At 64.7% G+C, this 56,223-nt stretch carries 52 protein-coding genes and 3 tRNA genes; 34 read left to right on the top strand and 21 right to left on the bottom strand.

The window, feature by feature from the left end; all coding sequences use genetic code 11:
* Positions 1–24: 24 nt before the first annotated feature.
* The 6 genes from pdxA to R3F72_RS05110 all read right to left on the bottom strand — a co-directional run bounded on the left by pdxA (position 25) and on the right by R3F72_RS05110 (position 8,034).
* Positions 25–2,343 (bottom strand): 4-hydroxythreonine-4-phosphate dehydrogenase PdxA, encoded by a 2,319-nt coding sequence (pdxA, locus tag R3F72_RS05135; RefSeq protein WP_332779069.1) that lies wholly within the window; start codon positions 2,341–2,343, stop codon positions 25–27.
* A gap of 156 nt (positions 2,344–2,499) precedes the next feature.
* On the bottom strand, positions 2,500–3,840 hold the full coding sequence (gene larC / locus R3F72_RS05130) for a nickel pincer cofactor biosynthesis protein LarC (protein WP_332779068.1): 1,341 nt from the start codon (positions 3,838–3,840) through the stop codon (positions 2,500–2,502).
* Positions 3,837–4,565, bottom strand: coding sequence for a nickel pincer cofactor biosynthesis protein LarB (gene larB, locus R3F72_RS05125; RefSeq protein WP_087719094.1), 729 nt, complete (start codon positions 4,563–4,565; stop codon positions 3,837–3,839). Before larB ends, larC begins: the two co-directional genes overlap by 4 nt.
* Before the next feature lie 22 nt (positions 4,566–4,587).
* Entirely contained in the window at positions 4,588–5,496 is a 909-nt protein-coding gene (gene larE / locus R3F72_RS05120) for an ATP-dependent sacrificial sulfur transferase LarE (protein ID WP_218776998.1), read from the bottom strand.
* A 68-nt stretch (positions 5,497–5,564) separates the two neighbouring features.
* Entirely contained in the window at positions 5,565–6,827 is a 1,263-nt protein-coding gene (larA, locus tag R3F72_RS05115; protein ID WP_087719093.1) for a nickel-dependent lactate racemase, read from the bottom strand.
* Positions 6,828–6,909: 82 nt separating this feature from the next.
* Positions 6,910–8,034 carry a 2-keto-3-deoxygluconate permease gene (locus R3F72_RS05110; RefSeq protein WP_087719092.1) on the bottom strand — a complete coding sequence of 375 codons (1,125 nt, stop codon included), beginning with the start codon at positions 8,032–8,034 and terminating at the stop codon, positions 6,910–6,912.
* 151 nt (positions 8,035–8,185) lie between these two features.
* Here R3F72_RS05110 and R3F72_RS05105 point away from each other — a divergent pair, with 151 nt between their 5' ends.
* The 13 genes from R3F72_RS05105 to R3F72_RS05050 all read left to right on the top strand — a co-directional run bounded on the left by R3F72_RS05105 (position 8,186) and on the right by R3F72_RS05050 (position 18,225).
* On the top strand, positions 8,186–10,138 hold the full coding sequence (locus R3F72_RS05105; RefSeq protein WP_442978330.1) for a DEAD/DEAH box helicase family protein: 1,953 nt from the start codon (positions 8,186–8,188) through the stop codon (positions 10,136–10,138).
* A gap of 135 nt (positions 10,139–10,273) precedes the next feature.
* Positions 10,274–10,351 carry a pyrroloquinoline quinone precursor peptide PqqA gene (gene pqqA / locus R3F72_RS18625; protein ID WP_075569317.1) on the top strand — a complete coding sequence of 26 codons (78 nt, stop codon included), beginning with the start codon at positions 10,274–10,276 and terminating at the stop codon, positions 10,349–10,351.
* A 32-nt stretch (positions 10,352–10,383) separates the two neighbouring features.
* Positions 10,384–11,283 carry a pyrroloquinoline quinone biosynthesis protein PqqB gene (gene pqqB, locus R3F72_RS05100; RefSeq protein ID WP_332779066.1) on the top strand — a complete coding sequence of 300 codons (900 nt, stop codon included), beginning with the start codon at positions 10,384–10,386 and terminating at the stop codon, positions 11,281–11,283.
* Positions 11,280–12,095, top strand: a complete 816-nt coding sequence (gene pqqC / locus R3F72_RS05095) for a pyrroloquinoline-quinone synthase PqqC (protein ID WP_332779065.1) — start codon at positions 11,280–11,282, stop codon at positions 12,093–12,095. Before pqqB ends, pqqC begins: the two co-directional genes overlap by 4 nt.
* Positions 12,092–12,418, top strand: coding sequence for a pyrroloquinoline quinone biosynthesis peptide chaperone PqqD (pqqD, locus tag R3F72_RS05090; protein ID WP_332779064.1), 327 nt, complete (start codon positions 12,092–12,094; stop codon positions 12,416–12,418). The genes pqqC and pqqD overlap by 4 nt, the downstream gene beginning before the upstream one ends.
* Positions 12,415–13,548, top strand: a complete 1,134-nt coding sequence (pqqE, locus tag R3F72_RS05085; RefSeq protein WP_332779063.1) for a pyrroloquinoline quinone biosynthesis protein PqqE — start codon at positions 12,415–12,417, stop codon at positions 13,546–13,548. The genes pqqD and pqqE overlap by 4 nt, the downstream gene beginning before the upstream one ends.
* Positions 13,549–13,661: 113 nt before the next feature.
* Entirely contained in the window at positions 13,662–14,615 is a 954-nt protein-coding gene (locus R3F72_RS05080) for a segregation and condensation protein A (RefSeq protein WP_442978329.1), read from the top strand.
* Positions 14,612–15,493, top strand: coding sequence for an SMC-Scp complex subunit ScpB (gene scpB, locus R3F72_RS05075; RefSeq protein WP_303856227.1), 882 nt, complete (start codon positions 14,612–14,614; stop codon positions 15,491–15,493). Before R3F72_RS05080 ends, scpB begins: the two co-directional genes overlap by 4 nt.
* A gap of 79 nt (positions 15,494–15,572) precedes the next feature.
* Positions 15,573–16,439, top strand: coding sequence for a 23S rRNA pseudouridine(2605) synthase RluB (gene rluB, locus R3F72_RS05070; protein ID WP_303856229.1), 867 nt, complete (start codon positions 15,573–15,575; stop codon positions 16,437–16,439).
* Positions 16,440–16,527: 88 nt separating this feature from the next.
* Positions 16,528–16,603, top strand: a tRNA-Lys gene (locus R3F72_RS05065).
* A gap of 56 nt (positions 16,604–16,659) precedes the next feature.
* A tRNA-Lys gene (locus R3F72_RS05060) sits at positions 16,660–16,735 on the top strand.
* A gap of 60 nt (positions 16,736–16,795) precedes the next feature.
* Positions 16,796–16,871 (top strand) — tRNA-Lys (locus R3F72_RS05055).
* A gap of 94 nt (positions 16,872–16,965) precedes the next feature.
* Complete coding sequence (locus R3F72_RS05050; RefSeq protein ID WP_332779062.1) at positions 16,966–18,225, top strand: serine hydrolase domain-containing protein; 1,260 nt, start codon at positions 16,966–16,968, stop codon at positions 18,223–18,225.
* An 86-nt stretch (positions 18,226–18,311) separates the two neighbouring features.
* On the opposite strand, the gene R3F72_RS05045 is transcribed toward R3F72_RS05050, so the two are convergent.
* Positions 18,312–19,775 carry a M48 family metalloprotease gene (locus R3F72_RS05045; RefSeq protein ID WP_303854972.1) on the bottom strand — a complete coding sequence of 488 codons (1,464 nt, stop codon included), beginning with the start codon at positions 19,773–19,775 and terminating at the stop codon, positions 18,312–18,314.
* Positions 19,776–20,026: 251 nt separating this feature from the next.
* Between R3F72_RS05045 and R3F72_RS05040 the strand changes: the two genes are divergently transcribed.
* Complete coding sequence (locus R3F72_RS05040; RefSeq protein WP_071232753.1) at positions 20,027–20,278, top strand: sulfurtransferase TusA family protein; 252 nt, start codon at positions 20,027–20,029, stop codon at positions 20,276–20,278.
* The gene (locus tag R3F72_RS05035) at positions 20,275–21,360 is read left to right on the top strand and encodes an AI-2E family transporter (RefSeq protein ID WP_332779061.1); all 1,086 of its coding nucleotides are present in this window, start codon (positions 20,275–20,277) and stop codon (positions 21,358–21,360) included. The genes R3F72_RS05040 and R3F72_RS05035 overlap by 4 nt, the downstream gene beginning before the upstream one ends.
* A 19-nt stretch (positions 21,361–21,379) precedes the next feature.
* Here R3F72_RS05035 and R3F72_RS05030 read toward each other — a convergent pair whose 3' ends face one another.
* Positions 21,380–21,850 (bottom strand): peroxiredoxin, encoded by a 471-nt coding sequence (locus tag R3F72_RS05030; RefSeq protein WP_332779060.1) that lies wholly within the window; start codon positions 21,848–21,850, stop codon positions 21,380–21,382.
* A 376-nt stretch (positions 21,851–22,226) separates the two neighbouring features.
* Between R3F72_RS05030 and dapA the strand changes: the two genes are divergently transcribed.
* The 4 genes from dapA to purC all read left to right on the top strand — a co-directional run bounded on the left by dapA (position 22,227) and on the right by purC (position 25,715).
* Positions 22,227–23,111: a 4-hydroxy-tetrahydrodipicolinate synthase gene (gene dapA / locus R3F72_RS05025; RefSeq protein WP_087719083.1), complete on the top strand. Its 885-nt coding sequence runs from the start codon at positions 22,227–22,229 to the stop codon at positions 23,109–23,111.
* Positions 23,112–23,170: 59 nt separating this feature from the next.
* Entirely contained in the window at positions 23,171–24,124 is a 954-nt protein-coding gene (gene bamC, locus R3F72_RS05020; protein WP_087719082.1) for an outer membrane protein assembly factor BamC, read from the top strand.
* The gene (locus tag R3F72_RS05015; protein ID WP_332779059.1) at positions 24,124–24,909 is read left to right on the top strand and encodes an MBL fold metallo-hydrolase; all 786 of its coding nucleotides are present in this window, start codon (positions 24,124–24,126) and stop codon (positions 24,907–24,909) included. The genes bamC and R3F72_RS05015 overlap by 1 nt, the downstream gene beginning before the upstream one ends.
* Before the next feature lie 95 nt (positions 24,910–25,004).
* Positions 25,005–25,715 carry a phosphoribosylaminoimidazolesuccinocarboxamide synthase gene (gene purC, locus R3F72_RS05010; RefSeq protein WP_332779058.1) on the top strand — a complete coding sequence of 237 codons (711 nt, stop codon included), beginning with the start codon at positions 25,005–25,007 and terminating at the stop codon, positions 25,713–25,715.
* Between the two features lie 260 nt (positions 25,716–25,975).
* On the opposite strand, the gene R3F72_RS05005 is transcribed toward purC, so the two are convergent.
* On the bottom strand, positions 25,976–26,542 hold the full coding sequence (locus tag R3F72_RS05005) for a peptidylprolyl isomerase (RefSeq protein ID WP_332779057.1): 567 nt from the start codon (positions 26,540–26,542) through the stop codon (positions 25,976–25,978).
* 92 nt (positions 26,543–26,634) lie between these two features.
* Positions 26,635–27,417 carry a tRNA (N6-threonylcarbamoyladenosine(37)-N6)-methyltransferase TrmO gene (gene tsaA, locus R3F72_RS05000; RefSeq protein WP_332779056.1) on the bottom strand — a complete coding sequence of 261 codons (783 nt, stop codon included), beginning with the start codon at positions 27,415–27,417 and terminating at the stop codon, positions 26,635–26,637.
* A gap of 142 nt (positions 27,418–27,559) precedes the next feature.
* Between tsaA and R3F72_RS04995 the strand changes: the two genes are divergently transcribed.
* The 4 genes from R3F72_RS04995 to fabF all read left to right on the top strand — a co-directional run bounded on the left by R3F72_RS04995 (position 27,560) and on the right by fabF (position 30,581).
* On the top strand, positions 27,560–28,117 hold the full coding sequence (locus R3F72_RS04995; protein WP_087719078.1) for a cupin: 558 nt from the start codon (positions 27,560–27,562) through the stop codon (positions 28,115–28,117).
* A gap of 44 nt (positions 28,118–28,161) precedes the next feature.
* Positions 28,162–28,656, top strand: coding sequence for a GNAT family N-acetyltransferase (locus tag R3F72_RS04990; RefSeq protein WP_087719077.1), 495 nt, complete (start codon positions 28,162–28,164; stop codon positions 28,654–28,656).
* A gap of 71 nt (positions 28,657–28,727) precedes the next feature.
* Positions 28,728–29,306, top strand: a complete 579-nt coding sequence (locus R3F72_RS04985) for a winged helix-turn-helix transcriptional regulator (protein WP_332779055.1) — start codon at positions 28,728–28,730, stop codon at positions 29,304–29,306.
* A gap of 12 nt (positions 29,307–29,318) precedes the next feature.
* Positions 29,319–30,581 (top strand): beta-ketoacyl-ACP synthase II, encoded by a 1,263-nt coding sequence (fabF, locus tag R3F72_RS04980; RefSeq protein ID WP_332779054.1) that lies wholly within the window; start codon positions 29,319–29,321, stop codon positions 30,579–30,581.
* 222 nt (positions 30,582–30,803) lie between these two features.
* Here the strand turns inward: fabF and R3F72_RS04975 are convergent, their stop codons facing one another.
* Entirely contained in the window at positions 30,804–31,598 is a 795-nt protein-coding gene (locus R3F72_RS04975) for an SDR family NAD(P)-dependent oxidoreductase (protein WP_087719074.1), read from the bottom strand.
* A gap of 292 nt (positions 31,599–31,890) precedes the next feature.
* Between R3F72_RS04975 and R3F72_RS04970 the strand changes: the two genes are divergently transcribed.
* The 5 genes from R3F72_RS04970 to astB all read left to right on the top strand — a co-directional run bounded on the left by R3F72_RS04970 (position 31,891) and on the right by astB (position 38,281).
* Positions 31,891–33,105: an aspartate aminotransferase family protein gene (locus tag R3F72_RS04970; RefSeq protein ID WP_087719073.1), complete on the top strand. Its 1,215-nt coding sequence runs from the start codon at positions 31,891–31,893 to the stop codon at positions 33,103–33,105.
* Positions 33,102–34,226, top strand: a complete 1,125-nt coding sequence (locus R3F72_RS04965; protein WP_087719072.1) for an arginine N-succinyltransferase — start codon at positions 33,102–33,104, stop codon at positions 34,224–34,226. The genes R3F72_RS04970 and R3F72_RS04965 overlap by 4 nt, the downstream gene beginning before the upstream one ends.
* On the top strand, positions 34,226–35,245 hold the full coding sequence (gene astA / locus R3F72_RS04960) for an arginine N-succinyltransferase (RefSeq protein WP_087719071.1): 1,020 nt from the start codon (positions 34,226–34,228) through the stop codon (positions 35,243–35,245). The genes R3F72_RS04965 and astA overlap by 1 nt, the downstream gene beginning before the upstream one ends.
* Before the next feature lie 187 nt (positions 35,246–35,432).
* A complete protein-coding gene (gene astD / locus R3F72_RS04955; protein WP_332779053.1) occupies positions 35,433–36,902 on the top strand; it encodes a succinylglutamate-semialdehyde dehydrogenase in 1,470 nt (489 codons plus the stop codon).
* A gap of 14 nt (positions 36,903–36,916) precedes the next feature.
* Positions 36,917–38,281, top strand: a complete 1,365-nt coding sequence (gene astB, locus R3F72_RS04950; protein ID WP_332779112.1) for an N-succinylarginine dihydrolase — start codon at positions 36,917–36,919, stop codon at positions 38,279–38,281.
* Positions 38,282–38,297: 16 nt separating this feature from the next.
* On the opposite strand, the gene R3F72_RS04945 is transcribed toward astB, so the two are convergent.
* Positions 38,298–39,314 carry an SDR family oxidoreductase gene (locus tag R3F72_RS04945; RefSeq protein WP_332779052.1) on the bottom strand — a complete coding sequence of 339 codons (1,017 nt, stop codon included), beginning with the start codon at positions 39,312–39,314 and terminating at the stop codon, positions 38,298–38,300.
* A gap of 191 nt (positions 39,315–39,505) precedes the next feature.
* Positions 39,506–40,705, bottom strand: coding sequence for an MFS transporter (locus tag R3F72_RS04940; RefSeq protein WP_332779051.1), 1,200 nt, complete (start codon positions 40,703–40,705; stop codon positions 39,506–39,508).
* Positions 40,706–40,802: 97 nt separating this feature from the next.
* Here R3F72_RS04940 and R3F72_RS04935 point away from each other — a divergent pair, with 97 nt between their 5' ends.
* Entirely contained in the window at positions 40,803–41,330 is a 528-nt protein-coding gene (locus R3F72_RS04935; RefSeq protein ID WP_332779050.1) for a TetR/AcrR family transcriptional regulator, read from the top strand.
* A gap of 182 nt (positions 41,331–41,512) precedes the next feature.
* The gene (locus tag R3F72_RS04930) at positions 41,513–42,847 is read left to right on the top strand and encodes an MFS transporter (RefSeq protein ID WP_332779049.1); all 1,335 of its coding nucleotides are present in this window, start codon (positions 41,513–41,515) and stop codon (positions 42,845–42,847) included.
* Positions 42,848–42,884: 37 nt separating this feature from the next.
* On the opposite strand, the gene R3F72_RS04925 is transcribed toward R3F72_RS04930, so the two are convergent.
* From R3F72_RS04925 to R3F72_RS04895, 7 genes are all read right to left on the bottom strand, one after another.
* Positions 42,885–44,249 carry an amidase gene (locus tag R3F72_RS04925; protein WP_332779048.1) on the bottom strand — a complete coding sequence of 455 codons (1,365 nt, stop codon included), beginning with the start codon at positions 44,247–44,249 and terminating at the stop codon, positions 42,885–42,887.
* Positions 44,246–44,929, bottom strand: coding sequence for a DUF2848 domain-containing protein (locus R3F72_RS04920; protein ID WP_332779047.1), 684 nt, complete (start codon positions 44,927–44,929; stop codon positions 44,246–44,248). Before R3F72_RS04920 ends, R3F72_RS04925 begins: the two co-directional genes overlap by 4 nt.
* A 45-nt stretch (positions 44,930–44,974) precedes the next feature.
* Complete coding sequence (locus tag R3F72_RS04915) at positions 44,975–46,255, bottom strand: TRAP transporter large permease (protein ID WP_332779046.1); 1,281 nt, start codon at positions 46,253–46,255, stop codon at positions 44,975–44,977.
* Positions 46,255–46,845: a TRAP transporter small permease subunit gene (locus R3F72_RS04910; protein WP_071232774.1), complete on the bottom strand. Its 591-nt coding sequence runs from the start codon at positions 46,843–46,845 to the stop codon at positions 46,255–46,257. Before R3F72_RS04910 ends, R3F72_RS04915 begins: the two co-directional genes overlap by 1 nt.
* Before the next feature lie 75 nt (positions 46,846–46,920).
* A complete protein-coding gene (locus R3F72_RS04905) occupies positions 46,921–48,000 on the bottom strand; it encodes a TRAP transporter substrate-binding protein (RefSeq protein WP_332779045.1) in 1,080 nt (359 codons plus the stop codon).
* Between the two features lie 122 nt (positions 48,001–48,122).
* Positions 48,123–48,917, bottom strand: coding sequence for a putative hydro-lyase (locus R3F72_RS04900; RefSeq protein WP_332779044.1), 795 nt, complete (start codon positions 48,915–48,917; stop codon positions 48,123–48,125).
* A 96-nt stretch (positions 48,918–49,013) separates the two neighbouring features.
* Entirely contained in the window at positions 49,014–49,988 is a 975-nt protein-coding gene (locus R3F72_RS04895) for a LysR family transcriptional regulator (RefSeq protein ID WP_332779043.1), read from the bottom strand.
* Between the two features lie 341 nt (positions 49,989–50,329).
* Here R3F72_RS04895 and ilvD point away from each other — a divergent pair, with 341 nt between their 5' ends.
* From ilvD to R3F72_RS04875, 4 genes are all read left to right on the top strand, one after another.
* Positions 50,330–52,054 (top strand): dihydroxy-acid dehydratase, encoded by a 1,725-nt coding sequence (gene ilvD, locus R3F72_RS04890; protein ID WP_303855946.1) that lies wholly within the window; start codon positions 50,330–50,332, stop codon positions 52,052–52,054.
* 315 nt (positions 52,055–52,369) lie between these two features.
* The gene (locus R3F72_RS04885; protein WP_332779042.1) at positions 52,370–53,551 is read left to right on the top strand and encodes a hypothetical protein; all 1,182 of its coding nucleotides are present in this window, start codon (positions 52,370–52,372) and stop codon (positions 53,549–53,551) included.
* Positions 53,552–53,633: 82 nt separating this feature from the next.
* The gene (locus R3F72_RS04880) at positions 53,634–54,068 is read left to right on the top strand and encodes a hypothetical protein (RefSeq protein ID WP_332779041.1); all 435 of its coding nucleotides are present in this window, start codon (positions 53,634–53,636) and stop codon (positions 54,066–54,068) included.
* Between the two features lie 91 nt (positions 54,069–54,159).
* Positions 54,160–54,660 carry a metallophosphoesterase family protein gene (locus R3F72_RS04875; RefSeq protein ID WP_087719055.1) on the top strand — a complete coding sequence of 167 codons (501 nt, stop codon included), beginning with the start codon at positions 54,160–54,162 and terminating at the stop codon, positions 54,658–54,660.
* Between the two features lie 6 nt (positions 54,661–54,666).
* Here R3F72_RS04875 and R3F72_RS04870 read toward each other — a convergent pair whose 3' ends face one another.
* On the bottom strand, positions 54,667–55,908 hold the full coding sequence (locus R3F72_RS04870; RefSeq protein ID WP_332779040.1) for a PQQ-dependent sugar dehydrogenase: 1,242 nt from the start codon (positions 55,906–55,908) through the stop codon (positions 54,667–54,669).
* Between the last annotated feature and the right edge of the window lie 315 nt (positions 55,909–56,223).

The raw sequence follows: 56,223 nt of genomic DNA, 5'->3' as shown, positions 1-56,223 counted from the left end.
GATCGTTGACGATCGAGACGTGCCTCAGGCGTTGGCGTCGTGACGGCTCGCCAGTTCGACGGCCTGTCGAAGCGCCTCGATCAGGCTGCGATCGTCGGCAATGCCCTTGCCGGCGATATCGAAGGCGGTTCCGTGATCCACTGACGTGCGCACGACAGGCAGGCCAACGGTGACGTTGACGCCGGCTTCGAGGCCCATCACCTTGACCGGGCCGTGGCCCTGATCATGATACATTGCCACCACGCAGTCGAAGTCGCCACGACCGGCACGGAAGAAAAGCGTGTCGGCGGGGAGCGGGCCCTCGACATCCCAGCCGCGCTGGTGCAGTGCCTCGATGGCCGGCACGATCTTTTCTTCCTCTTCACCATAGCCGAACAGACCGTTCTCCCCTGCGTGGGGATTGATGCCGCACACCGCGATGCGCGGATTCGTCTGGCCGGCGCGTACCAGCGTTTCATGGGCTCGCTCGATGGTACGCGTGACCAGCCCCGGCTCGATGCGCGCAATGGCATCGATGATGCCGATGTGGGTGGTGACGTGGATCACCTTCATCTTCGGTGTCACCAGCATCATCGAGACTTCCTCGGTGCCGGTCAGGTGCGCCAGCAGTTCGGTATGGCCCGGGAAGATGTGGCCACCGGCATGCAGGGCTTCCTTGTTTAGTGGGGCGGTGCAGATCGCATCGAGCTCGCCGGCTTCGATCAACTCCACGGTCCTGGCGATGTACTGATAGGCGGCATCGCCCGCGATCGGAGAGACCTTGCCCCAGGGCAGGTCGGCGGGGATCAGGCCGAGATCGATGCACTCGAGCGTGCCGCGCTCGAACCGCGCCTGCGCGGGAGTCTCGACGACATGCAGCTGAAGCGTGGATCCGACGATCTCCATGGCCTGACGCAGGCGCCCGGCATCGCCGATGACCAGCGGGCGGCACGCGTCGTGGACCGTGTCCTGGGCGAGCGCCTTGACGATGATCTCGGGGCCGACGCCGGCAGCGTCGCCCATGGTGATGCCGATGATGGGACGGTCGGTCATGCTCGTATCCTCTGCTGAATCCTGAAAATGGGTAGCGGCTTTTGCGTCGTGCCAAATTCGGGCGAAGGCGGCGGTGTCGCCAAAGCCGCCCGCCTTGGTGATGACTTCCAGCGTTCGGCCGCGATACCCGGCCTGAAGTCGCGCCATCCCGGTATCGGGCGCATCGACGAGACCTAGCCGGGTAATGTCCGCCGCGGTCAGTAGCGCCCTGGCGGTAGCGCCTCCGGTGGCGATCAGGCGATCGAACGCGTCCAGATGCGGCGCGAGTATCTCGCCAAGCCGGACGCTGAGCCTGGGACCGTCCGCGGCGTTGCGATCGTCGGGCTGGGCCAGGCGAACCATGATGTCGTCCCCGGCTTGCAGCGTTTGCTGAATGCGTCGGGTGACCGATGCCAGAGCGGGCGAGAGCGAGTCGTCACGTGCCTCGCCAACGAGATCGGCGGCATCGATCTCGATCACCTCGAGACTCGGGTTGCTGTCGATCAGCGCGTCGGCCTGCGCATGCGAAATGCCGCTCATGCTGCCGATCACGATCATCGTCGGACGCCGACGTGGTTCCCGCGAGAGACGGTTCGTGGCCGGCGTACCGACGAGCCCCGGCGCCGCCGGCAGTGCCAGCCCCAGCCCGGCCGAACCGACCCAGAATACGTTATCGAGCGGTGCAGACAGCGTTGCCAGACGCTGCAGATCGACATCGGTCAGCGCGTCGCAAACGACGGCCTGGACGCCGTCCTGCTGATACTGACGCAACGTTTCCGATACCACGGCATCCGCTTCATAGAGCGTCGGCAGGTCGAGTCGGCGTGTTTTCAGCTCGGCGCCCTCCAGCATCTCGACCAGATCCGCGCGGCCACGAATGCCCTCGTTGGTCCAGACTTCGGTCTCTTCGACGGGGCGCTCGTGAAGCCACTGGCGACCATCGCGAGTGGTTCTTCCGGTGGCCGGGTAGGCCGGTGCGACGATCGCCATGCCGGCACCGGGAACCAGGCTCGCGATTTCGGCGGCAACGTTGCCGCGTAGCGTCGAGTCGACCTTCTTGAACAGATACTGGTAACGGCCTGTCCACTGATCCAGGCAGGTACGGTGACGCAGGGCGGCCTCGGCGGGATCGCAGGCCCGGGAGTCCATATCGATGGCTGTCGCGTCGCTGTGACCAACGGTCGTGGCGGACAGCATGACGTCGGTCGACAGGCCCTGAGTGGTGCAGCCAATCGCGGAGTCCGCGGTGCCGGTGAGATCGTCGGCCAGAATCAGCAGAGATGTCAGACGCCTTTCAGGCGGATGAGCGTCGGGGGAGGTGTTAATCGTCATTTATGATCGAATCGATAGAATATTGTCTTATAAAATGATCGTTTCGATCATGAAAGGCAAGTCGACGAAAGTGGTGCGTCTGTGAAAAATCGATTCACCACTAGAGGTAAAACCGTACGCGATGGATCGGCAAGCAAACTTTTCTGAGTGAATCGATCATTTTTGTGGCGGGTAGGATGTCTTCAGCATGGCGTGGGCCGCGATAGCACCGGAATGGACGTCGGCCACGCTGCAGTCGTGCGCCAGCGCCAGCCGGTGAACATCCTCGTATTCCGGCGCGACACGGATGTCCTGGCCGTTCAGCGTGCCTATCTTCACCCGTACCGTGCCCCATTCGGTTTCGACGAGCTCGATCCGGCGTTCGAGGCGCCGTCGGCTGGTCTCTTGGCGCCGTACGCCGAACGTCGAGGAGTGAAGCAGCATTAGCTGCTCCAGGCGGTCCGCTTCATGACAGGGGGCCAGTACCGTGATCAGGATTCCCGGGCGCGACTTTTTCATCGTGACCGGGGTGTAGAACACGTCCAGCGCCCGAGCTTCCAGCAGTACGCCCATCAGATGACCCAGCTGCTCTCCGGTGACGTCATCGAGCTGGCACTCCAGCACCGCGATGATCTCCCGCTCCGGGGAGACTGTCGCGGTTTTCATCGAGACGACGCGCAGCACGTTGGGATGAGGAAAGTCGCGGTTGCCGGCACCGTAGCCGATCCCGACCGGCGTGCCTGCCGGCGCGGCGCGGAACGACTCGACCAGCGTCGCCAGAAACGCGGCGCCGGTGGGCGTGGTCAGCTCGCCTGCGACATCGGCCTCGAAGGTGGACAGCGGCACGCCCTTGAGCAGCTCCAGCGTCGCCGGCGCGGGGATCGGGAAGCGGCCATGTGCCATCGTGACCACGCCGTATCCCACCGGCACCGGGGTCGCGGTGATCGTATCGATATCGAGTGCTTCCAGTGCGAAGCAGACGCCGAGGATGTCGATGATCGAATCCATCGCGCCCACTTCGTGCAGATGAACCTCGGCCGGATCGATCCCGTGGATTCGACCCTCGGCTTCCGCGATTGCGGTAAAAATCGCCGTCGCCCGGCGGCGAACCCGGGGAGGGAGATCGGCGTCGGCGATCATCGTCAGAATCTCTCCCGCACGGCGGTGGGGATGATCATGATGTTCGTGTTCGTGTTCGTGTTCGTGTTCGTGTTCGTGTTCGTGTTCGTGTTCGTGTTCGTGTTCGTGCGAGTGCGAAGCATCGTGAGCATGATCGTGACCTTGGCCGTGAGCGTGACCATGGCCGTGAGCGTCACCATCGGGTTCGAGTGCGATCCTGAGCAGCCGCGCGTGGATACCGCAGCGATCCACCGGCCGGGTGTCGAGTTCGAAAGGATCGATCGGCAGCCGTCGCAGCGCGGCCGCGACATCGTCCAGATCGGCGCCGAGATCCACTAGCGCCGCCAGCAGCATGTCGCCGGCGATGCCGAAGGTGCAGTCGATATGGAGCGTCTTCATGAGCGACGCGGTTCCTCGAAACAGGCCGGGCGGGGATCGGGGCCCCGCTCGAGCAGCGAGAGAATGTTGGCCGCCTGCCAGGCGGCGCCGAAGCCGTTGTCGATGTTGACCACGCTCATGCCGGTGGCGCATGCCGAGAGCATGCCGAGCAGGGCGGTAACGCCCTGCAGGCTCGCGCCGTAGCCCACCGAGGTCGGCACTGCGATCACCGGATTGCGCACCAGCCCGGTGATCACGCTGGGCAGCGCGCCTTCCATGCCGGCGATCACGATCAGCACGTCGGCCCGGGTCAGCGCTTCACGATGCGCCAGCAGTCGATCGAGTCCGGCAACGCCGACGTCGTTGAGCCGGGCGACGTTGACGCCCAACCATTCAAGGGTGCCCGCCGCTTCTTCGGCCACGGGCAGGTCGGACGTGCCGGCGCAGATCACCGCCACGGTGCCGGGGAGGCGCTTCGGCGGGTTGCCCCAGCAAAGCAGCCGGCTGGCCGGGTCATAGTGGCCGTGTGGATGGTCTTGCAGCACTCGTTCGGCACGTTCGGCGTCGAGACGAGTGACCAGCGCTCGCTGGTGCCGGTCGATCAGGCGGCCGACGATGGCGCTGATCTGGACGGCCTGTTTGCCCTCGCCGAACACGACTTCGGGAACGCCGTTACGGTTTTCGCGATCGTGATCGACGCGGGCGAATCCCAGGTCGGAAATGGGGCGGTCAGGGCGTTCGGTCATGCCATATCCTGTCGAGCCGAATTCAAGGCAGCAGGCGATTCATGCTGCCGCTGCGGTAGCCGGCCAGATCCAGCGTCACCCAGGCATATCCCAGCGCCGTGAGCTCCGCGACCAGTCGGTCGTGATGTTCGAGCACCGTCGCCATGTCCTGAGGCTCGACTTCGATCCGCGCCAGTTCGCCATGATGGCGCACGCGGAGCTGACCGATGTTCAGGGCCCTGACGCGGCGCTCGGCTTCGGCAATCCGCTCGAGCTTCTCCAGCGTGATGCGCTCGCCGTAGGCGACCCTCGACGACAGGCAGGCCAGCGAAGGCTTGTTCCAGGTCGGCAGGCCCATGGCCTGGGAGAGTTCGCGAATCTCGGCCTTGTAGAGGCCGACCTCGTGCAGCGGGCCGCGCACGCCGTATTCGCGGGCGGCCTGGGTGCCGGGGCGATGCTCGCCATCGTCGTCGGCGATCAGGCCGAAGACGATATTGTGGAATCCGGCGTCGACCATGATCGGCGCCAGATGAGTGAACAGGCCAGACTTGCAGTAGTAGCAGCGGTTGGCGTCGTTCTCGGCGTAACCGGGGATGGCGATCTCCGAGGTCTCGATGACCCGGTGCGGCGCCTCCAGGCGCCGTGCCAGTTCGCGGGCGGCATCGAGTTCCTCGAACGGATAGGATTCCGAATCGGCGGTGACCGCGAGGACGCGTTCCCGGCCCAGCGTCTCCAGCGCGATGGCGAGCAGAAAGGTGCTGTCGACGCCTCCGGAGAACGCCACCACGACATCGCCCATGTCGCGCAGCACGTTGCGCAGCCGCTCGAGCTTGGCGTCGAGTTCGGCGCCCTGGGCCACGTCGGCGGTCAGCGGCACGCCAGGCGGCCGCGACGACGGCGCCCCGTCCACGGTCAAGGCGTCGATCCGGTCGGTTCGAGCCATCGAGGTCATTGGTTCCTCCTATCGTGTGTCCGTCGACCGGTCGTTCAGTCATCGACCTGATTCAATTGTCGGTCTGATCAGTCATCGACATACGGTACTGTCAGCGGCCCCAGCGGCATCACGGCAATCGACATCTCCTCGCCGTAACGTGCCTTCAACGCCTGCAGCGTCTCGGCGATGTCGTGGACGGGCTCCAACAGCGCGGCGCGCGCCTGGGCGTCGCTCAGCGTCGAGTAGAGCATCACGTCGGCCCAGCTCTGGATGACTGCCTGCTTCTGCACCTGCCACTGATCGAGCATGGCGAACTCCGGATCCTCGATCATTTCGAGCAGTGCCTGGGGAGAGTCTGCCATGGCGAGAATCTCGGCGAACTTGCCGTGATCGGGAATGCCATCGGAACACTCGCAGGCCATCAGGATGGTGCCGCCACGCTTGACGATCTTGTGCGCGGCGCTCATTCCTTTCACCGCCTGGTAGAGATTCTGGTCGAGCGGGTAGCCGGAATTGCCGGTAATCACGACATCGAAGCGCTGGCTGGCGCGTACCATGGCGTGTTCCAGCTCGTGTTCGCAACCCTGACGATGGGCTTCGGTGAGATCGCCGGCAAACACCCGAGTGATCGCCTTGTCGCGATTCAACGTGACGTTGAGCATGAAATGGGGCGGGCACAGTGCGTTGATCTCGCGGGTCATCGCCTGCAGCGGATTGTCGTCCATGTTGCCCCAGGTGGAGCGCGGATCGCCGATCATGCGGGAGTTGTGAAACGTCATGATCGTCTCGAGACCCGCGATGCCCGGCATCACCCCTTTGGGCCCGCCGGAGAAGCCAGCGAAGAAGTGCGGTTCGATGAAGCCGGTAACGATACGGAAGTCGGCCTCGACCCAGCGTCGATTGAGCCAGGAAGGGCAGCCGAAGCTGTTGTCCCCCACGTTGACCAGCTCATCGTAGTTGTCGCAGTGGTTGTTGATGATCTCGATATGATCCACCACCCAATCGCCCAGCATGCCGCGGAGTTCCTCGACCGTCTGGTCGCGGTGGGTACCGGTGCCGTTGATGATCACGAAGTTTTCATGCGGCACGTGATCGAGCGTTTCGATCAGCAGCGGTACCAGCAGATGGTTGGGCGTCGGCCGGGTGATGTCGCTGATCACGATGGCGACGCGATCGCTGGCCTTGACCATTTCCTTGAGCGGCGGCGTGCCGATCGGGAAAGAGAGCGCTTCGCGCACGCCGGCCACGGGATTCTCCAGCGCATGCTGCGTCGTGGGTTCGACGACGAAAGTGTCGTCCGGCAGGTCGAGTGCCAGCTCACCCTTGCCGTAGAGCAGAGAGATGTTCATGAAGGCTCCAGGATGGCGGCGCTTGCGCGCCGCCGGATGATGTCGTGCGTCTCAGCATGCCACGATACGGCAGCGACGTCGCTCAACCGTCGCGTGCCACACCGAGATCCTCGTCGACACGAGACTGCGGTTCGTCCTCGCGGGTGCCGTCGATACCGCGTTTCTTCTGCCAGCGGTCGACCAGCATCACGGCGATCGGCCCCAGGATGGCGGTCGTCAGCGTGGCGATCGAGATCTGCGACGTCGCGATATTGACCAGGTCGTGATAACTCTGCGCTTCGGCCGCGCTCATCATGCCCGAGTTGGCGGCGACCGCGGCGGCTGCGGCAATGGCGGCCGGCGTGCCGGCGGCGTTGCCCGCTGTGGTCGCTTCGGAGACCGGGGCGATGGCGCTGGGTTCGCGGAACAGTCGGAAAACCAGAATACCGACGCCACCGGTGAGTACGGTCGTCATGACGCCCAGCAGCAGGCCGGCACCCACGACCTCGGGGTTGAAGAACGCCGCCAGGTTCATGTTCGCGCCCAGGGCAAAGGCGAAGAACGGTACCGGCAGGATCTCGCCGGGCTTGAGGAAGGCGCGAATGTCGCGATCGAGGTTGCCCAGCAGCATGCCCAGCGCAATCGGCAGCAGCACGGCGATGAAGGCGATGACCGGGAACTGGGAGCCCAGCAGCCCTAGCGACATGAGGGTGAAGAACGGCCCGTCGTTGAGCGACAGAATCGCCACCGCGCCGGTATCGGAGCGGTTGCCGTACTGGCTGGTGAGTGCCGCGTACATGCCACCGTTGCCATTGGTCATGGCGGCGATGATCGCCACCGTCGAAAGACCCAGCAGGCCGTCGATCGGATCGAACATCAGGCCCAGACCCACGCCAACCGCCAGACCGGTCAGATATTTGGCGGTAACCAGCAGGGCGCCTTTCTTGAGCGCCTTGCCGCCTACGCGCAGATTCATCTGGCTACCGGAGCAGAACAGGAACAGCGCGATGAGTACCAATGCCCCATCCTTGAACAACTCCTGAGAGAAGCCCCCGATACGCAGGAATTCGTATTGGCCGCTATCGGTCTGTCCTGCACCGAGCCACTGCAGAATCGCGGTGATCCAGGATAGATGGAGCTGGTCTATCGTATTGAGTGCGGCACCGAAAATGAGGGGAACCACCATCAGGCCCCCGGGAACCTTCTGGACCGTGGCGAGCAGTTTCATGAGCTGGACTCCCGTGCGCCATATGTGGCGAATGATTCACTATTGATCGAAACGATTGTCAATTTGATCGAAACGATCATTTGTAGCAATGCCACTAAAGGCGTAGACGACCGTGATCTGTCCATTCCCTGAATGGCTCGACCTGAGTACCATGCCGCTCATGTCCAGATCCCGCTCGGCCAACGCCTTTCCCCAGCTTCGCCCTTACCAGACCCAGGCGGTCGACAACGTCATCGCCCACTTCCGGGGCAGCGACGATCCGGCCGTGGTGGTGCTGCCCACCGGCAGCGGCAAGTCGCTGGTCATCGCGGAACTGGCGCGGCGTGCCCGTGGCCGGGTGCTGGTGCTGGCGCACGTCCGTGAACTGGTCGAGCAGAACCATGCCAAGTACCTGGCCTACGGACGCGAGGCGGACATCTTCAGCGCCGGGCTGGGGCGCAAGGAGAGCGGGCGCCAGGTGGTGTTCGGCTCGGTGCAGTCGGTGGTCAACGGGCTGGAGGATTTCGCCTCGGGCGACTTCACGCTGCTGGTGATCGACGAGTGTCATCGCGTTTCGCTCACTCGGGACAGCAAGGTCGAGCACCATGCCGCGGTGTCCGGGAAAGGTGATCGGCGGACCGCTTCCACCTACGAGAAGGTGATTGCGCGGCTGCGCGAGGCGCGGCCCAACCTCAAGGTGCTGGGTCTGACGGCAACGCCGTATCGCCTCGGCGAAGGGTTTCTCTATCACCGCCACTACCACGGCATGGTGAAAGGGCCGGAGAATGCCTTCTTTCGCGACTGCGTGTTCGAGCAGCCGCTGCGCGTGATGGTGCGTCAGGGCTATCTCGCCGAGCCCCGGCGGATCGACGGCGCCATGGCTTTCTACGACTTTTCGCAGCTGATGCCACAGCGCAACGGTCAGTTCGCCGAGCGCGATCTCAATGGCGTGGTCCAGGGTAATCGCGCCACCCCGCAGATCATCCATGACGTGATCGAACGCGCCCGCGAGCGGGTGGGCGTGATGATCTTCGCCGCCACCGTGGCGCACGCCGAGGAGGTACTTGGGCTGCTGCCCTCGGAGGAGAGTGCGCTGGTGACCGGGGCGACGCCGGGGCCGGAGCGGGAGCGATTGATCGCGGCGTTCAAGGCGCGCGAGCTCAAGTACCTGGTCAACGTGGCCGTACTCACCACCGGCTTCGATGCGCCGCACGTGGACGTGATCGCCATTCTGCGTCCGACCGAATCGGTGGGGCTCTATCAGCAGATCGTCGGCCGGGGCTTGCGGCTCTCGCCTGGCAAGCGCGACTGCCTGATTCTCGATTATGCCGGCAACCCTTGGGAACTCTACGCACCGGAGATCGCCCAGGCGCGGCCGGACGGCGAGAGCGAGCCGGTGCAGGTCGAATGCCCGGAGTGCGGTTTCGCCAACACCTTCTGGGGCAAGCGCGACGGCGACTTCGTGATCGAACACCACGGCCGGCGCTGCCAGGGGCTTCTTTTCACACGCGGCCAAAGCCCCGCGCTCTCTATACGCGCCCAAAGCCACGCGCAAAGCGAAAGGTCAAACCTGGCAGGTGAATCTGATGCCGGCGCGGGGTCGGGCGCCGTGGAGAGTCGACATCAATGCACGTTCCGCTTCCGCTTCAAGGTGTGCGAGCAGTGCGGTGGCGAGAACGATATCGCCGCGCGAGCCTGCGGCCATTGCGGCGAGAGGCTGGTCGATCCGGACGACAAATTGCGCGATGCGCTCAAGTTGCGTCATGCCAAGGTGCTGCGGGTCAGCGGCATGCAGCTCGAGGCGACTACCAACGGGCGCGGCGTCCCGAGGCTCAAGGTGACCTACCACGACGAGGATGGCGAGACGCTGAACGAATGGTTCGGGCTGGAGACGCCGGCACAGCAGCACGTTTTCGCCCGCGTCTTTCTACGCCAGCATCTGCGCGCGCCGGGTAGCGGCTGGCGGCCCGGTTCGGCCGAGGAAACGGCTGCCGAAGCGGGGCGTCTGCGTGCGCCGGATTTCGTCATCGGCCGCAAGAGCGGCCGCCATTGGCGGGTCGAAGAGAAACTGTTCGACTATGTTGGCCGTTATCGCAAGGCGGATGCCGCAGGGGCCGAAGCGTGAAAAATGATTTACTTGCTAATAAAGTCGTTGGGGCAGTGGCGACCTTTTGACTAGAATGAAGCAGCGCTCGCTCAAGCGTCGCCGTAGGCGCCGATCAGGGCGCCGCCCCTCAAACCGTCAAGCAAGGAGCTCCCCATGAGCTGGACGACCCCCGAAGTGAAGGAAATCTGTGTCGGTATGGAAATCAACGACTACATGCCCGCTGAATTTTGAGCCAGAAGCAAGACGCGCGTGGCGGCGCTGCCTTGCAGCTGCGCGTACTGGGGGCGGCCGCCGGTGGCGGCTCGCCTCAGTGGAACTGCCGCTGCGACGTGTGCCGTCTGGTCTGGGAAGGCGATCCGCGCGTCACGCCACGGACCCAATCCTCGATCGCTGTCAGCGTTGACGGCGAAAACTGGGCGCTGATCAACTGCGCGCCCGATATTCTCAAACAGATTCAACAGACGCCGGCACTGCATCCGCGCGAAGGCCGACGGCATACGCCGATCGCCAGCGTGCTGCTGACCAATGCCGACGTCGATCACATCGGCGGGCTCCTGAGTCTTCGCGAAAGCTCGCCGTTCCGGCTGCTGGCGACGCCGATGATCCAGGATGTGCTGCGAGGCAGCCCGGTCTTCGATGTGCTCAATCCCGATCACGTCAGCCGTGAATCCATCGCGCTGGACCAGTCTTTCACGCTGCTCGACGGACTGCAGGCCCGGCTGTTCGCGGTGCCGGGCAAGACCGCGCTCTATCTCGAAGGTGACCAGGTCGAGATCGGCGTCGAGGGGGAAAGTACCGTCGGTGTCGAACTGATCGGCGGCGACAGGCGCGCCTACTATATCCCCGGCTGTGCGGCGATGACGCCGACGCTAGCTGCGCGTCTCGACGGTGCCGATCTGCTGCTGTTCGACGGCACCCTGTGGCGCGACGACGAGATGGTGCGCGCCGGCGTCGGCCACAAGACGGGCCAACGCATGGGCCATATGTCGATGTCCGGAGCCGAGGGCAGTATCGCGGCGTTGGCCGAACTCTCGCTGGGCAAGCGCGTCTTCGTTCACATCAACAACACCAATCCGGTGTTGATCGCGGATTCCCCCGAGCGCCGGACCGTCGAGCGCGCCGGCTGGGAGATCGCCTACGACGGTATGGAGTTGAGCTGTTGAGCCTGACCTTCGAGAACCATCCGGATCTGACCGAACCCTTGAGCGTCGAGGCGCTGGAAGCGCGGCTGCGCGAGGTCGGCGAGACCCGCTATCATCATCGCCATCCCTTCCAGCTGATGCTCCAGAACGGCGAGCTCGACAAGCGTCAGGTCCAGGCCTGGGCGCTCAACCGCTATTACTACCAGGCGATGATCCCGATCAAGGACGCCTCGCTGATGGCGAGGCTGGATGATCCGGAATTGCGCCGAATCTGGCGTTCGCGGCTGGTCGATCACGATGGTGAAGCGGCGGGCGAGGGCGGGATCGAGCGCTGGTTGAAATTGACCGACGGCCTCGGCCTGTCGCGGGAGCTGGTCGTCTCGACTCGCGGGATCCTCCCGGCAACGCGCTTCGCCGTCGAGGCCTACACCCACTTCGTGCGCGACCGGACGCTGCTCGAGGCGATCGCCTCGTCGCTGACCGAGCTGTTTTCGCCGATGGTGATCGGCCAGCGCGTGCGCGGCATGCTCGAACACTACGACTTCGTCTCCCGCGAGACGCTTTCGTACTTCGAGCCGCGTCTCACCCAGGCGCCGCGCGATGCCGAGATGGCGCTCGATTACGTCAAGCGCCACGCCCATCGCGCCGATCAGCAGCAGGCGGTGATCGATGCGCTGCGCTTCAAGTGCAGCGTGCTGTGGGCAATGCTCGATGCACTGCAACATGCCTACGTTGGCGCCGGCTCGAATGCATCGGGTCAGGTGCCGCCCGGTGCCTGGGGCAGCGGCGTCGAAGGCGACGGCTTGGGTGGTGAAGGGAGGCTTGCCCGATGAGTGCCGATACAGATACCTCTATCAATAGCGATGCTGGCGGCGGGCCGGCACTTGCCGAGCGCGACGTGGTGAGAATCCCGCGCGGCGTGAGGCTGCGTGAGGACAAGGCCCGCGGCGGCTGGGTGCTGCTGGCACCGGAGCGGGTGTTCCAGCTCGATCCGATTGCCCAGCAGGTGCTCACTCGCGTCGACGGCGAGCGTGACGTCGCCGCCATCGTCGACGATCTGGCGCGGGCGTTCGCCGCGCCGCGGGATCGCATCCTCGCCGATGTGCGGGCGATGCTCGCCGATCTGATCACCAAGAACGTTCTGGAAGTGGCATGAATTCACAGCCGGAAGCGCAGCGGCCCGTTAGTCAGCCCTCTGGTCAGCCACCGCCTATTGGCATGCTGGCGGAACTGACCCATCGTTGCCCGCTGCAGTGCCCGTACTGCTCCAATCCGGTCGAGCTGACTCGCAAGCGCGAGGAGCTCGATACCGAGACCTGGCAGCGAGTCTTCGCCGAGGCCGCCGAGCTCGGGGTGTTACAGGTGCATCTTTCCGGTGGCGAGCCGGCATTGCGCCAGGATCTGGAAGCGCTGGTGGCGAGCTGTGCCGAACACGGCCTCTACTCCAATCTGATCACCGCCGGCGTCAATATCAGCCGGGCACGGCTCGAAGCGCTGGCGGATGCCGGGCTCGATCATGTCCAGCTCTCGGTGCAGGGCGCCACTGCCGAGGTCAACGATCACATCGCCAACCTTCCCGGGGCCTTCGACAAGAAGCTCGCCTTCGCAGCGGAGGTGACCGACGTCGGGCTGCCGTTGACGCTCAACAGCGTGATCCATCGCGCCAATCTTCACCAGATTCCCGATCTGGTCGAACTGGCGCTGGAACTCGGCGCGCGACGGCTCGAGATCGCTCATGCCCAGTACTACGGCTGGGCGCTGCAGAATCGTGGAGCGCTGATGCCGCCACGGGAGCAGGTGATGGAAGCCCTCGAACTGGTGGAAGCCGCCCGCGAGCGCCTCAAGGGCAAGCTGGTGATCGACGCCGTGGTGCCGGATTACTACGCGCGGCTGCCCAAGCCGTGCATGAACGGCTGGGGGCGGCAGTCGCTCAACGTCACGCCCACGGGCAAGGCATTGCCGTGCCACGCCGCCGAGACCATTCCCGGTCTCGAGTTCTGGAACGTGCGCGAGCATGCATTGGGCGACATCTGGCAGGACAGTCCCGCGTTCAACGCCTATCGCGGTACCGACTGGATGCCGGACGCCTGCCAGAGCTGCGATCGGCGCGAGATCGACTGGGGCGGCTGCCGCTGCCAGGCGCTGATGCTGACCGGCGACGCCACCCAGATGGATCCGGTCTGCGAGCTTTCGCCCTATCACGACGAGATCCAGACCCTGGCGATCATCGATTCGAGCCGAGACGACGACTTCACCTACCGGCGATTTGCGCGCCAGCCTGCCTGAGAGCCAACGATGGCGGCGAGACCTCCGCCGGCCGGTCGACTTCGTGTCGATAGGCCAGCGTCGCCTGCCTTGTTAGACTGCTGTCACTATCCAGCAGTGATCCGGGAGGCGGCGTGAGCGTTATCGAATCCGAACGACCCGATGCCGCCGAGGCGTCGCCCTCCGCGCAACTGCCGCTCGAATTCGTGGCGCGGGTCAATGGCGAGGGCCTGACCGAGCTGCCACAGGATCTCTACATTCCGCCGGAAGCGCTCAAGGTCTTCCTCGAGACCTTCGAAGGCCCGCTCGATCTGCTGCTCTACCTGATCCGGCGTCAGAATCTCGACATTCTGGCTATCGACGTTGCCGCCATTACCCACCAGTACGTCGAGTACGTCGATCTGATGCAGGCGATGGAAATCGATCTTGCCGGCGAATATCTGGTGATGGCCGCGATGCTCGCCGAGATCAAGTCGCGCACGCTGCTGCCGAGACCGCCCAGGGGAGACGACGAGGACGAAGAGGATGATCCGCAGGCCGAACTGATTCGCCGCCTGCAGGAGTACGAGCAGCTCAAGCTTTCCGCCGAGACGCTGGACGAACTGCCGCGAATGGGGCGCGACTGGCACCCGGCCCAGGCGGCATTGCCCGAGCTCGAGCCCCGCGTGGTACATCCGGATGTCTCGCTGAGGGATCTGCTCGGAGCGCTGGGCAGCATGCTGAAGCGCGCCGACCTGCGCCAGTCCCACCGGATCAGCCGTGAAGTGCTATCGACGCGGGAGCGAATGCTCGCGATCATGGCCAGACTCGAGGCGGATCGCTATACGCCGTTCGAATCGCTGTTCGCGCTTTCCGAGGGGCGCGCCGGGGTCATCGTCACCTTCATGGCGATTCTCGAATTAGCGCGTGAGTCAATGATCGAAATCGTGCAGAATGCGCCGCTCTCGCCGATTCACCTGCGGGCCCGGCTGGCGCTGGAGGCGGGCGTTCCCGGCGAGAACGAAGGCGCTCCCGGCGAGGAAGAGGGCGCTCCCGGCGAGGAAGAGGGCGTTTTCGAGACCGGCAGCGACGACGAGGCGAAGGCATGAACCGCCTGATCGACCCCTATGTGACCCCAGTGCTGGACGAAATTCTCGAAGCGGTGCTGCTGGCCGCTGGCGAGCCGGTCTCGCTGGAACGGCTCGAGACGGTGTTCGACGACGGCGGGAATAGACCGTCCCGCGCGGCGATCCGCGAGTCGCTCAACAAGCTCGGCGAGCGGCTGTCGAACGGCGGTGCGCTGGAGCTGATCGAGTCGGCTTCGGGGCACCAGGTGCGTATCCGGCAGCGCTACTCGCCCTGGGTGTCACGTTTGTGGGATGAAAAGCCGCAGCGTTACTCGCGAGCTCTGCTCGAGACGTTGGCGCTGATCGCCTACCGCCAGCCGGTGACCCGCGGGGATATCGAGGAGGTTCGCGGCGTGGCGGTGAGCAGTTCGATCATGCGCACCCTGGTGGAGCGCGGCTGGATTCGCGTCGTCGGACACCGTGACGTGCCCGGGCGGCCGGCAGTCTACGCGACCACACGGGCGTTTCTCGACGATCTGGGGCTGAAGACCCTGGATTCGTTGCCGCCGATGCATGAACTCAAGGCCTTCGAAACGTTCGAAACCGGCATGCGCGAGCCGTTCGCCGATGTACCCGATGTCGATACTGGCGGCGTCACCGGCAGCGAAACGCCACCGCTCGCAGGGGAAGAAACCCCTAAAGCAGTGGTGGAAACAGAAGAAACCGATTTATCGGCAGCGTCGGGTGAATGTGACAATGATGAGCCCGACAACGACGAACACGCCGAGATGGCGTCCCCCGGCGAGTCGCTGAGTTTTGCCGAGCTCGAAGCGCGACTGGCCGAACGTGCCCGAAAACGTCAGGCCGAGGCGGCGAAGAGCGCCGACCCGGCGGACGAGAATTCGGGCACGGACACCTGAGAGCCGCCAATTCCGATCGGTTTGCCTGTGGGCGCAACGGTCACTGGCGAACTCTCTAGCCGACGAGGCAATGAACGACATGACGGATACCAACACCGAGAAGCTGCAGAAAGTGCTGGCGCGCGCCGGTTACGGCTCGCGACGGGAGATGGAAACGGCGATCAGCGCCGGCCGCATCAAGGTCAACGGCCAGGTCGCCAAGCTGGGCGACCGGGTCGGGGCACGCGACCGCGTGGCGCTCGATGACCGGGCGATCAATCTGCGGGCGGTCGAGGAAGTGCCGCGACGGGTGATCATGTACAACAAGCCGGAAGGCGAGCTGTGCACCCGCAAGGACCCCGAAGGCCGGCGGACCGTCTTCGAGCGCCTGCCGCGACTCAAGGGCGAGCGCTGGATCGCGATCGGTCGTCTCGACATCAACACCAGCGGGCTGTTGCTGTTCACCACCGACGGCGAGCTGGCCAATCGGCTGATGCATCCTTCGCATCAGATCGAGCGGGAGTACGCAGTACGCGTGATGGGCGAGGTGAAGCGCGAGCACGTGGTCAACATGGTCGAGGGCGTGATGCTCGAGGACGGCCCGGCCCGTTTCACCGACGTGCAGGAGTTCGGCGGTGAAGGCATCAATACCTGGTTTCACGTGGTGATCCTGGAAGGCCGCAACCGCGAGGTGCGCCGGCTGTGGGAATCCCAGGGGCTGACCGTCAGCCGCCTGAAGCGCGTGCGCTACGGCAACATCTTCCTCGACAAGCGGGCCAAGGCCGGCGAGTGGACGGAGATGACCCAGGACGAGATCGACGAGCTTTCGACCCTGGCAGGCCTCGAGCCGCGCAAGGTGCCGGAGATGACGCCGGACGAGAAGAATCGCTGGAGCCGCGACAAGAACAAGCGTCGCCCGGTGACCGCGATGAAGAAACCGCGTCGGCCGCGCCGCGAAGACGCCTGACCCCGGCGGCATGGTGGTTGCCTCGGAGCGGGGAAAAAACGCTTGCCTGCTCCGAGGCTTATGAGTAATATGTGCGCCCAGTCGGAAGGGGTCGTTAGCTCAGTTGGTAGAGCAGTTGGCTTTTAACCAATTGGTCGTAGGTTCGAATCCTACACGACCCACCACTTTCCGACGGGTCGATGTTTTTGGCGCAAACGAGTGCCATTGATCAAAAGAGCATGGGTCGTTAGCTCAGTTGGTAGAGCAGTTGGCTTTTAACCAATTGGTCGTAGGTTCGAATCCTACACGACCCACCATCGATCTCTTTCCTCGCCTTCACGGCATCGATTCGGCTTCCAGCGCCGATCATCCGTTCCGGGTCGTTAGCTCAGTTGGTAGAGCAGTTGGCTTTTAACCAATTGGTCGTAGGTTCGAATCCTACACGACCCACCATTCTGTTTTATTCCTTCGCTTCACGCTGAGTTGATGCGCGCCTGGTCGTGTCTGTGGTACTGGTTGATGTAATGACCGTTCCAGGAGAGAGCCCATGTCTTCCCGTGCCTCCGCGCCGCTCGCTGCCGCTCGACACTCGTCCCGATCGAGTGCCGTCTATCGCCATGCCGACGAGCCGATCGGCAGCGTCGAGCAGATCTACAGCGGGCGGTTGGTTCCGGATCTGGCGGTCAGCACCTTTCGCAACATCGATCGGCTGTTTCCTTCGAGGGTCGTCACTGGCAGCGAGCGGCCACGCCCGCTGCCGCAGGCGCTGGAGAGTCTCGACGGGGTGCTGGCCACGGTGAATGGCGAGTCCTACGACCTCTACGACTATCTCGCCTTGAACCAGATCACCGGGTTGGTGGTCCTCCATCGAGGCAGCATCGTCCACGAGACCTATCAGCGCGGTAACGATCGCGATACGCGCTGGATGTCGATGTCGGTCGCCAAGTCCATCTGCTCGACGCTGGCCGGCATGGCGATTCAGGATGGATCGATCCGGGAGGGGCTGGCGGCTCGAATGGTCGACTACGTGCCGGCGCTGGCGGGAAGCGCCTACGATGGCGTGAGTCTGCGCGATCTGCTGATGATGGCCTCCGGCGTGGCCTGGAACGAAACCTACACCGACCCGGCGTCCGATCGCCGCCGGCTGCTCGAGGCGCAAGTCGCCCAGCAACCGGGCGGGGCGATGGCGGTAATGGCGTCGCTGCCTCGCACCGCGATGCCGGGCGCGGTCCACAACTACAGCACCGGCGAGACGCAGATTCTTGCCGAACTCGTTCGCCGTGCCGTCGGCCGGCCGTTGGCCGACTATCTGTCGGACAAGCTATGGCAGCCCTTCGGCATGGAGCACGAGGCCACCTGGTGGCTGGAGTCGCCGGACGGCATCGAGATCGGCGGCAGCGGGATCAGCGCAACGTTGAGAGATTACGCGCGTTTCGGCCAGTTCATGCTCGAAGGCGGGAAGATCGATGGCGAGCCGCTATTGCCCGAAGGCTGGATCGCCGAGGCCACGAGGCCGACCACGCTCGCTGGCGGTGAGTCGCTGGGCACCGTATCACCGGGCACGGTATCACCGGGCTCTGTACCACTGGAATATGGCTACATGTGGTGGACGGCCTGGACGGACCCTTCACGCCAGGACCAGGCCTATGCGGCGAAGGGTATCCACGGGCAGGCCATCTACGTCAATCCGGCCCGCGAGATCGTGATCGCGCAGAACGCCGCCGCCCCCAAGCCGTTGGGCAAGTTGGCGATCGATCCCATGGCGTTCTTCGACGCGATCGTCGCGCACCTCGACCGGCATCGCTGAGTCCTGCTCTCCGGCCGTTTCTTTCTCGGCGCGAGCTCGGCGCGAGATGTCCGGAAGCCATCGCCGGGGTCCCATGGCGGGGCAGATCAGAAGTTTTGCATCGTATCCCGGTAGCCGAGGAAATCCTGGCGCCGCTGCTCGATGCGGCTGGCCATGGCGTAGTCGCCGCTCTGCCTGGCCACTTTCTCGGCGGAGTCTATCTGGCGGATGGCGGTGTCGATGCGTCCTTCGAGCTGTAGCTGCTCGGCGCGCGCCAGCTGGCCCCAGGCATCACGGCCGGTGCGGCCGGCGGCCTCGGCCAGTAGTCCGAACACGTTAGGGTCCTCCGGATACTGTTCGCTCATGGCGCGCAGTACGTCGAACGCCTGGGCAGGGGACGTCTGCACCAGGGCTTCCGCCTGTACCCATTGCGCCGGATAGTAGGAGGGGGAAAGCCGCAGGATGCGCTGCGCTCGCGTCACGGCCTCCTGGCGGCGGTCGGCGTCGTAGGCGATCTGCGCCGCCGTGGCGGGGATCATCGAAAGATCGGGGTATTGTCGGGCCAACTCGTCCAGCGTTTCCAGCGCGGCGTCGGTGCGCGTCTGCCGGGCATCGATCAACGCCTGAAGGTAACTCAACGCTGCCGGCGGCGGATCGTCCTGCTCGAGCGCCGTCATCGCCTGGCTCGGGTTGTCCCGGTTGATCAGCAGCAGCGCTCGCCCGCGAATCATGGCGTAAGTCGGGTCGTCACGGTGGGGAGGTGATGGCAACTGATCGGCGCGCGTCTGGGTATCGCTGATGCGCGATTCGGTGACCGGGTGGGTCAGCAGAAACTCCGGCGGATTGCCGCCTTGCAGCGCGGCGAGCTTCTGCAGCGTGCGGAACATGTCCGGCATGGCCTGCGGGTCGTACCCGGCCTTGGCCATGGCGCCGAGACCAACGCGATCGGCCTCCTGCTCGAAGCGCCGGGAGTAGGCGAGCTGGTCCTGAATGAAGGCAGCCTGCGTTCCCATCATGGCGGCGATGCCGGCGCTGCCGCCACCCCCGGCCGCGAGCACCATGCCCGCCAGCATCGCCGCCATGGTCGGCAGCTGCGTCTCCTCGACCCGCTCCATGCGCCGGGCATAGTGGCGCTGGGCCAGGTGGCCCAGCTCGTGAGCCAGCACCGAGGCGAACTCGTCCTCTTCGGGCGCGGTGGTGAACAGGCCGGCATTGACCCCGACCACGCCGCCGGGCACGGCAAACGCATTCAGCAGACGGCTGTCGACGAGCGTGACCACGAGCCGTTCGTCGACGCCGCTGTACGGTACCAGTTTGGCCAGCATCGAGCGGACGTAGGTCTGGGTGATCGGATCCTGCCACGGGTCGGTCTGGGCGCGGAACTGGCGTAGCCAGGCGCGACCCAGGCGGTATTCGTCACTGGTGGTGACGGCGGCACTGGTACTGCCGAGATCCGGAAGCTGATAGCCTTGCTGGGCCTGGGCGAGCGGGGCGGCGCCGGCCAGCGTGGCGGATAGCAGCGAGACGGCCAACAGCTGCCGTTTGAATGATGTCGGTCGGTGGTTTGTCATGCTGACGGTCTCGATCCCCATTCAGGCAAAGCTACGGTACATGCAAAAGACCCGGCGCAGCCAAAGATACGCTGCAGGCGAAAGCCACGGTAGGGGGTAACGGTCTGGGTTATCATGCCTTCGACTACAGTTTGTCGCAGACGTGCCCAGGCGCTTTCCAAAAGTCGGGGAGCGATGCCACCGGCCCCGTGGCAGGCTAACGAACTTTCGATTCGTCTTTCAATTTACCGTTCACCAACCCGGGATCTGTTATGTCTCAAGCGCCCGATTGCCGACTGGATGCCTCCGGTCTGAGCTGTCCGCTTCCGTTGCTCAAGGCCAAGCAAGCTCTCGCCGGCATGCAAGCCGGGCAATTGCTCGAGGTGATCGCGACCGACGCGGGCTCCTGGCGTGATTTCGAAAGTTTCGTCGAGCACAGCCGACACACGCTGGTCGAGCGCGAGCAAGCGGACGGAATCTATCGCTACTGGCTGCGCAAGGCGGATGGAGACGCACCGGCATGAGTTTGAAGGGCATCCTGCGTAACTGGTTCGAGCGTTATCTCTCCGATGAAGAAGCGATCGTCCTGCTGGCGCTGCTGATCGGCGGCTTTGCCATCGTGATCTGGCTCGGCGGTGCGCTGGCACCGTTTTTCACCGCGCTGGTCGTCGCCTTCCTGTTGCAGGGCGTGGTGGCCTGGCTGGAGCGTCGAGGGCTGCCGCGTCTGCTGGCGGTCGGGCTGGTCTTTCTGCTGTTCGTGGGGGCGCTACTCGCCTTGGCGCTGGTCATCATGCCGCTGGTCTGGAATCAGCTGGTCGAGCTGGTCCAGGAGGCCCCCAGCATGTTTGCCAGCAGCCAACGCTGGCTGGGCGAGATGCAGACGAAATACCCGACCATCGTCACGCCGGATCAGATCCAGGGGTGGATCGCCACGGCGGGCCACCAGGCGTCGCAGCTCGGCCAGCGGGCGCTGACCTTCTCGCTGGCGTCGCTGGGCAACCTGATGGCGGTGATCATCTACCTGGTACTGGTGCCGATCCTGGTCTTCTTCATGCTCAAGGATCGCGAGCGGCTGGTCGCCTTCATGCTGTCGATGCTGCCGGGCAGACGCACGCTGATGACCCGTATCTGGAATGAGATGGACGATCAGATCGCCAACTACGTGCGCGGCAAGACCATCGAGATCATCATCGTCGGCAGCGTGGCCTTCATTCTCTTCTGGGCCTTCGGATTGCCCTACGCCGCCTTGCTGGGGCTGATGGTGGGACTGTCGGTGCTGGTGCCCTACATCGGTGCCGCGGTTGCCACGCTGCCGGTCGCGGCGGTGGCGGGCTTCCATTTCGGGGTCAGCGAGCAGTTCCTGTATGTGCTGGTGGCGTACGCCATTCTGCAGGCGCTCGACGGCAATGTGCTGGTGCCGATCCTGTTCTCGGAAGCGGTCAACCTGCACCCTGTCTCGATCATTCTGGCAGTGCTGTTTTTCGGCGGGCTGTGGGGCTTCTGGGGCGTGTTTTTCGCGATTCCGCTGGCGACGTTGATCAAGGCGCTGGTGCAGGCCTGGCCGCGAGGCGAGTCGGGCCAGGCCGAGATAGAGAAGACGCCCTGAAGCGCGACCTCGCCAACTGTCAGGCGTCGAGTTCGCGCGCCGCTTCGAGCACTTCGTCCACGTGCCCCGGCACCTTGACGCCGCGCCACTCGCGGGCCAGGTTGCCGTCGGCGTCGATCAGGAACGTGCTGCGCTCGACGCCCAGATGCTCCTTGCCGTACATCTTTTTCAGCTTGATCACGTCGAACTGCCGGCAAACCGCTTCGTCGCGATCGGAGATCAGCTCGAACGGGAAGCCCTGCTTGGCCTTGAAGTTCTCGTGGGACTTGAGGCCATCCCGCGAGACGCCGAAGACGACCGTGTTGGCGGCCTCGAACTCGCCGATCCGGTCGCTAAAATCGCCGCCTTCGGTGGTGCAGCCCGGGGTGCTGTCCTTGGGATAGAAATAGATCACCACCTGCTTGCCACGGTAGTCGCCGAGACGAAAGGTCATGTCGCCGGTGGCCTCGGCGGAGAAGTCTTCGACGGGTTGTCCAACGCTGAGGGTCATGAGCCGCTCCGAAATGAAAGGGGAATGGATCGCCAAAATCCCTGAGGATTCCGTTGCGAACGAACGATAGCCGATTCTGGCGGTCAATGCTCGGGCGTGACGATCGTCGAGGCGGGCAACGAGATCATTACAGGGCGGCGTCGTGTGCCGAGGCGTCGATCTCGGCGGGGAGCCGGCTTGCCGGCTGTACACGCCGAGGCTGCCTGAGTACCATCTGAGGTTTGCAAAATCGTGCCTGGGTAGGCGCCATGCCCGCATCGGCATGCGTCCGGGGTTCCGGGATCCGTCAGGTCCGGTTGTTCGCTTGCTGGATAATCGACTTGCGGTGAGTTAACGCGGCCGGCGTCCATCCCGGCCACAGGGAGAGAGCTGCAAGATGATCACAGGCAGTATCGTTGCCATGGCGACGCCGATGAAAGCCGGTGGCGAGATCGACTGGGAGGCGCTGCGTCGCCTGGTGAATTTTCATCTCGATCACGGCACTGACGCGATCGTCGCCGCCGGTACCACGGGTGAACCGACCACGATGTCGTTCGCCGAGCACTTCGATGTCATCCGCACGGTGGTCGAAGAGGTCAACGGTCGGATCCCGGTCATCGCCGGCACGGGCGCCAACAACACGGCCGAAGCGGTCGAGCTGGCGCGCTATGCCAGCGAAGTGGGCGCCGACTGCTGTCTGTCGGTGGCGCCTTACTACAACAAGCCGACCCAGGAAGGCTTGTATCAGCATTTCAAGGCGGTCGCCGAAGCCAGCGAACTGCCCATCATTCTCTACAACGTGCCCGGCCGCACCTGCTCCGACATCTACAACGAGACGGTCTTCCGCCTGGCGGAGCTCGAGCGGATCGTCGGCTTGAAAGACGCCACCGGCAACCTGGAACGAGCCGAGGAGCTGATCGATCGGCTCAAGGGCAGCGATTTCGCGCTCTACTCCGGTGACGATCCCACCGCTTGCGACTTCATGCTGATGGGCGGCCATGGCGATATCTCCGTCACCGCCAACGTGGCGCCGCAGTCGATGCATGATCTCTGCGTCGCGGCGACCAGCGGCCAGCGCGAGAAGGCGCACCAGATCAATGCGCGTCTGGCGCCGCTGCACACGGCGCTGGGGATCGAATCCAACCCGATTCCGGTCAAGTGGGCGCTCAACCGCATGGGTTATGCCGACACCGGGATCCGGCTGCCGCTGACCTGGCTGTCAGAACGCTATCACGGCAGCGTCGGCGAAGCGCTGCAGCTCGCCGGCATCGACAGTAAGTGATACCACCCGGCGTGGATCGAATCGCCAACCAGCCCATTGCTTCAAACAAAGGTGGATGCATGAAGCCCGTCCTCAAATGGATGCCTCTGGTGTTGTGCTCGTCGCTGGTTCTGTCCGGCTGCGGTCTGTTTCAAGACGGTTACTACTATGACCGCAACGACGAGTACCAGAACGCCAAGATGACCCAACCGCTGGATCTGCCGGCTTCGCGCAACCAGGTTCGTTATCAGGATTCGATGCCGGTTCCCCAGGCCGATAGCGATTTCGCGTCGACGGAGGCCATGGACGACGCGCCGCGCCCGCAGCCGCTGGCCTCCGGGCAGAGCGACGAGCAGCCTTACGTCGAAATGCGTCAGGCAGGCAGCGAGCGCTGGCTGCTGGTCGATGCCGCGCCGGCCAGTGTATGGCCGCGCCTGCAGGGCTTTGCCGTCGATCACGGCGTCAACCCGACCGCCATCAATGCTGCCAGCGGTCGCATCGACACCGCCCAGGGCAGCATGAGCCTGCGCCAGGGGCTGCGTAGCGGTACCAGCGAGGTGCGTTGCGACATCGGCAGCAGCGCCCAATGTCTGACCTCGATCAAGGCGTATCTGGACAACAACCATACCGCCGACAGCGGTGTGTCGCTGGCCGCGCAGCCGCTCGACCAGAGCGAGCGCGTGAAGCTGCGCAACCGCGACGGCGGCTGGAAGCTCGATCTGGCACTGGACAGCGAGCGTGCCTGGTCCGAGCTCTACTATCAGCTGCAGAACGGATTCGATGACGATCGCCTGACGGTAACGGATCAGAACCGCAGCGCCGGTCAGTTCTTCATCGACTACCTGCCGCTGGAAGCTGATGACGGCGGCTGGTTCGACTGGTTCGGCAGCGATCCGCAGCCCAACCATTACCGCCTGCAGCTCGACTCGAACGCCAACAATACCGTGGTGACGGTCGATGATGCCGATGGTCAACCGGTGGCACCAGCCGCGGCACGGGAGCTGCTGGACGCGATCGCGTCCACGCTGCGCTGATGGCGTCGCCCTCCACACCGGGCCTTCACTTCGCCTCGCTGGGCAGCGGCAGCAAGGGCAACGCGACGCTGGTCAGCGATGGCGAAACCCTGGTGCTGGTGGATTGCGGTTTCGGCGTGCGCGAGGCGGAGAAGCGCCTCGCGCGGTTGGGCGTCCATCCGCGCCAGCTATCGGCGGTGTTGGTCACTCATGAACACAGCGATCACATCACCGGGGTGGGCGCCCTGGCGCGCCGCCATCAACTGCCGGTCTATCTCAGCGCCGGCAGTTGGTTCTCCGGCAAGTTGGGCGAGGTGCCCAGGCACGAACTGCTGGTACCACAGGCACGCTTCGCCATCGGCGGGCTGGAGATCGATCCGGTCACCGTTCCCCATGATGCCCGTGAGCCGATCCAGTTCTGCTTTCGTGCTCACGGCCGCCGCCTCGGGGTATTGACCGATCTCGGCCACCCGACGTCTCACGTGGCCGATGTCTTCGGCGGCTGCGATGCGCTGTTCCTCGAGTGCAATCACGATCCGCGCATGCTGGCCGAAGGGCCCTATCCGCCGCACTTGAAGCGCCGTGTCGCCGGTCGCTGGGGCCATCTCGCCAACGGCCAGGCGGCGGAACTGCTGCGCCGGCTGGGGCTCGATCGGCTGCAGCGGATTGTCTGCTCGCATCTGTCGGCGCAAAATAATCATCCCGAGCGGGTACTGGAAACCCTGGTGCCGCTGCTCGACGGCGATGAGTCGCGTCTGCTGGTTTCGGCCCAGGATAGCGGTATCGACTGGCAGCAGGTGGCCTGACGGTGAAAAGAACCGTCTCGTCGCCACACCACGTTTCACCTTCATCACCCTCATGAACCTGCTGCCCCAAGGGGCCGCGACGCGGAGACAGCTCCATGCAAAAACGCGATCTTCTCTATGCCGGCAAGGCCAAGTCGGTCTACCTGAGCGACGACCCGCAGCGGCTTGTCCTGCACTTTCGCGATGACACCAGCGCCTTCGACGGCAAGAAGAAGGAAGCCCTCGAGCGCAAGGGCATGGTCAACAACAAGTTCAACGCCTTCATCATGGAGAAGCTCCAGGCGGCGGGCATTCCCACGCACTTCGAGCAGCTGCTCTCGGACACCGAGTGCGTGGTCAAGAAGCTGGAGATGATTCCGGTGGAGTGCGTGGTGCGCAACCTGGCCGCCGGTGGCCTGGTGCGCCGTCTTGGCGTCGAAGAGGGCGTCGCCCTGAATCCGCCGACCTTCGAGCTGTTCCTGAAGAACGACGAGAAGGGCGATCCGATGATCAACGAGTCGCTGGCCGAGACCTTCGGCTGGGCGACGCCCGAGCAGCTGGCGACCATGAAAGCGCTGACCTTCCGGGTCAACGACGTGCTCAAGCAGCTGTTTCTCGACGGCGGCATGCTGCTGGTCGACTACAAGCTCGAATTCGGCCTCTTCGAGGGCGAGATCGTGTTGGGCGACGAGTTTTCGCCGGACGGTTGCCGGCTCTGGGACGCCGAAACCCGCGAGAAGCTGGACAAGGACCGCTTCCGCCAGGGGCTGGGCGGCGTGATCGAGGCCTATGAGGAGGTGGGGCGGCGTCTGGGCATGACCTTCTAGAAACGCTGTCTCAATTCCTGCGCGGGCAAATTGCTTTGTTGTACGGCTCCGGTGGCGCCGGTCCGATCGGAATCCTCACCTATACCCCATAGGCTCCGGTTCCTGCGCGCCGTACGCCTTGCACTTCGCTCCGCTCGGAGATTGTTGCAGCGCTTCTCGAGAATTGATTTTCATGAGAGGCCCCGACATGACAACGTCGGGGCTTCTTGCTTTCTTGCTTTCTGGCTCACCTGGCGGTTTTCTGCCGTATCACGGTGTCTTCAGTCGATACGTTCCGCGCTCTCGATCGTGATCGGCGTCTTCGGCACATTGGCGTGAAGGCCCTGGCGGCCGGTGGCAACGCCGGCAATCTCGTCGACGACGTCCATGCCCGAGACCACGTGGCCGAACACCGTATAGCCCGGGTTGTAGAGATCGCGATAGTTCAGCGCGCTATTGTCGACCAGGTTGATGAAGAACTGGCTGGTCGCGGAATCCGGATTGGCGGTACGCGCCATGGCGATGGTGCCACGGGTGTTGTCGAGGCCGCTTTTTTCCAGCGCGATCGGTGCGTGGGTCTCTTTGGGCTCGAGATCCGCCGTCATGCCGCCGCCCTGGATCATGAAGTCCTGCATCACGCGATGAAAGACCGTGCCGGCATAGAAGCCTTCATCGACGTAGCTCAGGAAGTTGTCCACCGTCTCGGGGGCCGCCTTGGCATCGAGCTCGACTTCGATGTCACCCTGGCTCGTGTGCAGGCGCACATGCGGGTGATCGGCATCGGCGAGCGCCGGCAGGGAGAACAAGGCCAGCGCAGACAGGCAAAGCGGAATCAGCGACTTTCGCATCGAAGGCACTCCAGTCATTCATCGAAGCTCGCCAGCCTAGCCGCATCGATGCCCGGTGACCAGTGCCGGCCTGCGTTCGATTCCGCCGACCATCAACGGGGTTCGATCGCTTCCACCCGGAACTCGGTGTCGCCGGCCCCTTCCAGTGCCTGAAAACGCACGTTGACGTCGCGCAGGAAGACGCCGTATTGCCTCGTGGCGCCCTGCCGGTTCGAACCGCTGCCGTGATAGGCGGGGCGCGGGTCCTGGGTCAGCACCTCCTCGATCAGGCGAGACAGCGATTCGCCGTCGGGATGGCGCTGCAGCGCTTCTTTCGCCGCGGCACTGAAAGCGACGCGGTGCCGGCGCGGCGGCGCGGGCGCGAAACCGGCATCGGCATCGGGGCGGGACTCGGCCCAGGGCAGATACGGCTTGATGTCGAGGATCGGCGTGGCGTCGCAGAGATCGTGCCCCCGCAGGTGCAGTTTCACTCGGCTCCGGTACTTCTCCAGGCGGGAACCGGCAATGGGCGCCTGGGCGAGCGATGGCCTGGGCGTGCATTCGACACCGGCCAGCTCGACCAGCGACAGGCCAAGGCGGTTGGGGCGGTGGGTGCTGCGGCTGGCGAAGACCCCGATGCGTTGATTGCCTCCCAGGCGGGGTGGCCGCACCCGAGGCGACCAGCGCGCCGGGCTGCGGTCGAAGACGAAGGTCAGCCACAGATGGGTCATCGCCTCCAGACCTTCGACGGCGAGCGGATCGTCGAACGCTGGCGCCAGATAGAGAATCGCCCGCGCCGACGGCGCCAACCCCGGCTGGCGCGGAATTCCGAACTTGTCGGGATAATCGCTGGCGACATGACCGATCGTCTCCAGCGTGAAAGCGCTGTCGGACACGGGAGCATGGCGTGAGGGCTCTGACATCATGAGATTGCGCTTTTCGAGGTGAACTTTTGCAATGGTGCCATAATGCAGTAGCGCTCGGCCCCGGGTGCGGCAGGATTTCGGCAGCTCGCATAATACCAAGGAGAGGTGTTGGATGAGTTTTTTGCATGTTTACCACGAAGCCGATAGCGACCAGCCGTTGCTGTCGACGCGCGATGAGGCGCGTATCAAGCTGGAACTGGGCGCCCATCAGATTCTCTTCCAGTCCCATTCGCTACCGCCGCTTCGCAGTACCGCCAGTGCCGAGGAGGTGCTCGATGAGCACGCCGCTCTCATCGACGAGATGCGTCTGCGCAGCGGGTGTCAGCGGATCGAACTTCGCGGCATGAGCCCGGTCTATCCCGATGGCCAGTTGCGGCGGGAGCTGCTCTACAGCGAGTCGCGCAGCCTGGGTCAGCAATGGCATCTGTTTCTCCACGGCCAGGCGATCTTCTACCTGCATCTGGCTTATCGTGTCTATGTCGTTGGCTGCGAGCGCGGCAATCTCATCTCCATCCCCGCGGATCTGCCGCACTGGTTCGATATGGGGCCGCAGCCGGACTTCGTCACCTTGACGCTCAGCGAAGGGGATACGGATTCGCTGGCGGAAACCGCCAGCGACATCGCGCTGCGCTTCCCGCGCTATGAGTCTCTGGTCAACGACGCTGCGTGATCCGGCGGCGTCGTTGATGGTCGATCAGCTCGGAGGATCTCGATATGCTCGAACGAACCCGCTTCCGCGAGGCATTGCCCCGGGATGTCTCGGATCAGGCCGAGGTTTTTTACCACGCGATCATGGAAGGCGCGGCCAACCACTATACCCTGGCCCAGCGCGAGGCCTGGGCATCGGCGCTGCCGCGCACTGCGGAAGCGTGGATGGCGCGACAGGCGATCTACTCCACGCTGGTGGCAGAATGCGACGGGCATTGCATCGGCTTCTGTGAGCGCGATCTCCCGGCCGGGCGCATCGAAACGCTCTACGTCTGGCCTTCGGTGGCACGGCAGGGCGTGGGATCGCGCCTGCTGTCGCTGTCCATCGAGGCATTGAGAGACGCGGGGCACAGCGAGGCGATGATCGAAGCGAGCCTGGTGCTGGCGCCATCGCTGACCGGGCGCGGTTGGGCAACCCTGGGCGAAGAGTGGAGCGAACGTCAGGGCGAACGGCTGCCGCGGGTGCGAATGAGACTGGCACTGGATACCGGCGGCACGTGAACGCAACCGTTGGCGGTTCTGGACGTCTCCATTTCCCTTGAGCCGGGAAATTCGGTAGAGTCGCTTCCATAATGAAAGTGACCCACGATATTTCCTCCTTCTGCCCCGTGGCCCGCGCGCTCGATTGCGTCGGCGACAGCTGGACGCTGCTGATCCTGCGCGATGCCATGCAGGGCGCGCGTCGCTTCGACGAGTTCCAGCGCGGCCTGGGCATCGCTTCCAGCATGCTGACGCGGCGCCTGGATCGCATGGTCACCAATGAACTGTTCGAAAAGCGCTGCTATCAGCAGCATCCGCCGCGTTACGAGTATCATCTGACGGCAAAGGGGCACGACCTCGCACCGGTCATCCTGATGCTCTACCGCTGGGGCGAAGACCATCTGCCGATCGAAGCCGACGGCTTCCATCTGGTTGATCGACAGACCCTGGAACCCGTCGATCCGATCCTGTACGACCGCCACCACGATAGGCCATTGTCGCCCGGCGATGTGCGTCTGGCCCCCGGACCCGACGCCAGCCCGGCGGTTCATGCCCGTGTCGAGCGCATGCAGAAAGCCTTCGACCGTGGTGTTTCTTCCAGCTCGCAGACAGCGGCAGCGAAGGCTTCTGGCCAGCTTGCCGATGCTGCGAGTGACTCGATCAATGACTGAAAGGACATCGTCATGCGACGTATCGTAGTGACAGGTATGGGCATCCTCTCGCCGTTGGGATGCGGTATCGAAACCGTGTGGCAGCGTCTGCTGTCGGGCGCCTCCGGCCTGCGCCGACTGCCGGCGGAGACCGTCGAAGGGCTGGCCGTGGGCGTCGGCGGCCCGGTGCCGACCATCGAGGAGGACAGCGCCGGCTTCGACCCGGACGCCACCATGGATCCGAAAGAGCGGCGCAAGATGGACCGCTTCATCCAGATGGCAGTCGCGGCGGCGGAAGAAGCGCTGGCCCAGGCCAACTGGTTTCCGCAGACGGAAGCCGAGAAGGAGCGCACGGCGACCCTGATCGGCTCGGGCATCGGCGGCTTTCCCGCCATTGCCGATGCGGTACGCACGGTAGACAGCCGTGGGCCGCGGCGGTTGTCGCCGTTCACCATTCCTTCGTTTCTGGCCAACCTGGCTTGCGGCCAGGTCTCGATCCGCCACGGCTTCAAGGGCCCGCTCGGCGCACCGGTCACGGCCTGTGCCGCCGGCCTACAGGCGATCGGCGACGCCGCGCGCATGATTCACGCTGGCGAAGCCGACGTCGCGCTCTGCGGCGGCAGCGAGGCGTGTATCGATCGCGTCAGCCTGGGTGGTTTCGCCGCCGCCAAGGCGCTCTCCAGCCATTTCAACGACACGCCGGAGCAGGCCTCGCGGCCGTTCGACCAGGCCCGCGACGGATTCGTCATGGGGGAAGGTGCCGGCCTGATCGTGATCGAGACGCTCGAACACGCCCTGGCACGGGGCGCGACGCCGATTGCCGAACTGGTCGGCTACGGCACGACTTCCGATGCCTATCACATGACGGCAGGTCCCGAGGATGGCTCCGGCGCGGCGCGCGCGATGCAGATTGCCCTGCGTCAGGCAGGGCTGGAAGCGGCCGACATTCAACACCTCAATGCCCATGCCACGTCTACGCCGGTAGGTGATCGGGGCGAACTTGCAGCCGTTCGTCGGGTATTCGGCGAACGCTCGCCGGCGATCAGCGCCACCAAGGCAACCACCGGCCATCTGCTGGGTGCCGCAGGCGGCGTCGAAGCGATCTTCACGCTACTGGCGCTACGCGACCAGACCGCGCCGCTGACCCGCAACTATGCCGATCCCGACCCCATGGCGGCGGACCTGGACATCGTCCACGGCGAATCGCGCCAGATGCCGATGGAACACGCCATCTGCAACGCCTTCGGGTTTGGTGGGGTGAACGCCAGCGCGATCTTCAAGCGTTACGAGGGCTGAAACGGGCTGCGCTCGGCAATATGACACGAGCTACGAGCTTCGAGCTTCGAGCTACGAGCTTCGAGCTTCGAGCTTCGAGCTTCGAGCTTCGAGCTTAGAGCTTAGAGCTTAGAGCTTAGAGCTTAGAGCTTAGAGCGAAGAACGCCAGCGATGTCGTCGCTGGCGTTCTTCGTTCCGAAAGTCACGCTGTTCTTCGCGGCTCGTAGCTCGTAGCTCGCGGCTTCAGGCCATCGTGTCGACGATGCCGCCTTCGACCCGCATCGCTGCACCGGTGGTGGCGCTGGCCTGGGGCGAGGCGAGGTAGACACTGAGATTGGCGACTTCCTCGACCTCGGCCACGCGCTGGATGATCGACGACGGCCGGTTCTCCTTGACGAAGTTGGCTTCCGCCTCGGCTTCGCTGATGCCTTGCTGTTTGGCGATGTCGGCGATCATCTTGCCCACGCCTTCGGACTTGGTCGGCCCGGGAAGCACCGCGTTGACTGTGACCTGGGTGCCCGCAAGCACCTTGGCCAGCCCCCGCGAGATCGACTGCACGGCGCTCTTGGTCATGCCGTAGTGGACCATTTCCGCCGGGATGTTGAGCGCGGATTCGCTGGAGAGGAACTGGATACGGCCCCAGTCGCGCTGCTTCATTCCCTGGGCGTAGTGGCGCGACAGCCGCACGGCGCTCATCACGTTGACGTCGAAGAACTGCTGCCACTCTTCATCAGGGATCTCGAAGAAGTCCTTGGGGCCGAAGATGCCCACGTTGTTGATCAGAATGTCGCAGTCGGGCTTCCGGCCGATCAGTGTCTGGCAGCCCTCGGCCGTGCCCAGATCGGCGGCCACGCCGTCGATCACGGCTCCCGGTATCTCCTGCTCGAGCGTACGGATCGCGTCGTCGACGCGCGCCTGCGTCCGTCCGGTCACCGTTACTGCCGCCCCGGCGTTGGCCAGGCCCTTGGCGATGGCCAGCCCGATACCGGCGGTGGAGCCGGTGACGATGGCCGTCTTGCCCGTCAGATCGATTTTCATCAGGTCTCTCCTTTTCCTGTTTGGCCAGCGTTTCGTCGGTCTCGCAAAGTGACGGTCGCGAGGATGGCCCCGACGAAAGTCGCAGGGGTAAACTCGAACATCGGGGCAGTCGTCGCGAACACAACCCGTGCGACAGGTTTTGGCCCGGCATCTGCCGGCCATGGCCGCTTTCGATGGCAGGACGTTCGGCGACAGGGCGCATTTCGCAATTCGTCGTCCCATCGCTGAAAGCCGCGGGGCTGCTGCCTCCTTATACTCATTAGATACAACCCTAACCACCAGGGAGAAAGACATGGCCGCGAGCCCGACACGTGACGATTTCGACCGCTACATGACCCCCAACTATTCGCCCCAGCAGGCGATTCCGGTGCGCGGCGAGGGGAGCCGCCTGTGGGATCAGGCGGGCAAGGAGTACATCGATTTCGCTGGCGGTATCGCGGTCAACGCGCTGGGACACTGCCATCCGGCGCTGGTCGGCGCGCTGACGGAGCAGGCCAACAAGCTTTGGCATCTCTCCAATGTCTACACCAACGAGCCGGCTCTGGCACTGGCCAAGCAGATGGTCGAGCGGACCTTCGCCGACAAGGCGTACTTCTGCTCTTCCGGCGGCGAGGCCAACGAGGCCGCATTCAAGCTGGCACGGCGCTGGGCGTTCGACAACTTCGGCGAGAAGAAGCACAAGATCATCTCGTTCAAGCAGGCGTTCCACGGCCGTACGCTGTTCACCGTCAGTGTCGGCGGTCAGCCCAAGTACTCCGAAGGGTTCGGCCCCATTCCCGGCGGCATCGTGCATGCGGAGTTCAACAATCTCGACAGCGTGCGTGCGCTGATCGACGACGATACCTGCGCCATCGTGGTCGAGCCGATCCAGGGCGAAGGTGGCGTGACGCCGGCAACGCCCGAGTTCATGCGCGGCCTGCGCGAGCTGTGCGATCAGCACCAGGCCCTGCTGGTCCTCGACGAAGTGCAGTCCGGCGTCGGTCGCAGCGGCAAGCTCTACGCCTACATGCATTACGACGTGACCCCGGACATCCTGACTTCCGCCAAGGCGCTGGGCGGTGGCTTCCCGATCGGCGCGATGCTGACCACCGACCGTGTCGCGCCGTCGCTGGCGGTGGGAACGCACGGTTCCACCTACGGCGGTAACGCGCTGGCCTGCGCCGTGGGTCTGGCCGCGCTGACCACCATCGATACGCCGGAAGTGCTGGCAGGCGTCGAGCGTCGTCACGAGCTCTTCCGCGAGCATCTCGAGGTCATCAATCGCAAGTACGGCGTGTTCAAGGAGATCCGCGGCATGGGCCTGCTGATCGGCGCCGAGATGAGCGACGACTTCGAGGGCCGCGCGCGGGACATCCTGCCGCTGGCTATCGAACAGGGGCTGATGATTCTGGTTGCCGGCCCCAACGTGCTGCGCATGGCGCCGTCGCTGGTGATCCCGGAAGCGGATCTCCAGGAAGGCATGGCGCGGCTGGAACTGGCCATCGAGCAGCTCGTCGGCCAATCATGATCGATGCCGATGTCGTCTCAGGTGCCGTAGCGGATTCGACGGCGAGAAGCGTCGGACACCTGCTGTTTCGCCCGGCGCAGTCCGGCGATCTGGCCGCGATCGAGCGGCTGGCCGGCGGCTCCACGCCCAAGCTGACCAACCTGCCCGCGCACCGCGACCGGCTGGAGGAGCGGATCGCCCGCTCCTCCCGGGCGCTGGCGCGCAATGTCGACTTCCCCGGCGACGAGCTCTACACCTTCGTGCTCGAGGATCGAAACCTGGGGGAAATCATCGGCACGGCGAGCATCCGGGCTCAGGCCGGCGCGCAGGACGCCTATTACACCTACCGCCAGGAAACCCTGATCCACGCCTCGCAGCAGCTCAACCTGCGCCATGAAGTGCAGACGCTCTCGCTTTCCCACGAGATGTCGGAAGTCTCGCTGCTGTGCGCGTTGTCGCTGGATTCGCGCTACCGCGGCACCAGTGCGGCGACGCTGCTGCGCCGCGCCCGGCTGATGTTCATCGCCCAGTATCCCGAGCGCTTCGCCGAGACGCTGGGCGTCGCCTTCCCGGGCTATCTCGACGAGGCGGGCGGCTCGCCGTTCTGGGACAGTGTCGGCCGCCACTTCTTCGAGCAGAGCTACCACGAGATCAACCTGCTGGCAGGCGTGCGCTCGAAGAGCTTCATCGCCGAGGTGATGCCGCAGTTCCCGCTCTATCTGCCGTTGCTGACGCCGCAGGCCCGCGCGGCGATCGGGCGTGAGCATCCGGCCCACGAGCAGGCGCTGCAGGAGATGCTGGCCGAAGGCTTCGTGCGTTCGCGCCATGTCGATATCTTCGACGCCGGCCCGGTGGTGAGAGGGGAGCGGCAGCGGCTGCACACGCTGACCCACTGCGGCTGGCACCCGGTGCGGATCCGTCCGGCGGCCTCGCTGCCGGATGCCGAGCCGGCCATGGTGGCCAATCAACAGCTGGCGGATTTTCGCTGCACCGTCGCGCGTTACGCGCTCACCCCGACCGGCCAACTGCTGCTGTCGGAAGAGCAGGCGGCATTGCTGGGCGTCGAGGAGGGGCGTGCCGTGCTGGTCGCGCCGCTGGCGCTGCCCAACGTCGAAGACGCGCTGGACGAGGGAGAACTGTAATGCGCCTGCGACCCATTGGGCATCACGATATCGACGAATTGCAGGCCCTGGCCCAGGAAACCGGCGTCGGTTTCACCTCGCTGCCCAACAGCCGCGAGTTCCTGACCGCCAAGATCGACAACGCGGTAGCGGCGTTCGAAGGCCGCGTCCCCGAGCCGGAGCGGCTCTATTTCTTCGTGCTCGAGGATGAGCAGACCGGCGAGCTGGCGGGCTGCTGCGCGATCGAGGCCGAGGTCGGCCGGGAGACGCCGTTCTACCACTATCGTGTCGGCAAGCTGGCCCACTCATCGGTCCAGCTCGACCTGCATCGCACCATCGACACGCTGTTTCTGAGTTCGGATCACACCGGCGACGCCGAAGTCGCCTCGCTATTCCTGCGTCCGGCCTACCGGCGAGACCGCAACGGCACGCTGCTCTCCAAGGCGCGCTGGCTGTTCATGGCGGAGTTCCGCGAGTGTTTCCCGGCCAAGGTACTGGCGGAAATGCGCGGCGTCTTCAGCCCGGACGGCGTCAGCCCATTCTGGAACAGCCTCGGCAGCCACTTCTTTCCGATGGAGTTCAAGCAGGCCGACCAGCTCACCGGGCTGGGGCAGAAGAGCTTCATCGGCGAGCTGATGCCGAAGTACCCGATCTACGTGCCGTTTCTGCCGCAGGCGGCGCAGGACTGCATCGGCCAGGTCCACGAGCACACCCGGCCCGCGCTGGAAATGCTCAAGAAGGAAGGGCTGCGCTGGGAAGGCTACATCGACATCTTCGACGGCGGCCCCACGGTGGAAGCCTACATCGATGACGTGCGCGCCATTCGGCATTCGCGCTGCGTCACGGTGGAAGTCGGCGGCGAGCGGTTGGCACAGTCCGAGCGCCCCGGCTGGATGGCGGCCACCACCGGCATGAACGACTTCCGCTGCAGCTGGATCGGCCGCGGCCCCAGCGAGGATGACGTGATCACGCTCACTACCGCCGAAGCCGAGCGCCTGGACGTGACCAGCGGTGACCGGTTGCGGGTGCTGGAAACCTGAGCTTCGAGCTTCGAGCTTCGAGCTTCGAGCTTCGAGCTTCGAGAAAGGGATTGCGAGCTTTCAGCGTGATCGAATCCTGAATTTCGCGGCTCGCGGCTCGCGGCTCGCGGCTCGCGGCTCGCGGCTCGCGGCTCGCGGCTCGCGGCTCGCGGCTCGCGGCTTACCAACCAATCATCAGGAGCGACATATGCACGCAAAGCTTCAACTGCTGATCGACGGCCGCTGGATCGACGGCGCGGCCGCGCGTTTCGACAAGCGCGATCCCGTGTCGGGCGACTCGCTGTGGCAGGCCGCGGCGGCTTCACCCGAGCAGGTCGATGACGCAATCTCGGCAGCGCGGCGTGCGTTTCCTGGTTGGGCGCGCCGTCCCTTTGCCGAACGCCAGGCGATCGTCGAGCGTTTCCGCGATGAGCTGGAGAACCACCGCGAGCCGTTGGCCCGCAGCATCGCGCACGAGACCGGCAAGCCGATCTGGGAAGCGCGCACCGAAGTGGGCGCGATGATCGGCAAGGTGGCGATCTCGCTGACCGCCTATCACGAACGGACCGGCGAGCGCGCCCGGGATGCCGGTGGCACGCGCGCCGTGCTGCGCCATCGCCCGCATGGCGTGCTCGCGGTCTTCGGCCCCTACAACTTTCCGGGCCATCTGCCCAACGGCCACATCGTGCCGGCGCTGCTGGCGGGCAACTGCGTGGTGTTCAAGCCCAGCGAACAGACGCCGATGACCGCCGATTTGACCCTGCAGTGCTGGGAGCGGGCGGGCCTGCCTGCCGGCGTGATCAACCTGGTCCAGGGCGCGGCGGAAGTGGGGCAGGCGCTGGCGGGCAACGCCGATATCGACGGCCTGCTGTTCACCGGCAGCGCCAAGGTCGGCGGGCTGTTGCACCGCCAGTTCGGCGGCCAGGTCGGCAAGATCCTGGCGCTGGAGCTGGGCGGCAACAACCCACTGGTTGTGAAGGACGTGCGCGATCTCGACGCGGCGGTGCTGACCATCGTCCAGTCGGCGTTCCTCTCCGGCGGGCAGCGCTGCACCTGTGCGCGTCGCCTGATCGTGCCGGCGGGTGAATCCGGCGACCGGTTGGTCGAGAAACTGGCGCAGACCCTGGCCGAGCTGCGCGTGGCGGAACCCTTCAGCGAGCCGGCGCCGTTCTATGCCGGGCTGGTCAGCCCGCAGGCGGCGGAAGGCCTGCTCGAGGCGCAGCGTGATCTCGAGGCCCGTGGCGGCCGTGTGCTGGTACGCATGCAGTCGCTGCAGGCCGGCACCAGTCTGCTCTCGCCGGGGCTGGTCGACGTCACCGGCTGCGAGGTGCCGGACGAGGAGCACTTCGGCCCGCTGCTCAAGGTCCATCGCTACCAGAACTGGGACGAGGCGATCGAGCTGGCCAACGATACCCGCTACGGGCTCTCCGCCGGCCTGATCGGCGGCGACCAGACCGACTGGGACGACTTCCTGCTGCGGATTCGCGCCGGTATCGTCAACTGGAACCGCCAGACCACCGGCGCTTCCAGCGATGCGCCGTTCGGCGGCATCGGCGACAGCGGCAACCATCGCCCCAGCGCCTATTACGCGGCGGACTACTGTGCCTATCCGGTCGCCTCCATGGAGGCCGATACGCTGACGATGCCCACGGAGCTGCCGCCGGGGGTGACCTTGTGAGCAGCGAAGCGGACATGACGGCCGAGCAGGACGTGCGCGAGGTCAACTTCGACGGCCTGGTCGGCCCGACCCACAACTACGCCGGGCTGGCCCACGGCAACGTGGCCTCGATGCGCCATGGCGGGCTCGCGTCCAACCCGCGCGAGGCCGCGCTGCAGGGCCTGGCCAAGATGAAGTCGCTGATGGACGCTGGCTACGCCCAGGGCGTGCTGCCGCCACAGCAGCGCCCGGACCTGGGCGCCTTGCGGGCGCTCGGTTTCCAGGGGGACAACACTCAGGTGCTGGCGCGGGCCGCCAGGGAAGCGCCGCAGATCCTGCGGGCGGTGTGTTCGGCATCTTCCATGTGGACCGCCAACGCCGCCACCATCACGCCGAGTCTCGATGCGCCCGACGGCCGCGTTCACTTCACGCCCGCCAACCTGCAGTCGAGCTTCCATCGCTATCTCGAGCCGGAGACCACGGGCCGCGTACTCGCCTCGATCTTTCGCGACGAACGCCATTTCGCCCATCATCCCGTGCTGCCGGCGACACCGGCGTTCTCCGACGAGGGTGCCGCCAATCACACGCGCCTTTGTGGCGACCACGGCGACGCCGGTGTGCATCTGTTCGTCTATGGCCGTCAGGCCTTCGGTGGCGAGCGCGCCCCCAAACGCTATCCGGCTCGTCAGACGCTGGAAGCGAGCCAGGCGATCGCGCGCCAGCATGGCCTCGAGGATTCCCGGGCCGTCTTCGCCCAGCAGCATCCCGACGCCATCGACGCCGGTGTCTTTCACAACGACGTAATCGCCGTAGGCAACGGGCCGGTGCTGCTCTATCACGAGATGGCGTTTCTCGACGAAGAGAAGACGCTGGATGCGCTGCGCGAACGAATGACGACGCCACTCATCCCGGTGCGGGTGCCCAGCGAAGCGATCAGTCTCGAGGATGCGGTGTCGACCTACCTGTTCAACTCGCAGTTGCTGTCGAATCCGGATGGCAGCATGACGCTGGTGGTACCGGGGGAGTGTCAGGAAAACGAATCCGTCTGGCGGACGATTCAGGACCTGCTGCTGGCGGGCTACAACCCGATCAGCGAGGTAATGGTCAAGGACGTCAAGCAGAGCATGCGCAACGGCGGCGGCCCCGCCTGCCTGCGTCTGCGGATCGTGCTGTCCGCGGCCGAGCGTCAGGCGCTGAGCGGGCGGGTGCTGTTGAACGCCGCGCTCCATGCCGATCTGGTGGGCTGGGTCGAGCGGCACTACCGCGACAGCCTGACTCCGGACGACCTGGCCGACCCCCGGCTCGCCGACGAGACGCTCACGGCGCTCGACGAGCTGACTCGGCTGCTCGGCATCGGCAACGTCTATCCGTTTCAGCGCGAGTCGACAGAACGCGCGTAACGAGACGCCTGCCTGGTCAGAACCGTCGACGCCGGCTCAGCGCCGCGAGGCCGAGCAGTGTCCCCGCGATGACCGTCGTGGTGATGACAGGGTGCATCGAGGCCTCGGTGTAGAGGCTGGTCTTGGAAACATGATGCGGGTAGTTCCCGCGCTCGCGCATCTCGGTGCCGGGTTCATGTAGCGCAAATGACTGGCGATGCTCCGTACGCCCGGACTTCTGCTGATCGATCATCATGCCGCCCATGAGGCGATCGGTCAGGCGCGGCGCGAAGTAGTCGAGCATTGCGATCGCCTTGCTGCCGCCCCCGGCACGAATGTCGCGTCGGGGATGAACGGCGCAGTGCAGGATCGCCTTGGCGACGACGCTCGGCTCGTAAAGCGGCGGCGGCAGGCTGGGCTCCTGCTCGAGCAGGTTGTGGGCATGTTCGGCATAGGGCGTGGCGATGCTGCCGGGTTTGATCAGGGTGACCGAAACCGGGGCGCCCAAGGCTTCCAGCTCCACGCGCAGGGCATCGGTGAAGCCCTTGACGGCATGCTTGGAGGCGGAATACATGCCCTGAATCGGAATCGCGCGATCGGACACCAGCGAACCCAGATTGATGATCGCGCCGCCATGGCCCGCAGTGCGTGTGGAGAGATAACGCGCCGCCTCCAGCGAGCCGTGAACGACGCCCCAGAAGTTGGTTTCGAACAGCTTGCGATGGTCTTCCAGCGGCACATCGAGCATATAGCCGTAAAGTGACGCGCCCGCATTGTTGATCCAGGTATCGAAGCCGCCGAAATGGTTGAAGGCGGTCTCGGCAATGCCATGTACCTGAGCGGGATCGCCCACATCGGCCACGGCATGAACCGCATCCGCGCCCCGTTGGCGTAGCTCCTCCACCAGTCGAATCAGCGTATTCTCGTTACGCGCCGACACCACGAGGCGCGCCCCCCGATCGGCGGCCATGCGCGCCGTGGAGAGCCCAATGCCGGAGGTCGCGCCGGTAATCACGACGACCTGATCTTCGAGATGCTTCAGCCTGATACCCATGTCGCACTCCTTGCCGGCCCTTGACGCATCGCGCTCGTGCCTGAGCGAAGCCCGTTCCGGGACCTGTTTCGGGGTCTATTTCGGGATCTGTTCCGGAAAATAACTTTCTACAGCATAGAAGGCGGCTGAGGATTGCAAAGCAAAGGTGTGACCCGGCTTTACCGAGAGCAATGGAAGGGAGAACCCGGGCGTCAGTCGTCTCCCAGCTTGACCATCCTGGGCCGGCCGATCAGCACGCCGGCTACGCTCTGCCCGGCCAGCAGCACGATCAGGAAGCCGAGCGACAGCTGCCAGTCACCGCTCAGCCCATGCAGCGCGCCGAACAGCAGCGGTCCGCTGGCGCCCATCAGGTAGCCGATACTCTGGGACATGCCCGACAGCATCGCCGCGTGCTGGGGCTGACGGGTGCGCAGCACGATCATGGTCAGCGCGAAGCTGAAACAGCCGCCCTGGCCGGCGCCCAGCAACAGCGCCCACAGCAGCGGAGAGGCCGTAGGCGCCAGCAGCAGGCCGAACAGCGCCAGCGCCACCAGCGAGCAGAGCCCCAGTACCAGCAGGCTGTGATGCGTCAGCCGCGACGCCAAGCGCGCGACGATGTAGCTGCCCGGAATGCTGGTGAGGTTGATCAGCGACAGCATGATCCCGGCGGTCGCCACCGGGACGCCGGCCTGGATCGCCACCGCCGGCACCCAGGTCTGCAGGGTGTAGAAGCTGAGCGACTGGGCGCCCATGAACAGTGTCAACGTCCACGCCACCGGACTTCTGAACAGCCGCGACATCGGCGGGCGGCGCGTGGCGGCGGGTTCCTCGGGCGCCAGGGAGAGCGCCACCCGCCACCACACGATGGCGGAGCCGATACCGAACGCCGCCCATAGCCAGATCGGTGTTGACCAGCTTCCCGAGAGATTCATCAGCGGAATGGCGCTACCGGCACTGATCGTGGCGCCGACGCCCATCATCACCGTGTAGAGCCCCATGGTGCGGCCCAGGCGGTCGCCGCGATCGCGCTTGACCAGGCTCGGCATGAACACGTTGCCGAAGGCGATGCCCAGCCCCGCGCACAATGTCCCCAGCAGCATGACCGTCAGACTCTCGACGCCGCGCATCACGCCGCCGAGGGCGATCAGCGTGATCGCGCAGGCGATGGCGCGGTCGAGGCCGACGCGATCGGCGAAGCCCGGCGCCAGCGGCGAGAGCAACCCGAAGCAGAGAATCATCCCGGTGGTGAACAGGCTCGCCGTTCCCGCGCCGATGGAGAGCGTCGACATGATCGGATCGAGTACCGGTCCGATGACGACGATCGGCGCACGCAGGTTGATCGCCGCCAGACCGAAAGCGACGAGCCACAGCCAGGCCGGTAGCGGGGGACGAGAGATCGAGGCTGACGACACGGGGAATGATCCTTCGCTGAATGGGCCGGCATCTTACCATCGTTGATCGGTGTCTCGATGCTTGCATGGGTAAAGTGATCGTTTTACATTGGGTGTCATGGATATTCGCACACGACTCATCTCGACTGCCGAGCAGCTGTTCGACCGGTACGGCTTCACCGCCACCGGGATGGACCGGCTGACGCAGGCCACCGGGATCTCCAGCCGCACGCTCTATAAGCACGTCGGCAGCAAGAACGGCCTGATGGCCGCCGTCCTGAACGAGCGGGACCGCCGCTTTCACCGGTTCGTCGGCGCGGACAGCGTCGACGCGCTGTTCGAAGCGCTGGAGACCTGGTTCGCCCAGGAGGGCGCGCGGGGCTGTCTGTTCCTGCGGGCCTGGGGTGAAACCGGCGGCGGCGTGCCGGAAATCGCCGAGGCGATGGCGCGACACAAGCAGCGACTGCGGCAGCGAATCGACGAGATCGTGGTGGCGGAGATCGGCCGGCGCGACGACGAGCTGGCCGAAGCGATTCTGCTGCTGTTCGAGGGCGCGACCCATGCGGCGACCTATCGCGGCGGCGCGGCCGTCGATGGTGCGCGGCGTGCCGCCCATCGATTGATCGAGAGCGCACGGGCGCCTTGATGCCGCGGGTCACCTAGACGCAGCTTTGCGGCCGTATTCAACGAATGAGCTGACCCCCAGGGTCGGCAGATTTTTTACGCCTGTAGTGAAAACGATCGTTTTACACCTGGTCGGTCATGGCCGACCTCGGCAAACCGGCTTCCCCGTCTCTCGACGGTGAATGCTCGAATGGAGAATGCCTCATGAATCGCTCGGAAATGCGTCTGGTCCTCGCCGGCACCCTGCTGACCGGCGTGAGCTACGGACTGGCTCGCTTTGCCTATGGACTCTTTCTGCCCAGCATGCGCGAGGATGTCGGTCTCGGTCCGGCCATTGCCGGAATCATCGGTAGCGGTGCCTACGTCGGCTACTGTCTCGCCATCGTGGCAAGCGCGCTGCTGGTGGAACGTCTCGGGGCGCGCCGGGTGGCGATCGCCGCGGCGCTGGTTGCCGCAGGTGGCATGACGATCGTCGCCGTCAGCACCAGCGCGCTCTGGCTGGCCGGCGGCATCCTGTTCGCGGGGCTGAGCACCGGGCTGGCATCGCCGCCCATGGCCCAGGCCGTCTCGGCGTCGATCGCGCCCGCTCGGCAGGGGCGTGCCAATACCGTCATCAATGCCGGCACCAGCCTGGGTGTTGCCGTTTCCGGGCCGGTGGCCTTCATCGCCACGGGGCAGTGGCGACTCGCCTACGCTGCGTTCGTCGTCGCCGCACTGCTCAATGCGCTGCTGTTGTGGATCAGCGTGCCGCGCACCTGCGGGAAATCGGGCAGCGATGAAGCCGCCGCGGCGGCCGCCGATCCAGAGCCAAGTCGCGGGTTGTGGCGTGTGCCAGCATGGCGGGTCATGTTGGCCGCAGTGGGTACGGGCATCGCCAGCGCCGCCTACTGGACCTTCTCGAGCGAAGCCGTGGTCATGCTGGGCCACTTCGATCAAGCGATGACCAATATCGTTTGGATCCTGATCGGTGTCGCCGGGCTGATCGGTAGTTTGGCAGGGGATTTGGTCAAGCGCCTCGGCCTCAACGTCACTCATCGTGCAACGCTGGCCGCGCTTGCGCTCTCGCTGGGTTTGCTTGCGCTGATCCCATTCAGCCTGCCGGCGGTGCTCTTCTCGGCCGCACTTTTCGGTTGCGCCTACATCATGCTCACCGGTGTCTACCTGGTGTGGGGAATCCGGCTCTACGCGGACCGACCCGCCATCGGTCTTGGCCTGCCGTTTCTGATGATCGCCGTGGGCCAGATCGTCGGCTCGCCGCTGGCCGGCTATCTGATCGGCAGCCGGGGGTACGCCTTCTGCTTCATCGTCTTTGCGCTGATCGCTCTGGCGACGATGCTGGTCGGATATCGCCCGGACGAAAAGCGGGACGAGCGACAGGAGGAAGTCGTGGTTGCTCCAGGCGCTTGCCGGAAGCCCGTTTCGTCAGCAATGTCGGGCTCTCCGGTCCCTCGCTTCTACATGCCGGCCATGCCGCCGCTGGGGTTGATGGACAGGATCGGCCGCAGCGTCGGCGACTGGCTCCGTTCGGTCAGGCGCTGATGCCGTCGCGGGGAGCCCTGGGACTCCCCGAGGCGACTCACTCTCCCAGCATCGCCTCCACGACGCAGGCGTGCTGCAGCAGCGCCGCGTCGCCGCCCTGGGGGCGAGACAGCATCAGGCCGATAGGGAGTTCCGCGCCTGAAGGAAAGTAGGGCAGCGAGATCGAGGCGGCGTCGAGATAGTTGAAAACGCTGGTGTTGCGCAGCGCCAGCCGGTTCGCGCGTTGGAACGCGGCGGCGTCGTTCTCGAGATCGGCCCGCTTGGGCGGCAGCGTCGCGACGGTGGGCAGCAGTACCGCGTCGAAGCCGGCCATCTCGACTTCGAACCGGCGCTGCCAGCCCGCTCTCGGCCAGAGGCGCTGGAGATAGTCCGCGGCGCTGATGTCCCGACCGCCGTTCAGACGCTCGGCGATCAGCGGATCGTAGTCCGCCTCGGCACGCGCGAGCTGTTCGCGATGCAGCGCTGCCGCTTCCGGCACTACCAGGCCGCCCTGCTGATTGATCGCCAGCGCGCCGTCGACGGCCGCTAACGGCAGGCGCTCGACGTGGCACCCCTTGGCTTCGAGAGCAGCCACGGCGGCCTCGAAGCCATCACGGACCGCATCGTCCAGTTCGCTCAGCAGACCGCCTTCGGCGATCGCCAGCCGCAGTGGCCGAGGCGAGGCATCCAGTGGCGGCATCGGCCGGTCGGCGAGTATCGACCACAGCCGCGCGCAGCAGTCGACGCTGGGCGCGATCGGTCCGACGCAATCCAGGCTCGGCGCCAGCGGGTACGCGCCTTCGCCGGGTATACTTTCCTGACTCGGCTTGAATCCAGTCAGGCCGCAGAATGCGGCGGGGATGCGCAGCGAACCGCCAGTATCGCTGCCCAGCGTCGCCGCGGCCAGGCCGAAAGCCACCGAGGCGGCGCCGCCGGACGTCGAGCCGCCGGTGATGCGCTCGGCATCGAACGGGTTGGGCGGCGTGCCGTAATGCTGGTTGAGCCCGAGCCCCGAAAATGCGAACTCGCTCATGTTGGTGCGTCCGGTCAGTAGCGCCCCGGCGCGACGCAGACGGGCAACCGAGGGCGCGTCCCTCACGGCCGGTGCGCTGTCACCCAGCACCCGGGAAGCGGCCCTGGTCACCTCGCCACGGACATCGAACAGATCCTTGATGCTGATCGGAGCGCCGCCCAGCGATTCGCCCGGATCGACTCGCATCAGCCGGTCGCGCAGCTTGTCGGCATCGAATTCGATGAACGCAGAGGCGGTAACGTCGGCCTGCGACTGCGCCCGCTCGATCAACGCATCGAGCGCCTGGGCAGGCGTGAAATCGCCAGCATCGACTGCCGTCTGCCAGTCACTCAGGCGGCGCTGATGCGGCGGGCGAGCCCAGAACGCGCTGGCGGCACCGAGCTGGCTCATTGCGCGACCTCGAGCTCGACGACGATGTAGCTGTGGCTCAAACGACGATTCAGGACCGGATCGTTGAGCGTCATCGAGAAGCGCGGGCTGGTCCGAATGCCGCCAATGGCCGGCACCGTGCCGCACAGCAGCAGCGTATTGGGTGCCAGCGACTGCCCCTGCTTGAGCGCGTCGGGGAGTTTGGCCAGCAGCGTATCGACATCCAGCAGCTCGGCGAGCGTGCCTTGTTGATAGGTGACGGTCTGGCCGTTTTCTTCGATCTCGCTTGCCAGTTCCAGCGAATCCCAATGATCGCGGACCTCATTCAGCGGCCATGCCTGGGTGGCGACCGGTTTGGCGCAGAGCTGCTTGGATTCGGCCACGCCGACGGCTTCCAGCTTGCGATCGGTGTGATCGGACGCGAGCGTCACCCACAGGCGGCCATCGCCATCGCTGACCAGGCAGACTTCGGCTTCGCCGGAGCCTTCTCCGCCCAGCATCTCGACGTTCTCGGCCTGGGTCAGCAGCTGTGCACTGGCGCGGTAGAACAGCGGCACGCTCGACGGCGGCTTGACGCCGAGTTCGGCCAACTCCTCGATGTGGTGCTGGACGCCGGCCTGGTCGCGGCCGGCCCAGCCGGCGATCGCCAGGCGTTGTGGCGTGACGGTGAGCGTGTCTTCAGGCGTTTCGAAAGTCAGCATGAGATAGGTTTCCGGATTCGATAAATGAGGTTCACAGCGCGCGGATCATAGTGAGTCGGGCAGCCACAGCGCGATACTGGGGAAAGCCACCAGCAGGGCGGCCATCAGCAACATGGCACCGATGAACGGCAGGGTGCCGACGATCACGTCCGAGAACGGCTTGCCGCGCCGGGCGGCCTGGACGATATAGAGGTTGAGTCCCACCGGCGGCGTGATCAGCGCCATCTCGACGAACAGGATCATGACGATGCCGAACCACACCTTGTCGAAACCGGCGGCGGCGATCAGCGGCGTCACGATCGGAATGGTGATGACCATCAGCGACAGCGTCTCGATGAAGAAGCCGAGCACGATGAACAGCGCGATGACCGCCAGCAGCAGCCCGTAGGGCGAGAGGTCGTAGGTGTTCAGCAGCGTCGTCAGATTCTGTACCAGCCCCGACGAGGTCAGCGCAAAGTTCAAAAACGAGGCCGCCAGAATGATGAACAGCAGCATCGAGGTCGTCTTGACCGTACCGTCCAGCGCGGCTGTCAGCATCTGACGATTCAGGCGACGATTGGCCGCCGCCAGTCCCAGCGAGACGATGACGCCGACGGCGGCCGCTTCGGTGGGCGTGGCCCAGCCCAGGTAGATCGAGCCGACGATCACGATGAATAGAATCAGCAGCGGAGCCAGGAAGGCCAGGCTGCGCAGCCGTGCGTTCCAGCTGGCGACGTTGCGCGGGCCGCCGAGGCTCGGCTTCCACCAGCACATTACCAGTGCCACGGCCATGAACAGCAGCGAAAGGCCCAGGCCGGGCACCAGCCCCGCCATGAACAGCTTGGGAATCGACGTTTCGGTCAGGAAACCGTAGACGATCAGGTTGATCGACGGCGGAATCAGAATCCCCAGCGTGCCACCCGCGGCGATGCTGCCGCAGAAGAGGCGAGGATCGTAGTCGAGCTTGTCGCCCTGTGGCAGCGCCACGGTGGAGATCGTCGCGGCGGTGGCGACCGAGGAGCCCGAGGTGGCCGAGAACAGCGCGGCGGTAGTGATGTTGGCGTGGATCAACCCGCCGGGCAGCCACGAGAGCCAGTGATCCATGGCACGGTAGGCCTTCTCGGCAATGCCGGCGCGCACGATGATCTCGCCCATCAGCACGAACAGTGGAATCGCGATCAGCAGAAACGAGTCCGCGGCGGACCACAGGTTTTGACCCAACGCCTTGGTCAACGGGAAGAACGAGAAGAACTGGTCGATACCGAAGGCGAGCAGGAACAGCGTGACCGCCACCGGAATGCCGGCCAGCAGGAGCACCAGAATGCCGATCGAGAGAAATCCGAGCATCAGCGTGACTCCTCTGAAAGTGGCGCTTCGGAAAGTTCGCCGTTATCCATGCCGGCCAGCGCATCGAGCGTCGCCGTGTCCCGCTGGAACAGCGCGACCAGCACTCTCAGGCCCATGACGCTGGTGGTGAAGGCGAACCAGCAATAGCCCGCGGCCCACAGCAGTTGAGGAATCCACAGTGGTGTGGCCAGTGGGGTGTTGGCGGTCGAACCGTTGGCGAGGGACTTGGCCAGCACCGGATAGGCGTTCAGCGCGATCATCCAGGCCACCAGATTGAGTGCCAGCAGCGACACGATGTTGAGAGTGTGCTGCGACAATGGCGGCAACCGGCCGTGAACGACATCGATGCGGATGTGCGCCCGCTCGAGCAGCGTGTGGGAAATCCCCCAGGCCGAGAGCACGGCCAGCACGTAGCCCGAATACTCGTGGACGCCGGAGAGCGAATGGCCGGCCAGCTTGCGCAGCAGGATCTCCACACCAATGAAGATGACCACCGCCAGCAGCGCGAAGCCGATCACGCGGGCGGCGAGCCGCGACAGGCCGCGAGTGAAACGCACCAGCCCGTCCAGCCCCTGAATCAATGCAGACATGGGAAGTTCCTGTCCATCGAAGGTAACGATTCACGCACACCGGCCCGAGCGGGCCGATGCGCGAGAAAGCGGTCGTCAGGGAGTCTCGGCCTGCAGGCCGACGATCTTGCCGACACTGGCGTTCCACTGCTCGATCGTTTCGGCATCGACGCGACCGGCCCAGGCGGGAAGCACGATCTCTTCGAGAGCCTGGTGGGCACGGTCGATATCGGCCTGGGTCGGCTTGACCAGCGTCATGCTGGCCGGCTCGCCGGACGCGCACTGGCCCTGTCCCGTCAGGCAGGCAATGCCGCGCTGGGTTTCGGTCTTGGAATTCGTCCACACCGGCGCGGTGAACTGCTTGTCGACCTGCTCCTGGATCAGTTGCTGTTCGTCCGCGCTCAGACTGTTCCACTTGTCCTGGTTGACCGCGGTGATGACGTAGTCCCAGCCGCCAATGGGCAGCGGTAGCATGTGGCTCGACACGTCGTACCAGCCGGCACTGTAGCCGGACATCGAACCGGTCACGGCGCAGTCGATCACGCCGCGCTCGAGCGATCCCGGCACTTCATTGAACGCAATGTTGAGGCTCTGCGCGCCGAGCGCTTCGAGGAATTCACCGGTGGAGCGGCCGCTGCCACGTACCTTCTTGCCTTCGAGATCGGCAAGACCCGAAATCGGGGTGTTGCAGAACAGGACCTGGGCCGGGTAGGGCACGATGGCCAGCACGTGGCTGTTGAAGCGCTCATTCATCGTCTTCTCGGCGATGGGACGGAAGGCATCCGCGACCGCCCGGGCCTTGTCGGTTTCGGTCGCCATCATCGGCAGGTCGAGACCTTCGAGCTCCGGCGCATCGCTGACGGTGTAATCGCCCACCGTCATGCCGACATCGAACAGTCCGTCACCGAGATAACGGAAGACGTCGCCGCTGGCGATGCCCATCTGGTCGAAGCTGGTGACCTGGGTGGTGATATCGCCATCGCTGGCTTCCGGCAGCGTCTCGCTCCAGAACGGCTGCTCGAACTTCTGATGCAGCTCCAGGCTGCCCCAACTGCCGACGACGTTGAGCGACGTTTCCGCCGCTGCCGAGGTGGCAACGCCGGCGCTGAGTGCGGCGGCGATCACTGCAGCCGCGGTGCGGGTTCGACGGAGGGATTTTGCAGGATTGCAGATCATGGTGGTGAGCCTCGCTATTGGCATTCGTTGTTGATGTTGTGTCGCGCTATCCAGGTTGTGTCGTTCTATCGACGTTGCGTCGAGAATCGCCCGTTTGGCTCGGGCTAGCCGTACTTCCAGTTCTAGCCATACTTCAGTCGATGATTGGGGATGTCGGTGATCAGCATGTGTCCCGGACTGTGAGTGATCGCCAAGGGCAGACCTGCGGCTTCCAGGGCGGCCTGGGGTGTCACGCCGCAGGCCCAGAAAACCGCCAGCTCGTCATCGTTGACGACCGGGGCGTCGCCGAAATCCGGCCGGGCCAGATCGGCGATCCCCAGCGATGCCGGCAGACCGATATGCACCGGCGCACCGTGAACCCGTGGCATGTCGGTGGTGATCTGGATGGCACGGATGGCGTCGGCCGGCTTGAACGGACGCATCGAGACGACCAGATTGCCGCCGAACGGGCCGCTGGGTTCGAGCGGAACCTGCGTGCGGTACATCGGCACGTTGCGACCGAGCTGGATGTGGCGGACTTCGAGGCCGTCGGCGATCAGGGCGTCCTCGAACGAGAACGAGCAGCCGATCGAGAAGGTGACCAGATCGTCCTGCCATAGATCGGCGATATCCGTTCGTTCCTCGCTCAATACCCCGTCGCGGTAAAGGCGGTAGCGCGGTACGTCGTGACGCAAGTCGATATCGTCACCCAGTGATCGCGGATGTGGATCGCCGGGATCGGTAACGTCGAGCAGCGGGCAGGCGCGCGGGTTGCGCTGACAGAAGCGGAGAAAATCTTCGGCGTAACGAGCGGGCAGGATTACCAGGTTGGCCTGGGCGTAACCTGGCGCGAGCCCGCTGGTATGACGTTGCCACTGGCCTCGGCGAATGGCCTGGCGGGCGGCGAACGGTCGTGATAGATCGGTCGAGGCGGTCATGTCGATGACTCGGTTGTGGTTATGGTCTCGACAATAAAAAGCGGCCATCGATAAGGCAAATCGATTTTTTTGATGTTAACGAATAGGAATAACCTTTCATTTGCCGGGGTTGGCGCCTAGCAACGAGGATTGCTGGTCGATCCGGGCGATCTCGATCGCCAATTCCGTGACGCCCTCGGCCAGCGATTTGTCCAGATGCTGTGGCCAGGAGGCGGTGAACTCGAGTTCGGGCAATTCGATGGGCAGTTCGATCAGCTTGCCCTCGGCCAGCTCCTCCCGAACCAGGCGCGGAGGAATGGCGCCGAGCCCGAGACCATCCAGCGTCATTCGCACGATCGTCCACAGCGAACTCGAGCAGTGCAGCTTTAAGTGTTCGAGTTTCTGCTGGTGGAGCAGCGAGCCGAGCTCGCGATAGGGCCGGCTGTCGCGGGCGAAGGTGATCAGCGGCAGCCCGCGCACCCGATGAAGGGAGAAGTGAGCGGGGTCGAGCCCGAGTCGCGGGCTCGCGATCAGGCCCATGGTGTAGTGGCAGAGAAACCGGTTGAACACTTCCTGGACGTTGACCGGCCCCATCAGGAAGGCCATGTCGACATCCCGATTGTGCAGCTTGGCGGCCAGCCCCGGTGAGCTGTCCACTTCGAGCTCCAGCGTCATTTCCGGAAAACGCCGCGAGAGCTCGGCCAGAAACTCGGGCAGCCAGCTATGGGCGATCGATTCGACGACGCCCAGGCGCAGCGTGCCCTGGAAGGGAGTCGCCAGCTCCAGCATGGTCATGGCCTCCTGGCGCGCTTCCATCAGCCGCAAGGCGTGACGGTGGAACTGGCGCCCCTTCGGTGTCGGCTTGATGGGACGCTGGGTACGTTCCAGCAAGGGCTCGCCGACGATCGATTCGAGCCTGGCGATACGATCGGACACCGAGGGCTGGGTCAGGTGGAGATGGCGCGCCGCGAGGCGGAACGATCCCAGCCGTACGATCCAGACGAAGGCTTCGATTTCCTTGAAGTCGAACATGGCAGGCTCGCTCGGGTTGCGGTGGGAGACGGTGGCACAGGGCGTCCGCCAGTATTGCATAGACGATCGCGGGCAGGAGATGGGCGATTTCCGCCATGGTCGGATGTCCGTGCGCGCTTCGGGCCGCTACAATGGGTCACCCTTTTTCTGCGCAGGGCGTGGCGAGTCGCTTTATCCAAGTCGTTTCACTAGATCAGAGCCACTGCACGAGAGCCGCTTCACGAGAGCCGCCCGATGTAAGAAGCATGAAGCCCGCGCAATGTCATGTGACCGTGACACCACGACACAAGCCGACCGTCACCTTTCGCTGCATCATCCAGCCGGCCTGTGTCGCTCAACCTCTGCCCGACGTGGCAGCCAGATTGCCTTTGTGGTGAACAGACGAAAATGAGGAGCGCTCGATGAGCCAGGATTTCCCGGACGACAATTTTCCCGGCAATACGGACCACCGCCGTCGCCATTCCGCCAATGTGGTCGATGGCCCCGGCAAGGCGGCCAGCCGTGCGATGCTGCGCGCCGTCGGTTTCACCGATGAAGATTTCAAGAAGCCTCAGGTCGGTATCGCTTCGACCTGGAGCCGCGTCACTCCGTGCAACAGCCATATCAACGTGCTGGCGGAAGCGGCCAGCGACGGCGCCGATGCCGCTGGCGGCAAGGGCGTGATCTTCAACACCATCACCATTTCCGATGGCATCGCCAACGGCACCGAGGGCATGAAGTACTCCATGGCCTCGCGCGAGATCATCGCCGATTCCATCGAGGCGGTAGCCGGCTGCGAAGGATTCGACGGCGTGGTCGCCATCGGCGGCTGCGACAAGAACATGCCCGGCTGCATGATCGGCCTGGCGCGCCTCGACCGCCCCGGCATCTTCGTCTATGGCGGCACCATCCAGCCCGGCGCCGGCCACACCGATATCGTCTCGGTGTTCGAGGCGATGGGCGCCTACTCCCAGGGCAACAAGTCGCTGATCGAGGTCAAGCAGATCGAGGAGACCGCGATCCCCGGGCCAGGCTCCTGCGGTGGCATGTACACCGCCAACACCATGGCTTCGGCGATCGAGGCGATGGGAATGAGCCTGCCCAACTCCTCGGCCCAGGAAGCCGTCTCGCAGACCAAGCACGACGATTGCCGCGCCGCCGGCGAGGCCGTGCTCAAGCTGCTCGAATTGGACCTGAAGCCGTCCGACATCATGACCCGCAAGGCGTTCGAGAACGCCATCACCGTGGTCATCGCCCTCGGCGGTTCCACCAATGCCGTGCTGCACCTGCTGGCGATCGCCAATACCGTCGGTGTCGAGCTCTCCCTCGATGACTTCACCGAGATCGGCAAGCGCGTTCCGGTACTGGCGGACGTGCGCCCCAGCGGCCACTACATGATGAGCGAGCTGGTGGCGATCGGCGGTATCCAGCCGCTGATGAAGATCCTGCTCGATGCCGGCATGCTGCATGGCGACTGCATCACCGTTACCGGCAAGACGCTGGCCGAGAACCTGGCGGACGTGAAGCCGTATCCGGTCGATCAGCAGATCATCAAGCCGCTGGACAAGCCGGTCAAGGCGACCAGCCACCTGCGCATTCTCTACGGCAATCTGGCGCCGGAAGGGGCGGTGGCGAAGATCACCGGCAAGGAAGGCACCCGCTTCACCGGCCGCGCTCGGGTATTCAATTCCGAAGAGGAAGCGCAGGCGCGGATCAACGATTTGACCGTGGTCGCCGGCGATGTCGTGGTCATTCGTTACGAAGGGCCGAAGGGCGGTCCTGGCATGCGCGAGATGCTGACGCCGACCTCGGCGATCATGGGCCGCGGCCTGGGCGACAAGGTGGCGTTGATCACCGACGGTCGCTTCTCTGGCGGCAGCCACGGCTTCGTGGTCGGCCACATCACGCCGGAAGCCTTCGTCGGTGGCCCGATCGGGCTGATCGAGGATGGCGACGAGATCACCATTGACGCCGAGAACGACGTGATGACGCTGCACATCGACGACGCCGAGATGGAGCGTCGCCGCGCGGCCTGGAAGCGTCCGGCACCGCGCTACACTCGTGGCACGCTGGCCAAGTACGCCAAGACGGTCAGTTCGGCGTCCAAGGGAGCGGTCACCGACCTGCCCGAAGCGCTGGACGACTGAGCCGGTGCCGGAGGTCGATGCCGTTTCGCATCGACGCTAGCCGTACGAACGCCTCGAGGTTTCGACCTCGGGGCGTTTTTCATCGCGCGTACCGCTTTTTCTCGTCCTTTCATAAATTCATTTCTCGTCTTTTAACGAGTTCGTTTCTCGTCTTTTCATGAATCCATTTCATGGAGCCGCTGCATAACTTTCATGCCGTCATGCGCCTATCATCGCCATCGCTTGGGTATCCTTGGCGGCCTACGTTTTCGGCGGCGCTGCGTCTGCCGACCCTCTCGCCGCCTTCGAGCCGGCCAACAACGCCAAGGAAAGATCATGAAGACCAGTCGCGATCGCATCATCACCACGCATACCGGCAGCCTGCCGCGAACGCTCGAACTGTCGAAGCTGCTGGTCATGCGCGAGCAGGGGAAGCCGGTGGACACAGCGGCTTTCGATAGCGAGGTCGCGCGCTGCCTGGACGGGGTGATCGCCGCACAGCTCGACGCCGGGCTCGACAGCATCAACAACGGCGAGGCACCGCGGGTCGGCTTCTCGACCTACGTCACCGAACGCATGACCGGCTTCGGCGGGGAAGGGCGGCGCAAGCCGACGCTGGATATCCAGCGCTTCCCCGGCTACGCCGAGCACATGGCACGTCAGATCGGGGTTTCCGACGATCTCGCCAAGGTCTGGAACACGCCGCTGGCCCAGCGCGCCGTCCAGTACGACCCGACGCTGGCCGGGGTCAAGGCGGAGCTCGCCTCGTTCGATGCCGCGCTCGCCAACCGTCCTCGTCCGCTGGAAACCTTCATGACGGCGGCGTCTCCCGGCGTCGTGACCACGACCATGCTGCGGGCGGAGAACAACCCCGACTATCCCACGGATCGCGAGTACGTGCTGGCGGTGGCGCGGGAAATGAAGCAGGAGTACGAGGCCATCGTCGCGGCCGGTCACGTGCTGCAGCTCGACGCGCCGGATCTCGCCATGGAGCGGGTGATCATGTTCGGCGATGACGACCTGGGCACGTTCCTCGAACGGGTCGAGCTGCACATTGAAGCAATCAACCTGGCGCTGGAGAACATTCCCGCCGACAAGGTGCGGCTGCACGTCTGCTGGGGCAATTGGCAAGGGCCGCACCAGGACGACGTGCCGGTGGCGGACCTGCTGCCGATCCTCTACCAGGCCAAGGTCGGTGCGCTGAGCATTCCGCTGGGTAACCCCCGTCACGAGCACGAGACTGTCTCGTTCAAGACGCATCCGCTGCCGGATCACATGCTGCTGATGCCGGGCGTGATCGACGTCACCACCAACTATCTCGAGCACCCGGAGGTCGTCGCCAACCGCATCTGTGCGTCGGTGGAGGCCATCGGTGACCGCGAGCGCGTGGTGGCCGGCACGGACTGCGGCTTCGGCACCTTCGCCAGCTACGAGTTCGTCGCGCAGGACGTGGCCTGGGCCAAGCTGAAGGCGCTGAGCGAAGGGGCAGCCATCGCCACTCGTCGGCTGTGGGGCTGAGCATTCATTGCAAAACGTAACCTTGCAGGACCTGGCCTTCTCCTATACTTCGGAAGCAAACGGCACAACAGGGAGAGGTGCAATGTCGATGAAAGGGACGATGAATACCGGCCTGGGGTTGGTGCTCGGCGCGATGCTGTTCGGCGGCGTGGCTATGGCACAGGACAAGACGAGTGATCAGCCCAATCTGGACAAGCAGTCGGGAGATCAGACCAACGAGCAGGAGGATGCTCGTGAGACGGCGGTGCAGCAGAAAGGGGCTCCCAAGCTCGCGCAGGAGTGTCGCGATCTGGCCGTGCAGAAGGATGAACAATCCGAGGAGATAGATGGCAAGTCCATCTACGAGACCAACGCCAAGAACTACAAACAGGGAGAGGAGTTCGAACTGCTCGTCGATCTGCTTGGCGAGGGTAACGCCAAGTATAATCTCACCTGCAAGATCGACGCAGATGGCAACATGAGTTACGAGGGCATGGAAAAGAGTTCGACCGTCAAATCCAGCCCGGGTGGCGCTTGAGTCTATTCCGTTGGATACGCCATGGCTTCGTTGTGACGCCATGGCGCGGCTGTTTCGTCCACGTGTCTGACGGGTTCGGACCAAGGTAGCGATGGCAGAGGCGATTCCCTCGGCAACGTTCGAGACCAATGCTCCCGTCGGCGTCATTTCGGATACTCACGGGCTGCTGCGAGACGAAGCGCTGGCGCTGCTGGCTGGATGCTACCCGCTGATCCACCTGGGTGACGTAGGTGATCCGGCCATTCTTGAGCGACTGGCCGAGCTCGCGCCCGTCCATGCTGTCCGTGGCAATATCGATATCGAAGGAGAATGTGCTTCCTTGCCACTGCACTGGCGTCTGGTGATCAATGGCCGGGTTCTGCAGCTGGTTCACGATATCGCCGATATCGATGAGCGAATGGCGTTCGAGGCCGTGCTGCACGGCCACTCCCACAAGCCGCGCAACGCGTGGCGGGAGAGCGCCAGCGGACGCCAGCTGTGGTTCAACCCCGGCGCGGCGGGGAAGCGCCGTTTTCGCCTGCCGATCACGCTCGGCAAGCTATGGATCGACGAACGCGGCATTCGCGGCGCTATCGTTCACCTGCCGTCATGAACGGAATCACTCGTCTTCGGGCGTGATTCGAATCAGCGCGCCGTTGCTGGCATCCGTCAGTACCCATAGCGCGCCGTCCGGCCCTTCCGTCACGTCGCGCACGCGGCCGAGAGATTGTGCGAGACGCTGCTCGCCGCTTACCCGCTTTCCGTCGAGCGTGAGCCGAACCAGGCCGCCCGGGGAGAGCGAGGCGATGATCAGATTGCCCTGCCAGCCGGAGAAGCGTTCTCCCTGGTAGAAGGTCATGTCGCCCGGGGCGATGACCGGGTCCCAGTAGTAGATCGGCTGCTCCATGCCTTCCTTGGCGGTCAGGCCCTCGCCGATGGGCGCGCCGCTGTAGTCCTCGCCGTAAGTGATGATCGGCCAGCCGTAGTTCTTGCCGGGTCCCGGGACGTTGAGCTCGTCGCCGCCCTTCGGGCCGTGCTCGATCGTCCATAGTTTGCCGCTTTCCGGGGATAGGGCGGCGCCTTGCACATTGCGATGGCCGTAGGACCAGATCTCGGCCAGCCCGTCTTCGGTACTTGTTGCGACACTTGCGTTCTGTCTATTAGCGAACGGGTTGCTGTCGGGAATGGAGCCGTCGGCGTGGATCCTCACGATCTTGCCGAGATGGGTGTTCAGATCCTGTGCCAGTTGCCGGGATTCGGGCAGCGAGCGCTCTCCCAGGGTTACGTAGAGCCTGCCTTCGTTATCCCACTCCAGCGCGGCGCCGAAATGCTTGGTGGAGTCCCAGGCCGGCGTCTGACGGAAGATGACTTCGACGTTTTCCAGGCGGCCATGGTCGTGGCCGAGAACGCCGCGAGCGACGGCGGTGGCGTTCTTGCCATCGTCTCGAGGCTCGGCGTAGCTGAAGTAGATCCGACGGTTGTCGGCGAAGTCGGGATCGAGGCTCACGTCGAACAGCCCGCCCTGGCCGCGGGCGTCGACTTCCGGCAACCCCTCGATCGGCTCGGACAGCGTGCCGCTCTGCAAATCGACGGCGCGCAGGCGTCCGGGTCGCTCGGTCACCAACGCCAGGTCGTTGTCGACAAAAGCCAGCCCCCACGGGTGGACCAGCCCCTCGGCCACGGGCGTCATGGCCAGCGCGATGTTCGCTTCGAGCGCGGGGGCGCGGGTCTGGCGTTCGAATGCCGGCGTCTGATCCGGTGCGTTGGGCGGGCCGCTCTGTACCGGCTGCTGGGCCAGCGTCTCGCCGCAGAGCGATAGCAGCAGGGCAGTGCCGGACGAGGTCACGAGGCTTCGTAGCATGTCGATCTCCATGGGGTTGGCATCGCGCTTCCCTACTGACTGTAGCAGCCTTCCGCGCGAGCAGGGGCGGCACGGCGAGTCGCATCGTGGCGCTAAATGACAGCCGGACGCGCGAGATTGTCGACAAACCCTGCCCGGTATTAGCCAAAGTTGATATCATTAGGCTTTGTCTGAAAAGTCGTTGAGCGAAGGTCAGACAAGGCAAAAATCGGCGAAAACGGACCGGGCTGGCGTACCAGTTTACGCGGTGTAAATGAGTACTTTGAGCCGATTTTTAACGACGTATGGCCGAGCGCAGGCAGTTTTCAGACAAAG

The sequence above is a fragment of the Salinicola sp. 4072 genome, from assembly GCF_036663415.1.
Taxonomy (GTDB): Bacteria; Pseudomonadota; Gammaproteobacteria; order Pseudomonadales; family Halomonadaceae; genus Salinicola; species Salinicola salarius_A.
The sequence above is the reverse complement of the archived record's forward strand: the minus strand, read 5'-3'. Positions and strand labels throughout refer to the sequence as shown.

Coding starts and splice junctions, on each gene's coding strand:
- pqqA (WP_075569317.1), top strand. CDS start 10,274: ATGAGCTGGACGACCCCCGAAGTGAAGGAAATCTGTGTCGGTATGGAA.
- R3F72_RS04880 (WP_332779041.1), top strand. CDS start 53,634: ATGTCGATGAAAGGGACGATGAATACCGGCCTGGGGTTGGTGCTCGGC.
- R3F72_RS04975 (WP_087719074.1), bottom strand. CDS start 31,598: ATGAAAATCGATCTGACGGGCAAGACGGCCATCGTCACCGGCTCCACC.
- ilvD (WP_303855946.1), top strand. CDS start 50,330: ATGAGCCAGGATTTCCCGGACGACAATTTTCCCGGCAATACGGACCAC.
- pqqD (WP_332779064.1), top strand. CDS start 12,092: ATGAGTGCCGATACAGATACCTCTATCAATAGCGATGCTGGCGGCGGG.
- rluB (WP_303856229.1), top strand. CDS start 15,573: ATGACGGATACCAACACCGAGAAGCTGCAGAAAGTGCTGGCGCGCGCC.
- R3F72_RS04970 (WP_087719073.1), top strand. CDS start 31,891: ATGGCCGCGAGCCCGACACGTGACGATTTCGACCGCTACATGACCCCC.
- R3F72_RS05035 (WP_332779061.1), top strand. CDS start 20,275: ATGAGTTTGAAGGGCATCCTGCGTAACTGGTTCGAGCGTTATCTCTCC.
- larB (WP_087719094.1), bottom strand. CDS start 4,565: ATGACCGAACGCCCTGACCGCCCCATTTCCGACCTGGGATTCGCCCGC.
- astA (WP_087719071.1), top strand. CDS start 34,226: ATGCGCCTGCGACCCATTGGGCATCACGATATCGACGAATTGCAGGCC.
- pdxA (WP_332779069.1), bottom strand. CDS start 2,343: ATGACGATTAACACCTCCCCCGACGCTCATCCGCCTGAAAGGCGTCTG.
- dapA (WP_087719083.1), top strand. CDS start 22,227: ATGATCACAGGCAGTATCGTTGCCATGGCGACGCCGATGAAAGCCGGT.
- R3F72_RS05015 (WP_332779059.1), top strand. CDS start 24,124: ATGGCGTCGCCCTCCACACCGGGCCTTCACTTCGCCTCGCTGGGCAGC.
- R3F72_RS04985 (WP_332779055.1), top strand. CDS start 28,728: ATGAAAGTGACCCACGATATTTCCTCCTTCTGCCCCGTGGCCCGCGCG.
- astB (WP_332779112.1), top strand. CDS start 36,917: ATGACGGCCGAGCAGGACGTGCGCGAGGTCAACTTCGACGGCCTGGTC.
- fabF (WP_332779054.1), top strand. CDS start 29,319: ATGCGACGTATCGTAGTGACAGGTATGGGCATCCTCTCGCCGTTGGGA.
- R3F72_RS04995 (WP_087719078.1), top strand. CDS start 27,560: ATGAGTTTTTTGCATGTTTACCACGAAGCCGATAGCGACCAGCCGTTG.
- R3F72_RS05005 (WP_332779057.1), bottom strand. CDS start 26,542: ATGCGAAAGTCGCTGATTCCGCTTTGCCTGTCTGCGCTGGCCTTGTTC.
- R3F72_RS04930 (WP_332779049.1), top strand. CDS start 41,513: ATGAATCGCTCGGAAATGCGTCTGGTCCTCGCCGGCACCCTGCTGACC.
- R3F72_RS05045 (WP_303854972.1), bottom strand. CDS start 19,775: ATGACAAACCACCGACCGACATCATTCAAACGGCAGCTGTTGGCCGTC.
- R3F72_RS05110 (WP_087719092.1), bottom strand. CDS start 8,034: ATGAAACTGCTCGCCACGGTCCAGAAGGTTCCCGGGGGCCTGATGGTG.
- R3F72_RS04935 (WP_332779050.1), top strand. CDS start 40,803: ATGGATATTCGCACACGACTCATCTCGACTGCCGAGCAGCTGTTCGAC.
- R3F72_RS04905 (WP_332779045.1), bottom strand. CDS start 48,000: ATGATCTGCAATCCTGCAAAATCCCTCCGTCGAACCCGCACCGCGGCT.
- pqqE (WP_332779063.1), top strand. CDS start 12,415: ATGAATTCACAGCCGGAAGCGCAGCGGCCCGTTAGTCAGCCCTCTGGT.
- R3F72_RS05105 (WP_442978330.1), top strand. CDS start 8,186: ATGCCGCTCATGTCCAGATCCCGCTCGGCCAACGCCTTTCCCCAGCTT.
- R3F72_RS05040 (WP_071232753.1), top strand. CDS start 20,027: ATGTCTCAAGCGCCCGATTGCCGACTGGATGCCTCCGGTCTGAGCTGT.
- larA (WP_087719093.1), bottom strand. CDS start 6,827: ATGAACATCTCTCTGCTCTACGGCAAGGGTGAGCTGGCACTCGACCTG.
- astD (WP_332779053.1), top strand. CDS start 35,433: ATGCACGCAAAGCTTCAACTGCTGATCGACGGCCGCTGGATCGACGGC.
- R3F72_RS04920 (WP_332779047.1), bottom strand. CDS start 44,929: ATGCTGACTTTCGAAACGCCTGAAGACACGCTCACCGTCACGCCACAA.
- larE (WP_218776998.1), bottom strand. CDS start 5,496: ATGACCTCGATGGCTCGAACCGACCGGATCGACGCCTTGACCGTGGAC.
- R3F72_RS04885 (WP_332779042.1), top strand. CDS start 52,370: ATGAAGACCAGTCGCGATCGCATCATCACCACGCATACCGGCAGCCTG.
- R3F72_RS04915 (WP_332779046.1), bottom strand. CDS start 46,255: ATGCTCGGATTTCTCTCGATCGGCATTCTGGTGCTCCTGCTGGCCGGC.
- purC (WP_332779058.1), top strand. CDS start 25,005: ATGCAAAAACGCGATCTTCTCTATGCCGGCAAGGCCAAGTCGGTCTAC.
- bamC (WP_087719082.1), top strand. CDS start 23,171: ATGAAGCCCGTCCTCAAATGGATGCCTCTGGTGTTGTGCTCGTCGCTG.
- R3F72_RS04990 (WP_087719077.1), top strand. CDS start 28,162: ATGCTCGAACGAACCCGCTTCCGCGAGGCATTGCCCCGGGATGTCTCG.
- R3F72_RS04895 (WP_332779043.1), bottom strand. CDS start 49,988: ATGCAATACTGGCGGACGCCCTGTGCCACCGTCTCCCACCGCAACCCG.
- R3F72_RS04900 (WP_332779044.1), bottom strand. CDS start 48,917: ATGACCGCCTCGACCGATCTATCACGACCGTTCGCCGCCCGCCAGGCC.
- R3F72_RS04945 (WP_332779052.1), bottom strand. CDS start 39,314: ATGGGTATCAGGCTGAAGCATCTCGAAGATCAGGTCGTCGTGATTACC.
- R3F72_RS04910 (WP_071232774.1), bottom strand. CDS start 46,845: ATGTCTGCATTGATTCAGGGGCTGGACGGGCTGGTGCGTTTCACTCGC.
- R3F72_RS04870 (WP_332779040.1), bottom strand. CDS start 55,908: ATGCTACGAAGCCTCGTGACCTCGTCCGGCACTGCCCTGCTGCTATCG.
- R3F72_RS05030 (WP_332779060.1), bottom strand. CDS start 21,850: ATGACCCTCAGCGTTGGACAACCCGTCGAAGACTTCTCCGCCGAGGCC.
- R3F72_RS04925 (WP_332779048.1), bottom strand. CDS start 44,249: ATGAGCCAGCTCGGTGCCGCCAGCGCGTTCTGGGCTCGCCCGCCGCAT.
- scpB (WP_303856227.1), top strand. CDS start 14,612: ATGAACCGCCTGATCGACCCCTATGTGACCCCAGTGCTGGACGAAATT.
- R3F72_RS04875 (WP_087719055.1), top strand. CDS start 54,160: ATGGCAGAGGCGATTCCCTCGGCAACGTTCGAGACCAATGCTCCCGTC.
- R3F72_RS04965 (WP_087719072.1), top strand. CDS start 33,102: ATGATCGATGCCGATGTCGTCTCAGGTGCCGTAGCGGATTCGACGGCG.
- R3F72_RS05050 (WP_332779062.1), top strand. CDS start 16,966: ATGTCTTCCCGTGCCTCCGCGCCGCTCGCTGCCGCTCGACACTCGTCC.
- larC (WP_332779068.1), bottom strand. CDS start 3,840: ATGAAGACGCTCCATATCGACTGCACCTTCGGCATCGCCGGCGACATG.